At 58.3% G+C, this 57,671-nt stretch carries 48 protein-coding genes and 2 pseudogenes (2 of these 50 only partly in view); 35 read left to right on the top strand and 15 right to left on the bottom strand.

What is annotated here, in order from left to right:
- Positions 1-667 carry the 3' portion of a LysR family transcriptional regulator gene (locus AB4N85_RS09345; protein ID WP_016774850.1) on the top strand. It extends 248 nt beyond the left edge of the window, so the window shows 667 of its 915 coding nt (coding positions 249-915); the start codon falls outside the window, past its left edge; the stop codon is at positions 665-667.
- Between the two features lie 6 nt (positions 668-673).
- Here the strand turns inward: AB4N85_RS09345 and AB4N85_RS09350 are convergent, their stop codons facing one another.
- The 3 genes from AB4N85_RS09350 to gcvA all read right to left on the bottom strand — a co-directional run bounded on the left by AB4N85_RS09350 (position 674) and on the right by gcvA (position 3,273).
- On the bottom strand, positions 674-1,435 hold the full coding sequence (locus AB4N85_RS09350; protein ID WP_252867677.1) for an SDR family oxidoreductase: 762 nt from the start codon (positions 1,433-1,435) through the stop codon (positions 674-676).
- Positions 1,436-1,464: 29 nt separating this feature from the next.
- Entirely contained in the window at positions 1,465-2,292 is an 828-nt protein-coding gene (locus AB4N85_RS09355) for a DMT family transporter (protein WP_252867678.1), read from the bottom strand.
- A 75-nt stretch (positions 2,293-2,367) separates the two neighbouring features.
- Positions 2,368-3,273 (bottom strand): transcriptional regulator GcvA, encoded by a 906-nt coding sequence (gcvA, locus tag AB4N85_RS09360; protein WP_056789797.1) that lies wholly within the window; start codon positions 3,271-3,273, stop codon positions 2,368-2,370.
- A gap of 370 nt (positions 3,274-3,643) precedes the next feature.
- On the opposite strand from gcvA, the gene mexE reads away from it, so the two are divergent.
- From mexE to AB4N85_RS09375, 3 genes are read left to right on the top strand one after another with little or no spacing between them, the layout of a single operon-like run.
- The gene (gene mexE, locus AB4N85_RS09365; RefSeq protein ID WP_039761553.1) at positions 3,644-4,897 is read left to right on the top strand and encodes a multidrug efflux RND transporter periplasmic adaptor subunit MexE; all 1,254 of its coding nucleotides are present in this window, start codon (positions 3,644-3,646) and stop codon (positions 4,895-4,897) included.
- Between the two features lie 15 nt (positions 4,898-4,912).
- Positions 4,913-8,104, top strand: a complete 3,192-nt coding sequence (locus tag AB4N85_RS09370; RefSeq protein ID WP_041480270.1) for an efflux RND transporter permease subunit — start codon at positions 4,913-4,915, stop codon at positions 8,102-8,104.
- On the top strand, positions 8,101-9,522 hold the full coding sequence (locus AB4N85_RS09375; RefSeq protein WP_150635171.1) for an efflux transporter outer membrane subunit: 1,422 nt from the start codon (positions 8,101-8,103) through the stop codon (positions 9,520-9,522). Before AB4N85_RS09370 ends, AB4N85_RS09375 begins: the two co-directional genes overlap by 4 nt.
- A 202-nt stretch (positions 9,523-9,724) precedes the next feature.
- Here the strand turns inward: AB4N85_RS09375 and AB4N85_RS09380 are convergent, their stop codons facing one another.
- Genes AB4N85_RS09380 through AB4N85_RS09390 form a run of 3 tightly spaced genes read right to left on the bottom strand, consistent with a single transcriptional unit; the run spans position 9,725 to position 13,005 of the window.
- Entirely contained in the window at positions 9,725-10,654 is a 930-nt protein-coding gene (locus AB4N85_RS09380) for a biotin/lipoyl-binding protein (protein ID WP_435406354.1), read from the bottom strand.
- 25 nt (positions 10,655-10,679) lie between these two features.
- Entirely contained in the window at positions 10,680-10,880 is a 201-nt protein-coding gene (locus AB4N85_RS09385; protein ID WP_024013080.1) for a DUF1656 domain-containing protein, read from the bottom strand.
- On the bottom strand, positions 10,870-13,005 hold the full coding sequence (locus tag AB4N85_RS09390) for an FUSC family protein (protein WP_252867680.1): 2,136 nt from the start codon (positions 13,003-13,005) through the stop codon (positions 10,870-10,872). The genes AB4N85_RS09385 and AB4N85_RS09390 overlap by 11 nt, the downstream gene beginning before the upstream one ends.
- Before the next feature lie 171 nt (positions 13,006-13,176).
- Between AB4N85_RS09390 and AB4N85_RS09395 the strand changes: the two genes are divergently transcribed.
- The 3 genes from AB4N85_RS09395 to AB4N85_RS09405 all read left to right on the top strand — a co-directional run bounded on the left by AB4N85_RS09395 (position 13,177) and on the right by AB4N85_RS09405 (position 17,534).
- Positions 13,177-14,232, top strand: coding sequence for a tetratricopeptide repeat protein (locus AB4N85_RS09395; protein WP_252867681.1), 1,056 nt, complete (start codon positions 13,177-13,179; stop codon positions 14,230-14,232).
- A 132-nt stretch (positions 14,233-14,364) separates the two neighbouring features.
- Positions 14,365-15,867, top strand: coding sequence for an ATPase domain-containing protein (locus AB4N85_RS09400; RefSeq protein WP_056789781.1), 1,503 nt, complete (start codon positions 14,365-14,367; stop codon positions 15,865-15,867).
- Positions 15,864-17,534 carry an ATP-binding protein gene (locus AB4N85_RS09405; RefSeq protein WP_150635167.1) on the top strand — a complete coding sequence of 557 codons (1,671 nt, stop codon included), beginning with the start codon at positions 15,864-15,866 and terminating at the stop codon, positions 17,532-17,534. Before AB4N85_RS09400 ends, AB4N85_RS09405 begins: the two co-directional genes overlap by 4 nt.
- 34 nt (positions 17,535-17,568) lie before the next feature.
- On the opposite strand, the gene AB4N85_RS09410 is transcribed toward AB4N85_RS09405, so the two are convergent.
- Genes AB4N85_RS09410 through AB4N85_RS09430 form a run of 5 tightly spaced genes read right to left on the bottom strand, consistent with a single transcriptional unit; the run spans position 17,569 to position 24,095 of the window.
- Positions 17,569-17,946: a response regulator gene (locus tag AB4N85_RS09410; RefSeq protein ID WP_056789776.1), complete on the bottom strand. Its 378-nt coding sequence runs from the start codon at positions 17,944-17,946 to the stop codon at positions 17,569-17,571.
- 44 nt (positions 17,947-17,990) lie between these two features.
- Entirely contained in the window at positions 17,991-19,205 is a 1,215-nt protein-coding gene (locus AB4N85_RS09415; protein WP_041480260.1) for a hybrid sensor histidine kinase/response regulator, read from the bottom strand.
- A complete protein-coding gene (locus AB4N85_RS09420; protein ID WP_041480259.1) occupies positions 19,199-19,792 on the bottom strand; it encodes a chemotaxis protein CheB in 594 nt (197 codons plus the stop codon). Before AB4N85_RS09420 ends, AB4N85_RS09415 begins: the two co-directional genes overlap by 7 nt.
- A complete protein-coding gene (locus AB4N85_RS09425; protein WP_041480257.1) occupies positions 19,789-20,622 on the bottom strand; it encodes a CheR family methyltransferase in 834 nt (277 codons plus the stop codon). Before AB4N85_RS09425 ends, AB4N85_RS09420 begins: the two co-directional genes overlap by 4 nt.
- Entirely contained in the window at positions 20,622-24,095 is a 3,474-nt protein-coding gene (locus tag AB4N85_RS09430) for a response regulator (RefSeq protein ID WP_252867682.1), read from the bottom strand. Before AB4N85_RS09430 ends, AB4N85_RS09425 begins: the two co-directional genes overlap by 1 nt.
- A 265-nt stretch (positions 24,096-24,360) precedes the next feature.
- On the opposite strand from AB4N85_RS09430, the gene AB4N85_RS09435 reads away from it, so the two are divergent.
- From AB4N85_RS09435 to AB4N85_RS09550, 24 genes and pseudogenes are all read left to right on the top strand, one after another.
- Positions 24,361-24,720 carry a response regulator gene (locus AB4N85_RS09435; RefSeq protein ID WP_095180108.1) on the top strand — a complete coding sequence of 120 codons (360 nt, stop codon included), beginning with the start codon at positions 24,361-24,363 and terminating at the stop codon, positions 24,718-24,720.
- 171 nt (positions 24,721-24,891) lie between these two features.
- A complete protein-coding gene (locus tag AB4N85_RS09440; RefSeq protein WP_236169053.1) occupies positions 24,892-28,815 on the top strand; it encodes a M35 family metalloendopeptidase in 3,924 nt (1,307 codons plus the stop codon).
- 96 nt (positions 28,816-28,911) lie between these two features.
- Positions 28,912-30,216 (top strand): glycosyltransferase, encoded by a 1,305-nt coding sequence (locus tag AB4N85_RS09445; RefSeq protein WP_236169054.1) that lies wholly within the window; start codon positions 28,912-28,914, stop codon positions 30,214-30,216.
- A gap of 107 nt (positions 30,217-30,323) precedes the next feature.
- Entirely contained in the window at positions 30,324-31,187 is an 864-nt protein-coding gene (locus tag AB4N85_RS09450) for a PI-PLC domain-containing protein (protein ID WP_236169055.1), read from the top strand.
- A gap of 88 nt (positions 31,188-31,275) precedes the next feature.
- Positions 31,276-32,181, top strand: a complete 906-nt coding sequence (locus AB4N85_RS09455) for an AraC family transcriptional regulator (protein ID WP_056789758.1) — start codon at positions 31,276-31,278, stop codon at positions 32,179-32,181.
- Positions 32,182-32,523: 342 nt separating this feature from the next.
- On the top strand, positions 32,524-33,834 hold the full coding sequence (locus AB4N85_RS09460; RefSeq protein WP_236169056.1) for an ABC transporter substrate-binding protein: 1,311 nt from the start codon (positions 32,524-32,526) through the stop codon (positions 33,832-33,834).
- Between the two features lie 156 nt (positions 33,835-33,990).
- Complete coding sequence (locus tag AB4N85_RS09465; RefSeq protein ID WP_041480415.1) at positions 33,991-34,917, top strand: carbohydrate ABC transporter permease; 927 nt, start codon at positions 33,991-33,993, stop codon at positions 34,915-34,917.
- A gap of 8 nt (positions 34,918-34,925) precedes the next feature.
- The gene (locus tag AB4N85_RS09470; RefSeq protein WP_236169057.1) at positions 34,926-35,756 is read left to right on the top strand and encodes a carbohydrate ABC transporter permease; all 831 of its coding nucleotides are present in this window, start codon (positions 34,926-34,928) and stop codon (positions 35,754-35,756) included.
- A 164-nt stretch (positions 35,757-35,920) separates the two neighbouring features.
- Entirely contained in the window at positions 35,921-37,024 is a 1,104-nt protein-coding gene (locus AB4N85_RS09475; protein WP_056789749.1) for an ABC transporter ATP-binding protein, read from the top strand.
- 15 nt (positions 37,025-37,039) lie between these two features.
- Positions 37,040-38,512 carry a mannitol dehydrogenase family protein gene (locus AB4N85_RS09480; protein WP_252867683.1) on the top strand — a complete coding sequence of 491 codons (1,473 nt, stop codon included), beginning with the start codon at positions 37,040-37,042 and terminating at the stop codon, positions 38,510-38,512.
- A gap of 204 nt (positions 38,513-38,716) precedes the next feature.
- Positions 38,717-40,213 (top strand): xylulokinase, encoded by a 1,497-nt coding sequence (xylB, locus tag AB4N85_RS09485; RefSeq protein WP_236169059.1) that lies wholly within the window; start codon positions 38,717-38,719, stop codon positions 40,211-40,213.
- A gap of 13 nt (positions 40,214-40,226) precedes the next feature.
- Positions 40,227-41,165: a carbohydrate kinase family protein gene (locus tag AB4N85_RS09490; protein WP_252867684.1), complete on the top strand. Its 939-nt coding sequence runs from the start codon at positions 40,227-40,229 to the stop codon at positions 41,163-41,165.
- A 77-nt stretch (positions 41,166-41,242) separates the two neighbouring features.
- Positions 41,243-41,830, top strand: coding sequence for a transglycosylase SLT domain-containing protein (locus tag AB4N85_RS09495; protein WP_041480414.1), 588 nt, complete (start codon positions 41,243-41,245; stop codon positions 41,828-41,830).
- 275 nt (positions 41,831-42,105) lie between these two features.
- The gene (locus tag AB4N85_RS09500; RefSeq protein WP_236169061.1) at positions 42,106-44,199 is read left to right on the top strand and encodes a type VI secretion system Vgr family protein; all 2,094 of its coding nucleotides are present in this window, start codon (positions 42,106-42,108) and stop codon (positions 44,197-44,199) included.
- Entirely contained in the window at positions 44,199-45,038 is an 840-nt protein-coding gene (locus AB4N85_RS09505; protein WP_236169062.1) for a DUF4123 domain-containing protein, read from the top strand. Before AB4N85_RS09500 ends, AB4N85_RS09505 begins: the two co-directional genes overlap by 1 nt.
- Before the next feature lie 88 nt (positions 45,039-45,126).
- On the top strand, positions 45,127-45,594 hold the full coding sequence (locus AB4N85_RS09510) for a DUF3304 domain-containing protein (RefSeq protein WP_236169063.1): 468 nt from the start codon (positions 45,127-45,129) through the stop codon (positions 45,592-45,594).
- 18 nt (positions 45,595-45,612) lie between these two features.
- On the top strand, positions 45,613-47,406 hold the full coding sequence (locus tag AB4N85_RS09515; RefSeq protein ID WP_236169064.1) for a DUF2235 domain-containing protein: 1,794 nt from the start codon (positions 45,613-45,615) through the stop codon (positions 47,404-47,406).
- 113 nt (positions 47,407-47,519) lie between these two features.
- Positions 47,520-47,664 (top strand): annotated as a pseudogene (locus tag AB4N85_RS09520) (type VI secretion system tip protein TssI/VgrG); the annotation flags it as partial.
- A gap of 68 nt (positions 47,665-47,732) precedes the next feature.
- A complete protein-coding gene (locus tag AB4N85_RS09525; protein WP_252867685.1) occupies positions 47,733-47,909 on the top strand; it encodes a hypothetical protein in 177 nt (58 codons plus the stop codon).
- A complete protein-coding gene (locus tag AB4N85_RS09530) occupies positions 47,906-48,223 on the top strand; it encodes a hypothetical protein (RefSeq protein ID WP_460067850.1) in 318 nt (105 codons plus the stop codon). Before AB4N85_RS09525 ends, AB4N85_RS09530 begins: the two co-directional genes overlap by 4 nt.
- Complete coding sequence (locus AB4N85_RS09535) at positions 48,220-48,912, top strand: tetratricopeptide repeat protein (protein WP_460067852.1); 693 nt, start codon at positions 48,220-48,222, stop codon at positions 48,910-48,912. Before AB4N85_RS09530 ends, AB4N85_RS09535 begins: the two co-directional genes overlap by 4 nt.
- 89 nt (positions 48,913-49,001) lie before the next feature.
- The gene (locus tag AB4N85_RS09540) at positions 49,002-49,973 is read left to right on the top strand and encodes a tetratricopeptide repeat protein (RefSeq protein ID WP_236169067.1); all 972 of its coding nucleotides are present in this window, start codon (positions 49,002-49,004) and stop codon (positions 49,971-49,973) included.
- 271 nt (positions 49,974-50,244) lie between these two features.
- Positions 50,245-50,514, top strand: a complete 270-nt coding sequence (locus AB4N85_RS09545; RefSeq protein WP_095180120.1) for a DUF2790 domain-containing protein — start codon at positions 50,245-50,247, stop codon at positions 50,512-50,514.
- A gap of 90 nt (positions 50,515-50,604) precedes the next feature.
- Entirely contained in the window at positions 50,605-51,003 is a 399-nt protein-coding gene (locus AB4N85_RS09550; protein WP_460067856.1) for a hypothetical protein, read from the top strand.
- Here the strand turns inward: AB4N85_RS09550 and AB4N85_RS09555 are convergent.
- Positions 51,000-51,269, bottom strand: coding sequence for a DUF1652 domain-containing protein (locus AB4N85_RS09555; protein WP_041480220.1), 270 nt, complete (start codon positions 51,267-51,269; stop codon positions 51,000-51,002). The two genes, AB4N85_RS09550 and AB4N85_RS09555, sit on opposite strands and share 4 nt — an antisense overlap.
- Positions 51,270-51,638: 369 nt before the next feature.
- Between AB4N85_RS09555 and eco the strand changes: the two genes are divergently transcribed.
- Entirely contained in the window at positions 51,639-52,124 is a 486-nt protein-coding gene (eco, locus tag AB4N85_RS09560; protein ID WP_122611356.1) for a serine protease inhibitor ecotin, read from the top strand.
- A 36-nt stretch (positions 52,125-52,160) separates the two neighbouring features.
- On the opposite strand, the pseudogene ilvA reads toward eco, so the two are convergent.
- Positions 52,161-53,150 (bottom strand): annotated as a pseudogene (gene ilvA, locus AB4N85_RS09565) (threonine ammonia-lyase, biosynthetic); the annotation flags it as partial.
- A 286-nt stretch (positions 53,151-53,436) separates the two neighbouring features.
- Between ilvA and AB4N85_RS09570 the strand changes: the two are divergent.
- Both AB4N85_RS09570 and pncA read left to right on the top strand, forming a co-directional pair.
- Positions 53,437-53,604, top strand: a complete 168-nt coding sequence (locus AB4N85_RS09570) for a hypothetical protein (RefSeq protein ID WP_191622340.1) — start codon at positions 53,437-53,439, stop codon at positions 53,602-53,604.
- Between the two features lie 50 nt (positions 53,605-53,654).
- Positions 53,655-54,281 carry a bifunctional nicotinamidase/pyrazinamidase gene (gene pncA, locus AB4N85_RS09575; RefSeq protein WP_217849378.1) on the top strand — a complete coding sequence of 209 codons (627 nt, stop codon included), beginning with the start codon at positions 53,655-53,657 and terminating at the stop codon, positions 54,279-54,281.
- A gap of 5 nt (positions 54,282-54,286) precedes the next feature.
- Here the strand turns inward: pncA and AB4N85_RS09580 are convergent, their stop codons facing one another.
- Both AB4N85_RS09580 and AB4N85_RS09585 read right to left on the bottom strand, forming a co-directional pair.
- Entirely contained in the window at positions 54,287-55,588 is a 1,302-nt protein-coding gene (locus tag AB4N85_RS09580; protein WP_252867687.1) for an ATP-binding protein, read from the bottom strand.
- A 4-nt stretch (positions 55,589-55,592) separates the two neighbouring features.
- Positions 55,593-56,294, bottom strand: a complete 702-nt coding sequence (locus AB4N85_RS09585) for a response regulator (protein WP_016774890.1) — start codon at positions 56,292-56,294, stop codon at positions 55,593-55,595.
- A 253-nt stretch (positions 56,295-56,547) separates the two neighbouring features.
- Between AB4N85_RS09585 and AB4N85_RS09590 the strand changes: the two genes are divergently transcribed.
- On the top strand, positions 56,548-57,671 hold the 5' portion of the coding sequence (locus tag AB4N85_RS09590; protein WP_252867688.1) for an efflux RND transporter periplasmic adaptor subunit. The gene runs 34 nt beyond the window's last position; the window shows 1,124 of its 1,158 coding nt (coding positions 1-1,124); the start codon lies at positions 56,548-56,550; its stop codon lies beyond the right edge, outside the window.

The following is a 57,671-nucleotide window of genomic DNA, read 5'->3' on the forward strand; positions in this document are numbered from 1 at the left end:
CTCGACCGCCGTCAGTCGTGCCGCCGATTTTGATCCGGCGACCAGCACCTCGGTGTTTCGCATCGGTTTGTCCGACGACGTCGAATTCGCGCTGCTGCCCATGCTGCTCAAGCGTCTGCGCGCCGAAGCACCGGGCATTGTCCTCGTGGTACGGCGGGTCAATTACATCCTGATGCCGGGCCTGCTGGCCTCCGGCGAGATTTCGATCGGCGTCAGCTACACCACCGACCTACCGGCCAACGCCAAGCGCAAGGTCCTGCGCCGCAGCGCACCGAAGCTACTGCGCGCCGACACCGTGCCGGGGCCGCTGAGCCTGGACGACTACTGCGCCCGACCGCATGCACTGGTGTCGTTCGCTGGCGACCTCAGTGGTTTCGTCGATGAAGAACTGGAAAAACTCGGACGCAAACGGCACGTAGTGCTGGCGGTACCGCAGTTCAACGGATTGGGCACGCTGCTGGCAGGCACCGATATCGTCGCGACCGTGCCGGATTACACGGCTGAGGCACTGACGGCAGCTGGCGGTCTGCGTGCTGAGGATCCGCCACTGCCGACGCGGACCTTTGAATTGCACATGGCATGGCGTGGGTCGCAGGATAACGACCCGGGAGAGCGGTGGTTGAGGTCGCGGATTCAGATGTTTTTTGGCGATCCGGATAGTCTGTAGCCGGACCTACTTGCCACCCGTCACATCCAGAAAAGTCCCGGTGACAAACGAAGCATCCGCGCTGGCCAGCCACAAGATGGCCCGCGCCACCTCTTCCGGCTGACCGCCCCGGCCCATCGGGATCGACTCCTTCACGCGATCCACCCGCCCCGGTTCGCCGCCGCTGGCGTGCATATCGGTATAGATGTGCCCCGGGCGAATGCAGTTGACCCGAATTCCCTCGCGCGCAACTTCCTTGGCAAAGCCGATGGTGAAAGTTTCCAGCGCGCCTTTCGATGCTGCGTAGTCGACGTATTCATTCGGGCTACCCAGGCGCGCCGAGGCAGAAGAAACGTTGATCACTGCGCCACCTGTGCCGCCGTGCCGGTAAGCCATGCGCTTCACCGCCTGCTGCGCGCACAGGATCGGCCCAAGCGCATTGACTGCGAAGATGCGCTGCATGCGTTCGAATCTCAGGTCCTCCATGCGTGACTGCTTCGCCAGCACGCCAGCGTTATTGACCAGAACGTCGATACGCCCGAATGTACGATCAATGGCCGAGAACAGCTCAGCGACCTGCTCAGGGTCAGCGCTGTCAGCACGCACCGCCAGCGCCTTTCGCCCCAACGCTTCGATATCCGCCACCACCGCCATCGCGGCAGACTCGTTGGCAACGTAGCTGATGGCAACGTCATAGCCTTGCGCGGCGGCGAGTCGGGCGGTGGCGGCGCCGACTCCGCGACTGCCGCCGGTGATCAGAATCAGCGGTGCTTGCGAGACTTTATCCATGCGACGTTCTCCTGAGCAGTTGGCCTATGTCAGCCGATGATGATGGCGCCGCTGGCGATGACCACGCATGCCAGCATCCTGCGGACGGTGAGCTTTTCACCGAGGAACAAATAGCCGAGCAATGCCGCGAACAGCACGCTGGTTTCGCGCAGGGCCGACACCGCGCCCAGTGGCGCTTCGTTCATCGCGTAGATAACAATTGCGTAAGCCAGTAAGGAAACCAGCCCGCCTACCACTGCGGCGAGCATGCCGGGCCGCACGGAAAACAGACTGCGAGCATCGCGCAGGCCGATATACACCAATGGCATCAACACACCCCACAGGGCGCTCATCCACACCGTGTACGCGAGCGGCGCACCGGAATGCCTGGCGCCAATGCCATCGACGACGCTGTAGGCGGCGATGAAACAACCGGTACCCAGCGCATATGGCAGGCTCGGCACCGACAGGCTGCGCCCTCGGAACGCCAACGAGATGATCCCCCCGGACACCAGACCAATGCCAAGCAGTTCGCCGGGGGTTATGGTTTCGCCGGCAAACAGCGCGGCGCCGAGGGTGATCAGCGCTGGCGACGACCCACGGGAAATCGGATAGATCTGCCCTAGATCGCCGACCCGATAGCTGCGTACCAGAAACAGGTTGTAGCCGACATGCAGCAGTGCCGAGAGCAGCGCGTAACCCCAGCTCTCAGGTGCAGGCGGGGCCATGAAAGAGGCGGCGATGGCGCAGACGATGGCGATGGCCACGCACATCATCGTCATCGACCAGAGCCGATCGGCGCCACCGCGCAGCAGCGCGTTCCAGCTGGCGTGCAGGAGCGCGGCGAACAGAACGAGGAGTACGAGATGGATTGGCATGCAGCATTCTAGGCATCCCTGGCATCGGCATTACAGTGAAGTCTCCTCATTACACCGTGAGCAATTGCTCATACTTCAGCGCTGTGCGCTCTGCACCTTCAACGCTTCACTGAGCAACCACTCGCGAAATTTGAGGATATGCGGCTGGGCTTCGATGCCTTTGGGACAGACGAAATAATAAGCAAGCGGCGAAGTGAACGGCACATCGAACAGCCTCACCAGACGGCCGTCGGCAATTTCATTTTCGACATGGCCGCTGCGCACCAACGCCACTCCCTGGCCGAGCAACGCAGCTTCCACCGTCATGTTGGTGTCGCCAAACCTGACGCCTTCGCGCAGCGGTAAAAACTCCAGCCCGACGGACTGAAACCACACCTCCCATTTCGGCGCCAACTCGGCGCCGTCGCGAATGAGTAACGGCATCTGCAGCAACTCGGCGGGACTGCCCGGCCTGCCGACGCGCTGCAGCAGTTCGGGGCTGGCCACGGGAAACACCTGTTCGCCAAACAGGAACTCTGAATACAGGCCGGGGTAATTGCCCTTGCCCAAGCGGATTGCGACATCGGCTTCGCCATTGGCGAAGTGGATGATCTTGTCCGTGGTATCCAGCGACACCAACAGCTCCGGGTGCAGGCGCGACAGAGTCGGCAAGCGTGGTAGCAGCCACTTCAAGGCAAACGAATAAGTGGTGCTGACAGTCAGGCGAACCCTGTCCTTTTGCTCGCGCAGATCCTCCAGCGTTGCTTCAAGGCTGATGAAAAACTCGCGCACGATCGGCGCCAGCGTCGCCCCCGCTGTTGTAAGGCGCAACGCCTTGCCGCGCTCGAACAATTGCAAGCCCCAAAGTTCTTCGAGGTGCCGGAGCTGGTGACTGACGGCGCTTTGGGTCACGTGCAACTCTTGAGCGGCAGCGGTGAACGTCGGGTGTCGGGTGGCCACTTCAAAAGCACGCAGGGTCGCGGTCGGGGGCAGGTCGCGCATAAAAATGATCCGGGGACGATAAATGTCAGAGCATGAGGTTGCGCTCATGTTAGAGCGAAACTCCCTTGGTTGCCCGTTCCGCGATATTGGCGTATTGCTCCGGCAAGTGGGCGAGGTGCTGGTAACAGCGAGGTATTTAATCGCCGGATAATCCTCCGCGCGCAGCGTCGGTCGCAATCATTGCAGATCAAGCAACACAGAATTGCCTTCAGGCCGATTGTTAGCCCCCTAACGAAAGGTGCATGCTAGAGGGCTGCCTCTGCGCTTATATCATTCCGAATGATAGTTACCTTTGCTTCATTCGATTCGTGCCATCACACCCGCGCCGAGCATCATCCGCCCATCTTCAATACTTCGGCGGATTGCATCCATGGAACAATCACTCAAACATTTGCGCTTCCCGTTGGCCATGCTGGCCGTACTGGTGATGAGCGCCTGCGGCAAAACTCCGGAGACTGCCGGCGCCCCGCCCGCTGCCAAAGTCAGCGTAGCCAAGGTGCTGGAACAACCGGTCAACGAGTGGGACGAATTTACCGGGCGCCTCGAAGCGCCGGAAACCGTTGAAATCCGCCCACGGGTTTCGGGCCAGATCGATCAGGTCGCGTTCACCGAAGGCGCGCTGGTCAAGAAAGGCGACCTGCTGTTCCAGATCGATCCGCGTCCGTTCCAGGCCGAGGTACGCCGCCTCGAAGCTCTGGTTGCTCAAGCCCGCGCCACCGCCACTCGCAGCGAAAACGAAGCCGCTCGCGGTGAACGTCTGCGTACCAGCAACGCCATTTCCGCTGAACTGGCCGACTCGCGCACCAGCGCTGCCCAAGAGGCCCGCGCCGCCGTCGGTGCTCTGCAGGCACAATTGGACCTGGCCAAACTGAATCTGAGCTTCACCCGCGTGACCGCACCGATCAGCGGCCGCGTCAGCCGCGCCGAAATCACTGCCGGCAACCTGGTGACCGCCGATACCACCGCACTGACCAGCGTCGTCTCCACCGACAAGGTCTACGCCTATTTCGACGCCGACGAACGCGTGTTCCTCAAATACACCCAACTGGCCCGCAACGGCCAGCGTGGCGCCACTACGCCGGTATACATGGGCCTGTCCAACGAAGACGGCAACCCGCACCTCGGCCAGATGAACTTCGTCGACAACCAGGTCAATCCGAAAACCGGCACCATCCGTGGTCGCGCAGTCTTCGACAACGCTGACGGCACCTACACCCCGGGCTTGTACGCACGGCTGAAACTGGTCGGCAGCGGCACCTACAACGCCATGCTGATCAATGACGAAGCCGTGGGCACTGACCTGGGCAAGAAGTTCGTGCTGGTGATGGATGGCGACAACAAGACCGCCTACCGCGCCGTAGAACTCGGTCCGAAGATTGAAGGCCTGCGCATCGTCCGCAACGGTCTGAACAAGGACGACACCATCATCGTCAAGGGCTTGCAACGGGTTCGTCCTGGCTCACCGGTCACCCCTGAGGTGATTCCGATGGCCAGCGAGCAGACCCTCGCTGCCCTCGCTCAACAACGTCAAGCGCTGGAAGCCAGCAACCTGCCCAAAGTTGCCCCTGCCAAGGGTGCATCGGGTTCGGCTGCGAAGCTGGCTGCTACGACCCCACGCGGTTAAGGGACGACAACTCCGATGAATTTTTCCCAATTCTTCATTTCCCGGCCGATCTTCGCAGCGGTGCTGTCGCTGTTGATCCTGATCGCCGGCGCGATCTCGCTGTTCCAGTTGCCGATCAGCGAATACCCGGAAGTCGTGCCGCCTACCGTGGTCGTGCGCGCCAACTTCCCGGGCGCCAACCCCAAAGTCATCGGTGAAACCGTGGCTGCTCCGCTGGAGCAAGCCATCACCGGCGTCGAGAACATGCTGTATATGTCCTCGCAATCGACCGCCGACGGCAAGATCACCCTGACCATCACCTTCGCCCTGGGCACTGACCTGGACAACGCGCAGGTGCAGGTGCAGAACCGGGTAACCCGGACCGAGCCGAAGCTTCCCGAGGAAGTAACGCGCATCGGTATCACCGTCGACAAGGCATCGCCCGACCTGACCATGGTTGTGCACTTGACCTCACCGGACAAGCGCTACGACATGCTGTACCTGTCCAACTACGCGATCCTCAACATCAAGGATGAGCTTGCTCGCCTCGGTGGTGTCGGTGACGTGCAGTTGTTCGGTATGGGCGACTACTCGCTGCGCGTCTGGCTTGACCCGAACAAGACCGCTTCGCGCAATCTGACCGCGACCGATGTGGTGACCGCGATTCGCGAGCAGAACCGTCAGGTCGCCGCCGGTCAACTGGGCGCGCCCCCTGCCCCGACCGCGCAAAGTTTCCAGCTGTCGGTCAACACTCAAGGCCGTCTGGTTTCCGAAGAAGAGTTCGAGAACATCGTCATTCGCGCAGGCGACGACGGTGAGATCACTCGCCTGAAGGACATCGCACGCATTGAACTGGGTTCCAGCCAATACGCCTTGCGTTCGCTGCTGAACAATCAGCCGGCTGTGGCGATCCCGATCTTCCAGCGTCCCGGTTCCAACGCCATCGACATTTCCAACGAAGTGCGCGGCAAGATGGAAGAGCTGAAGAAAGGCTTCCCGCAGGGCATGGACTACAGCATCGTGTATGACCCGACGATCTTCGTTCGTGGCTCGATCGAGGCGGTGGTGCACACCCTGTTCGAAGCGCTGATCCTCGTGGTGCTGGTGGTGATTCTGTTCCTGCAGACCTGGCGCGCCTCGATCATCCCGTTGGTGGCGGTGCCGGTATCGTTGATCGGTACGTTTGCGGTCATGCACCTGTTCGGTTTCTCGCTCAACGCCCTGTCGCTGTTTGGCCTGGTACTGGCCATCGGTATCGTGGTGGATGACGCCATCGTCGTGGTGGAAAACGTCGAACGGAACATCGAACTCGGCCTGACGCCGGTCGAAGCGACCAAGCGCGCCATGCGGGAAGTGACCGGGCCGATCGTGGCCACCGCACTGGTGCTGTGTGCGGTGTTCATTCCAGCGGCGTTCATTTCCGGCCTCACCGGGCAGTTCTACAAACAGTTCGCACTGACCATCGCTATCTCGACAGTGATCTCGGCGTTCAACTCGCTGACCCTGTCGCCAGCATTGGCCGCTGTGTTGCTGAAAAGCCACGACGCGCCGAAAGACCGCTTCTCGAAAGTGCTCGACAAGATCTTCGGCGGCTGGCTGTTCCGTCCGTTCAACCGCTTCTTCGATCGCGCCAGCCATGGCTACGTCGGCACCGTGCGCCGGGTCATCCGTAGCAGCGGCATCGCCCTGCTCGTATATGCAGGCCTGATGGTACTGACCTTCTTCGGTTTCTCCAGCACGCCGACCGGTTTCGTACCTGGCCAGGACAAACAATACCTGGTGGCGTTCGCGCAATTGCCGGATGCCGCGAGCCTGGATCGCACCGAAGACGTGATCAAGCGCATGTCTGACCTCGCGCTGAAACAGCCGGGCGTGGAAAGCGCCGTAGCGTTCCCGGGCCTGTCGATCAACGGCTTCACCAACAGCCCGAACGCCGGCATCGTCTTCGTGACGCTGAAACCGTTCGACGAGCGTAAAGACCCGAGCATGTCCGCCGGCGCGATTGCCGGCGCCTTGAACGGCCAGTACGCGAACATTCAGGAAGCGTACATGGCGATCTTCCCGCCACCGCCGGTACAAGGTCTGGGCACCATTGGTGGTTTCCGCCTGCAAATCGAAGACCGGGGCAACCTGGGCTACGACGAGCTGTACAAAGAAACCATGAACATCATCAACAAAAGCCACAACGTGCCGGAACTGGCCGGCCTGTTCACCAGCTACACGGTGAACGTGCCGCAGGTCGATGCCGCCATCGACCGTGAAAAAGCCAAGACCCACGGCGTGGCCGTCAGCGATATCTTCGACACCCTGCAGATCTATTTGGGTTCGCTGTATGCCAACGACTTCAACCGCTTCGGGCGCACCTATCAGGTCAACGTTCAGGCTGAACAGCAGTTCCGTCTTGAGTCCGACCAGATCGGTCAGCTGAAAGTACGCAACAACAAAGGCGAAATGATCCCGCTGGCGACCTTCATCAAGGTCAGCGACACCTCGGGGCCGGATCGCGTGATGCACTACAACGGCTTCATCACCGCTGAAATCAACGGTGCCGCAGCCCCGGGCTACAGCTCTGGCCAGGCGGAAAAAGCCATCGAGAAACTGCTCAAGGAAGAACTTCCGAACGGCATGACCTATGAGTGGACCGACCTGACCTACCAGCAGATTCTGTCCGGCAACACCGCGCTGTTCGTGTTCCCGCTCTGCGTACTGCTGGCGTTCCTGGTGCTCGCCGCCCAATACGAAAGCTGGAGCCTGCCACTGGCGGTGATCCTGATCGTACCGATGACCCTGCTGTCGGCCATCACCGGTGTGATCATTTCCGGCGGTGACAACAACATCTTCACCCAGATCGGCTTGATCGTACTGGTGGGACTTGCCTGTAAAAACGCGATTCTGATCGTCGAATTCGCCAAGGACAAACAGGAAGAAGGCCTCGATCCGCTAGCTGCGGTGCTGGAAGCCTGCCGCCTGCGTCTGCGGCCGATTCTGATGACCTCCTTCGCGTTCATCATGGGTGTGGTGCCACTGGTGTTCTCCAGCGGTGCCGGTGCCGAAATGCGTCACGCCATGGGTGTGGCGGTGTTCTCCGGGATGCTCGGGGTGACCTTCTTCGGTCTGCTGCTGACGCCAGTGTTCTATGTACTGATCCGTAACTTTGTCGAACGCGGCGAGCAGCGCAAAGCAGCCAAGGCGCACACTCTTCAAAAGCCACTGGAGGCGCAACAATGAGTCTGAAAGTCTTCCTGCCGAGTCTGCTGGTGCTGGCCCTCAGCGCCTGCGCCGTCGGCCCCGACTACAAGACCCCAGCTACGGAGGCGGCCAACATCACGACCGCCACCGACGGCGCCGCCGGGCAAAAGAACTTCGACCGTTCGAAATTCGAAGGCATCTGGTGGCAGCAATTCGATGATCCGACACTCAACCAGTTGGTGACGCAATCGCTGCAAGGCAACCGTGAACTGCGCGTGGCGTTCGCCCGCTGGAAAGCCGCCCGGGCGATCCGCGACGACGCCAGCAATGACGCGATGCCGACCATCACCAGCCGCGCCAGCAGCGACTTGGGCAAGGGCCAGATTCCCGGCCAGACCACCGACCGGGTCAATAGCGAGCGCTATGACCTCGGTCTGGACATGGCCTGGGAGCTCGACCTGTTCGGCCGCATCCAGCGCAATCTGGAAGCCAGTGACGCCGACCAGCAGGCCGCCGAAGCCGATCTTTACCAGTTGCAAGTCACCATGATTGCCGAACTGGTCGACGCTTACGGTCAACTGCGCGGCGCCCAGCTGCGGGAAAAGATCGCCGTGGCCAACCTGAACAACCAGCAGGAGTCGCGCAAGATCACCATCAGCCTGCGTGACGCCGGTGTCGGTGATCAGCTCGATGTCGAACGCGCCGATGCGCGTCTGGCCAACGTCGAAGCCACGGTGCCGCAGTTGCAGGCGGAACAGGTTCGGCAGAAAAACCGTATCGCTACCCTGCTCGGTGAGCGCCCGGACAAACTGACCGTCGACCTGAGCCCGAAGGATCTGCCGGCCATCGCCAAGGCGCTGCCGATCGGTGATCCGGGTGAACTGCTGCAACGTCGTCCGGACATTCTCAGCGCCGAACGGCAATTGGCTTCGGCCACTGCGCGCATCGGCGTGGCCAAGGCCGACCTGTTCCCGCGGGTCAGCCTCAGCGGCTTCCTCGGCTGGACCGCCGGACGTGGCTCGCAGATCGGTTCCTCGGCAGCCAACGCCTGGGCACTCGGCCCGAGCATCACCTGGGCTGCGTTTGACCTCGGCAGCGTCCGCGCCCGTTTGCGCGGTGCCGATGCTGACGCCGAAGGCGCGCTGGCCAACTACGAGCAACAGGTGCTGCTGGCGCTGGAAGAATCGGAAAATGCCTTCAGCGATTACGGCAAGCGTCAGCAACGTTTGATCTCGCTGATCCGTCAGAGCGAATCGAGTCGCAAGGCCGCTGATCTGGCGGAAATCCGCTACCGCGAAGGCACCACCGATTTCCTCGTCCTGCTCGACGCCCAACGTGAGCGCCTGAACGCCGAAGACAGTCAGGCACAGGCCGAAGTCGAGCTGTATCGCGGCATCGTCGCGATATACAAGGCCCTCGGCGGTGGCTGGCAACCGGAGACGGTCGCCAGCAAGTAAAGGTTGTTAAAGAGCTCCTTTGGTTGGCCGCAACCAACCAAATTTTTTGCCCCGCGTATCATTCGGTCGCGGGGTTTTTTTATGCCTGTTTGCAGCACTGGGATTTTTTGTGGGAGCGAGCCTGCTCGCGAAAGCGTCAGGTCAGACATATCAGCGGTGGCTGATACTCTGCCTTCGCGAGCAGGCTCGCTCCCACAATGGATCAGCGGTGATCCTCCAGGACGGTGACAGTGGCGGTGGTACCGGCGCGCAGGCGATGCTTGCCGGCAAAGTCACCATCAATCCCAATGCGCACCGGCACCCGTTGCGCGAGCTTCACCCAGGTGTAACTCGGGTTGATGTTTGCCAGCAATCGGCTGCCGGGCGCGTTTTCGCGGTCGGCAATGGCGAAGGCGATGCTTTCCACTGTGCCGCCGAAGCGCTCACCACTCATCAATTGAATGCGTACCCGATCACCCTCCGCGATTCGCGGCAGCTTGGTTTCTTCGAAATAGCCGCTGACGTAGAACGAATCGCTGTCGACCAACGCCAGCAGTGCCCCGCCCGCCTGTGCGTAATCACCTTGGCGGGTAAGCAGGTTGGTGACATAACCGCTGACCGGCGATTCGACACGGGTGCGCTGCAAATCCAGTTCAGCCTGGGTCAGCGCGGCAATTGCCAGTTGCACATTGGCTTCGGCCAAGCCGAGGTTGGCCTGATTGCGCAGCAGATCCGCCTGGGCAACCGCCACGTCGGTACTGGCCTTCTCCCATTCCTCACCGGAAATGGCGAAGCCCTGCTTCAGCGTGCGGCGCCGGCGCTCCTCGCTCTGGCGTTGCTTGAGCAACGCTTCACTGGCGACGATTGCCGCTTGCGATTGCCCCAGCGAAGCCTTGGACACTTCCACCGAGCGTCGGGCATGCACGACCGCCAGTTGATAGCGCGCCGGATCGATCTCCAGCAACAACTGGCCCTTGTCGACATGCTGGTTGTCCTGCACCGCCAGTTTGACGATACGCCCCGAAACATCCGCCGACAGCGTTACCACATCCGCCCTCACCCGAGCATCCCGTGTCCACGGCGCGCGGGTGTAATACTCCCAGGCAAACCAGCCGAGGACGATCGCCAGGATCACCACTGCCACGGTCATCATTCGTGCAACTAGTGCTTTCAAGACATCAGGCTCCCATCAACAGAATCAGCGTGGCGCAGACACAGGCGTACAGGGCGCCTTCGAACAGCGCTTCATGCCAGACCAGGCGCAGTAGGCCCAGGCGGCGCAAGCACCAGTCCAGCAACATGAAAATCGGGATCGCCAGTAACAGAGCCTGGGCAATCGGCGGCAGATAAACCCCGCCAATTTCGAAATCAATGGGCAAGTTGCGGTTCTCCTTCCAGACCTTGAGGTTGCAAATATTCGCCGTGGCGCTCGAGGAACGACACCACAATTAGCAGCGCCACACGCATGCGAAAAACCGACCATAAATGTTCATGACTGGCGGCGTGCAGCTCGTCCAGCTGATCTCCGAGTTGGTGCAACGTCGCCAGCAGCGCCGGGAGCTGCACATCCGCGCGTCCGGCGACCAGGCGACCGGTCTTGCGTAACGCTGATGCCAGGCGTTGGCCGAACGCATCGGTAAGTAGCGCGTTGTTCTGCGCCTGCTGCCTCAGCTGATGCATGGCCACGCCCAGGGCTACGCAAGCCAGGCTGATTTCATACAAGCGTTGCATGGCGCGATCGTTTGCCGCTGGCAGCAGGCCGAGCATGCTGGTCAGGCGATCGGTCATCCGACTCTCGAAGGCGAATTGTTGTTCATCGGTGGCCGGCATTTTGCTCAGTTGGTACACCTGCTCCCGCGCTTCGCCGTACAGGCGCCGGATGCGCAAGGCCGGGCGGAACGGGAAGATCAGCGCATAAACGATCAGGGCCAGCATCGCTGCACTGACGTAGGCGCCGGCGAATTCGAACCATTGGATCGCCGTGTTCTGCCCAGTGCCGGTATTTTGCGGCCCGAGCATGAGAAAACTCGACAGCCCAAGGCCCATGCCGATGCCGGCGGTGGCCGGACTGGAGATGCCCACGGCAATGGCATAAAGCAGCGGCGCCAGCAGCAAGGCCAGCAGCTCGAAATCACTGATCGCGGGCACCAGCATGAATTGATAGAACGCCGACACTACCAGCGCCAGACCCAAGCCTCGCGCATAGCTTTGCGCAGCCATCAGCGGACGCGGAAAAGTCGCCATCAGCGAGCAGAGAATTCCCACCAGAATCATTCCGCCGCGCGCACCATCCCACGCCGTTTCGATCCAGATCAATCCGCTGACCAACAGCGCGGTAAAGGCGCGAATGGCGTTCATCGAGGCCAGAGTGAAATCCAGATGCAACGGACTGCTCTGGCCGCGATAGAGGCAACTGGCCGGGCGCCCTTCCTGAATGGCGTCGCTCAGTTCGAGAATCTGCTCCAGTTGCTGCAGCAGGCGCGCCTGCTCCCAACGCAGCGCCCAGGCCAGTGAACGCAGGGCCGCACTCATGTTCTCGGTCTGCTGCTCGGCCTTGTACGCCAACGCTTCGAACTGTTGCTGCAAGGTCACGAAACGTTGCCGATCGGCGCCAGACAGCGCGCGGCCCTGTTTCGCCAGTTGCTCAAGCAACGCCAGTTCCTCGGCCCGCAGCTGCTGCACCTCCAGCGGCAGGTCGCCCTCCCAGCGTTCGATGAGCAATTCGCGCTGATGACGTAGCGCGGTCAGTCGCGACGTCAGCAGCATCAGTTGATTGCCGAGCAGCAACACCAGATTGTCGGCATCGCGCAAACGTGGGGCATCGAAATACAAATGGCGCCGCAACCCCTCCAATGCGCTGATCTCGCCGAGCAGTTGCATCTGCCGACGCTGAAAATCGGCTTCGCTTTCTTCCGTGCGAAGCACTTCGGCGGCGTGGCTGGCGGCCAGTTTGATCACCTGATCGATTTTGGCGAAATAACCTTTGGCCACTGCTTCAGGCCGGGCTGTGAGCAGGCTCACCACGCACACGCAGGCAACGGCCAGCAGGGTTTCGGTGACGCGGGTGACCGCTAGCAAAAACGTGCCTTCCTGATCCGGGATTGCCAGCAAGGCCACCACCACTGCGGTGTAGCCACTGAGCACGAACGCCTGGGAACTGGTGTAGCGCAGCAAGGTGCCGCCCGCGGTGCACAGCGCCAGCCACAACGCCAATGTCGTGATGAACGGCAGCGGCGCCTGAGGGAAAATCGCCATGATCAGCACCGCCACCGCGGCACCCACGGTGGTGCCGACCACTTGGCCGAAACTGCGCGCCAGTGCCATCCCTGCCAATGGCTGACTGACAATCACCACAGCCATGATCGACCACTTCGGTTGTTCCAGATCGAAAATGAACGCCAGATATAGGGTCAACAGCCCGGCGGCGATGGTCCGCAGGGCAAACAGCAGAACAGCCTGACCGGGATGGATCAAAGCCTTGAAATAAGCGAACAGCGCTGGCATGGGCACACTCTTTAAAACGACTTCTGCAAGCGTAGACATTCCAGCAAAAGCCTGACGGATTTCACAGTCGACACGTGTTGTAGGACGATTCGCCGGCAACGGTTTGACTCACGCGCCAAGCTGAACGAAGCTTGCCGCTCTGCTCAAGTTCGAAGCTTTCGGAAACCCCGCATGACTCAGTCCCGCCGCAACCTGCTGATCGGCCTAGGCCTCGTACTGATCCTCGGCGTCGTCTGGCTGTCATGGCGCAGCAGCACACCGACCATCCCCGATGCTATCAAACATGGCTACAGCGAAGCGCTGAACGCCGCGCGCACTGGTGAACCCGGAGCGGCGCGCCAGTTGTACCAGCAATTGGGCCGCCCGGACATCTCGGTCAAACGCCGGGTCTGGCTGCACGGCGAGCTGCCCAACTACCCCAGCCCGCAGGCCTTGAAACTGGCTGACATCGACCTGCATCACGAAGCGCCGCAAGTGCGCGTCGCCGCGATCAAAAGCATCGTCGGTCTGGTGCCCGGCGGGCAACGCAGTCTGCTGCTCGGACCGTTGCTCGACGACGCAGAACAAACCGTGCGGTTCGCCGCGATCAATGCCCTGCTCGGCCTGAGCCCGGATGAATTGGGTTTGTACTTCGCACCGCTGCAGCAGGCTATTGATGGCTGGCAGCAGACACTGGAAAGCCAGCCGGAAAGCGCTGCCAACTACGCACAATTGGCACGTCTTTATATCCATAACGCCGAATACAAACAGGCCCAACAGGCGTTGGACAATACCTTGCGTCTGGAACCCGGCAACCTGCCGGCGCTGGTCATGCAGATCGATGTGCTTGACCGCCAGGGCCAGAGCGATGCCGCTCGCCAGTTGCTTGCCCGCCAGCTCAAGGCGCAGCCAGATTCGGCCTATCTGCAACATGCCCTCGGCCTGTGGCTGCTGCACCACGGCCAGCGCGAATATGCCCTGCTCGGCCTGTCCAAAGCCGTCGAGCTGGAGCCGGACAACAAGGATTATCGCTACGACCTCGCCACTACTCTGCACAGCGCGGAAGAACTGGAAGCGGCGCAAAAACAGCTGCAGGAAATCGTCCAGCGCCACCCCGCCGACCGCAAGGCGCGGGTGTTGCTGATCAACTACTGGAAGGAAAGCGGCCAACTGCAGAATGTGCAGATCCTGTTGGCGCAACTGGAGCAGCTGAATCCGGACGACCCGGCCTTGCAACAAGGTCTTTAATCCAGTCAGGGCGGACTCAATTGGCCGCCCGTCCAAGAAAAAGCGGAACCGTGAACACGCCGTGAGGTCAAGTTACTCAGGCGGCTCACTCTAGCCAGCCGCCGGATTACCCTAGTCATAAGAGGGCGTTTTTTGACTACATCAAACGAGTTGATCAGTGCAAAGGCCGCCGTCGGCATTGTAGGCCTGGATGACATCCTTGCCGGTGGCTTGTCTCGCGGCCATGTGTTTTTGCTCGAGGGGGAACCCGGGACCGGCAAAACCACCGTGGCGTTGCATTTCCTGCGCGCCGGTGCGCTGGCCGGGGAACGCTGCCTGTACATCACTCTCTCGGAAACCGAGAAAGAACTGCGTCAAGGTGCGCTCTCCCACGGTTGGGAGCTGAACGAAAACATCAAGATCTTCGAGCTGACACCGCCGGAAAGCCTGCTCAATGCCGAGCACCAGCAAAGTCTGCTGTATTCCTCGGACCTTGAACTGGGTGAGGCGACCAGGCAGATTTTCGAAGTGGTCGAACGCTTCAAACCGACCCGCGTAGTGCTCGACAGTCTCTCGGAGATCCGTCTGCTGGCGCAGAGCTCGTTGCGCTATCGTCGGCAGATTCTGGCGATCAAGCATTACTTCGTGCGCTACGACGCCACCGTCCTGCTGCTCGACGACCTGACCACCGAGTCCCTCGACAAGACCGTGCACAGTGTCGCCCACGGCGTGATTCGTCTTGAAGAGCTGACGCCAAGCTACGGCGCTGAGCGTCGGCGCGTTCGAGTGGTCAAGTATCGCGGGCAGAAATACCGTGGCGGTTTCCACGACTTCACCATCATGGGCGACGGCGTCCATGTTTTTCCACGCTTGGTAGCGGCGGAGCATCGCGGCGACTACCCACGTCTGCAGCTGTCCAGCGGCATCCCGCAAATGGACGCCCTGCTCGGCGGCGGCATCGAAACCGGCTCCAGCACGCTGATTCTCGGCCCGGCCGGTACCGGTAAATCGCTGATCTCAATGATCTTCGCCGCCGCAGCGGTGGCTCGAGGCGAAAAAGCCGCGCTGTTCATTTTCGATGAAGAGCTGGGCCTGCTGTTCGAACGCATGCGTCATCTCGGTATCGACCTCAAAGCCTTGCAGGCCACCGGTAATCTGCTGATCGAACAAGTAGACGCCGCCGAATTGTCTCCCGGTGAGTTGTCCCATCGCGTGCGGCGTTGCGTCGATGAGCTGGGTATCAAAACCGTGGTAATCGACAGCATCAACGGCTATCAAGCGGCGATGCCGGAAGAAAACGCGCTGGTGCTGCACATGCACGAGCTGTTGCTGTACCTGAACCGCAAAGGCGCGGCGACTTTCATGACGGTCGCCCAGCACGGTCTGGTGGGCGATATGCAGGCGCCGGTCGATATCACTTACCTGGCCGACACGGTGATTCTGTTGCGCTACTTCGAAGCCCTCGGCAAAGTCCGCCGGGCGATCTCGATTATCAAGAAACGTACCGGCAACCACGAGTCGACCATCCGTGAATACCGGATCTCCTCGCATGGCATGACCATCGGCCAACCGCTGGAATCCTTCCAGGGCGTGCTGCGTGGCGTGCCGACCTACATGGGAGCGAGCAATCCATTGCTTGAGGATGAAAGCTTGTGACGGTCAACACGCCGTTGGCCGAGCGGGTGCTGGTGCTGGCGCCCATGGGTCGCGACAGCCAGATCGCGTTGATGATCCTCAACGAAGCCGGCTACGGCGGCATGGTGGCGCCGAATCTCGGCGCTTTATGCACCGAGCTGGAGGTCGGTGCCGGACTGCTGGTGATTGCTGCTGAAGCGCTGCGCGGACCTGAACTGGAAGGGCTAATCGCCTACCTTGACCAGCAGCCCGCGTGGTCGGACATGCCCATCGTACTGCTGACTCATCATGGCGGTGATGAACAAGGGCCGCCGTCGCGCCTCAGCACCCTGCTGGGCAACGTGACGTTTCTCGAGCGCCCCTTCCATCCCGCGACGCTGGTCAGCCTGGTCTCCGCCGCCCTGCGTGGGCGACGACGACAATATGAAGCGCGCGATCGGCTGATCGACCTGAGTGAAAGCGAACGACGCCTGCAATCGACCCTGGAAACCCTCGAGCAGCAAGTCGAAGAACGCACCGCACAACTTCGCCACAACGAAGAAGCCCTGCGCCAATCGCAGAAAATGGAAGCGGTCGGCCAACTCACTGGCGGCATCGCTCACGACTTCAACAACATGCTCACTGGCATCATCGGCAGTCTCGAATTGCTGCGTCGACGTCTGGCCCGAGGCCGCACGGAAGACCTCGACAGCCTGATCGATCTAGGTGTGACGTCAGCGAACCGCGCCGCCGGCCTGACTCACCGTCTGCTGGCGTTCTCGCGCCGTCAGTCACTCGACCCGAAAGCCGTGCAAATGAACACGCTGGTGCTGTCCATGGGCGAGCTGCTGCAACGCAGCCTCAATGAAAGCATTCATCTGGAAATGCGCCTGGACGACAATCTCTGGGTTGCCGAGGCCGATCCCAATCAACTGGAAAGCGCCCTGCTCAACCTGGTGATCAATGCCCGTGATGCGATGCCCGAGGGTGGCAAGCTGGTGGTGGAAACCAGCAATCAGGTGCTGCATCGCGAATTCACGGCTGCGTACAGCAATCTGGAGCCAGGCGATTACGTGATGCTCAGCGTCACTGACAATGGCAGCGGCATGCCGCAGAGCGTGGTCAGCCGTGCGTTCGATCCGTTTTTCACCACCAAGCCGATCGGCCAGGGCACCGGCCTCGGACTGTCGATGATCTATGGTTTCAGCAAGCAGTCGCGCGGGCATGTGTCGATCGACAGTGAAATCGATGAAGGCACCACGGTAAAACTCTATCTGCCGCGTTTCCGGGGTGAGGAAGTAGAAATTCCCGTATCGGATTCGCAGCAGGCTCCGTATGCGATGGATGGCGAAACCGTACTCATCGTTGAAGACGACCCGGCGGTGCGCGTATTGGTCAGCGCCGTGCTCAGTGAGCTGGGTTACGCGTTCGTAGAGGCCGGTGATGCCGACGGCGCCATGCCGATTCTAAATTCGACGCAACGTATTGATTTGCTCATCAGTGACGTTGGTCTGCCGGGGATGAACGGTCGTCAACTGGCGGAGGTTGGTCGGCAATATCGCCCAGGTCTGAAAGTGTTGTTCATCACCGGTTATGCCGAGCACGCGGCGGTGCGCGGTGGCTTCCTCGACTCGGGAATGCAGATGATCACCAAGCCATTCACCTTTGATCTGCTCACCGCCAAGGTGCGGGAGATGATCAATAGCTGAATCGATAGGAGCTGCCGACGGCAGCTCCTACATATCAGGCCAGCAATTCCTGAATCTTTTCCTGCAACACATCCAGATCAAACGGTTTTTCCAGAATCGGTGCGCTGTTGGTAATCGGGCTGCCGGTCTCGCGGATTTCCTGCGGATAGCCGCTGATGAAAATCACTTTGAGGTCCGGTCGCAATTTCACCGCCGGATCGGCAATCTGCACGCCGGAGATCCCGCCCGGCAGGCGGAAATCGGTAATCAGTATGTCGAGATGAGGTTTGCTGGCGAGGATCTCGAAAGCCTGCTCGCCATTTTCCGCTTGCAACACGCGATAGCCCTGCCCCGACAGGTAATCCGTCAGGACCATCAAGATAACCGGTTCGTCTTCGACGACGAGTACTACATCTTGCGCATCTACGCTCATGGGAAGCCTTTGTTCGGTCAATAGCTGCTGATACGACCGTGTGGTCACTCAGAGGTTGCGTCGGATATGCCGTTTTCCTGGATCGGCAGACAAACGCGAAACAGGGCGCCCTCGTTGATTTCACTCTCGACGACGATGGAGCCGCCATGGGCGGCGACGATCTGCTCGGAAATGAACAGACCCAGCCCGAGCCCGGCCACCACCGTCTTGGCGGACACCCGTTCGAACTGCTGAAAAATACGCTTCTGGTTCTCGGCGCTGATGCCGATGCCGTGGTCTTGTACCTCGACCCGGGCCTCGTCATCTTCGCGATAGACGCGCACCTGAATCGGGCTGCGACCACCGTAACGCAAGGCATTGGTCAGCAGATTGGACACCACTTGCTCGATGCGGAACTCGTCCCAGCAACCTTCTACCGGCGCCGATGCCTCGAAGGAAACGCTGGTTTCTGCCGCTTCCATTTGCGAGGCAAAATTCTGCAGGAGATTGCTGACCAGTTGCACCAGATCGAAACGACTCGGTCGGATCGATAGTTTGCCGGTGCGGATTCGCGAGACATCGAGCATGTCTTCGATCAGGCGAATCAGGCTTTTGATCTGCCGCTCATCGCGGTCGACCATCGCCTGCATCTTGTCGAGGGTGAACGCTGAGGCGTTGTCTCGCGCCAGATGCATTTTACGCAACTGGGTTTCGAGAATCAGGCCATTGAGCGGCGTACGCACCTCGTGGGCGACGATGGACATGAAGTCATCACGCATGCGCACCGCTTGCTCCAGCTCCAGCTGGGTGCTTTGCAGCTGTTGCAGCAGCGCTTCCTGCTCACGCCGGGCCTGCTCCAACGCCTCGACCTGCTGCTTCATGGCCTTGCTCTGGCGATACAGATCGACGAAAACGTTGACCTTGCTCTTCACCGCATGGATATCCAGCGGCTTGTGCAGGAAGTCCACCGCACCGCTTTCATAGCCTTTGAACGCGTAGTTGAGTTCTCGGCCGGCAGCGCTGACAAAGATGATCGGAATGTTCTTGGTCTTCTCTGTACCGCGCATCAGCTCGGCGAGTTCGAAGCCGTTCATGCCGGGCATCTGCACGTCGAGAATGGCCATGGCGAATTCGTGCTGCAGCAACAGCGATAGTGCTTCGTCCGCCGACAGAGCCTTATAGACCGTGCGATCCTCGCGCTTGATCAGCGCTTCCAGCGCCAGCAGGTTTTCTGGCAGATCGTCAACGATCAACAGTTTGGCTTGGATATTACTCAGCATGCGATTCGTTCCAGCTCGACTAGCAGACGGCCGATGCCGTGAATGGGTAGGACATGATCCGGCTGCAGAACGTTCAGTGCAGCCTGGGGCATGGTGGCGACTTGTGCATCCTCGGGGTCTTGAACAATGGTCAGGCCGGCGCAACGCTTGACGTAAGCGAGCCCGCGCGCGCCATCGTGATTGGCGCCGGTCAGCAGGACAGCGGCGAGTGTCTCGCCGTAAACGTCAGCGGCGGATTCAAACAGGTAATCGATTGAAGGCCGCGAATGATGTACGCGGTCCTCCAGGCTCAGTGACAAGCTGCGATCCGCTTCGACCGACAAGTGATAACCGGGCGTGGCGAAATACACCGTGCCGGCTTCAATGTCCTGCTTGTCTTCAGCTTCCTTGACCGGCATCGCAACACGGCGGGAGAACACTTCGGCCAGATGACTGCGGCGTTCTTCCGGCAGATGCAGAACGATGATGATCGGCAGCACATAGCCTTTGCGCAACGGCCCGAGCAGGGTCAACAACGCCTCGACACCGCCCGCAGAGGCGCCGATCACGACAGCCTCGATACGAGGCAGGCTCGGGGTGTCGTTCATGATTTGCGGTAGATCCGTTCTTGTTTGACCAACGCCTCGAACTGGTTCGAATAGTTGGAAAAATCCAGGGTTTCCTTGCTGCCCAACACCAGAAAGCCGCGATGCGACAACGATTCATGGAACAGCCCGAACGCCCGGTCCTGCAGCTTCTTGTTGAAGTAGATCAGCACATTGCGGCAGGAAATCAACTGGGTTTCGGAGAACACGCTATCGGTGGCCAGACTGTGGTCGGCGAATGTCACGTTCTCGCACAGGCTCTTGTCGAAAATCGCGTAGCCATAGGCTGCGGTATAGTAATCGGCAAACGAACGCTGGCCGCCGGCCTGCTGGTAATTGGCGGTGTAGGCGCGGACGTTTTCCATGGAGAAAATCCCTTGCTTGGCCTTCTCCAGCGAGCGCGGGTTGATGTCGGTGGCGTAGATGATCGTGCGGTCGAGCAGGCCTTCTTCGCGCAGCAGAATCGCCATCGAATAGACCTCCTCGCCCGTGCTGCAGCCGGCAATCCAGATCTTCAGCGACGGATAGGTGCGCAGCAGCGGCACCACTTCGTTGCGGATCGCCAGGAAGTGCGACGGATCGCGGAACATCTCGCTGACCGGGATCGTCAGCAGTTGCAGCAGCTGCATGAACGCCGTCGGGTCGTGCAGGACTTTCTCTTGCAGGGCCGAGATGGTCGCGCACTCGAACTGACTCAGCGCGTGCTGCACCCGGCGCTTGATCGAAGCGCCGGAGTAGTCGCGAAAGTCATAGCTGTATTTCAGGTAAATCGCCTCGATCAACAAGCGTAATTCGATTTCGCTGTTGCGCTCGGCCGGACTGCTGCGTTCCACTAGATGCGTTCCATTTTCGGTAGCCACACACGTATCAGCGAGAACAGACGATCAAGGTCGATGGGCTTGGCCAGGTAATCGTTGGCGCCCGCTTGCAGGCAGCGCTCCTGATCGTCCTTCATGGCCTTGGCCGTTACCGCGATGATCGGCAGCTTGCGCCAGCGCGGATCCTTGCGGATTTCCATGGTGGCTTCGAAGCCATCCATCTCCGGCATCATCACGTCCATCAGCACCAGGTCGATGTCCTCGACTTCATGAAGTTTCTCAATCGCTTCGCGACCATTACGGCCGATCACCACGACAGCGCCTTTGTGTTCCAGTGCACTGGTCAGGGCGAAGATGTTGCGCACATCGTCGTCCACCAGCAGCACTTTACGACCTTCAAAGACCTTGTCGCGGCTGCGCGCGGTCTTGAGCATCTTCTGTCGTTCATGGGACAGCTGCGATTCGACTTTGTGCAGAAAGAGTGTGACCTCGTCGAGCAACCGCTCCGGGGAGCGTGCGCCCTTGATGATGATCGAGCGTGAATACTTGCGCAGCTCGGCCTCTTCATCGCGGGTCAGGTTGCGGCCGGTGTAGACAATGACCGGCGGGAACGAGCAAATGTCCTCGGTGGACATGCGCTTGAGCAGATCGTTGCCGAGCATGTCCGGCAGCTTGAGGTCGATGACCATGCAGTCGTAGATGGTCGTGCGCAGCAATTCCAGAGCGTCCTGGGCCAGGCCGACGGCAGTGATTTCAATGTCTTCATCGCCAATCAGCCGCGCGATGCTTTCGCGCTGCAGATCGTCGTCTTCGACCAGCAGCACGCGTTTGACCTTCTGCGTCAGCTTGGCTTCCAGACGAGCGAAGACGTCCTTGAGCTCTTCGCGGGTGGTCGGCTTCACGGCGTAGCCGATGGCGCCCATGTGCATAGCGGCTTCGACGCGGTCTTCCACGGAAATCACGTGCACCGGAATGTGCCGGGTTTCGGCGCGTTCTTTCAGACGTTGCAGCACAGTCAGACCGGAATGATCCGGCAGGCGCATGTCGAGCAGGATCGCATCCGGCACGAATTCGCGGGCCAGGTCGTAACCTTCATCGGCACCGTGGGCGACCAGACACTGATAACCCAACTCATGTGCCAGGTCATACAGGATGTGCGCGAAGTTCGGCTCGTCCTCCACCACCAGAATGCAGCGGGTGGCGAACGGCGCCTTGTCGCGATCGTCGGCGAAGCGCGGGATGACAGCCGGAATCGCTGACGCCACCGGTGCCGCAACGGCCGTTGGTGTAGCCACAGCAGGCGCTGCATGAAAGGTCAGCGGCGCGGCCGGCGTATCACCGAATTCGTGATACTGACGCGGCAACAGCAGCGTGAACGTGCTGCCCTGCCCCGGTACGCTGTCGACGCTGATCGAGCCGCCCAGCAACGTTGCCAGATCCCGCGAGATTGAAAGGCCCAGGCCGGTACCGCCGTACTTGCGGTTGGTGGTGCCATCCGCCTGACGGAACGCTTCGAAAATACTTTCCTGCTGATCGGCTGCGATACCAATCCCGGAATCCTTGACGCTGAAAGCGATGTGATCATTCGGCTGCGCGGTGATGCTCAGGCTGACGGCGCCGTGCTCGGTGAACTTGATCGCGTTGGACAGAAGATTTTTGATCACCTGCTCCAGACGCTGCCGGTCGGTGAACAGTAAGCCGGGAGCGTCCGGCTGGACCTCGACAGTGAAAGCAAGGTGCTTGTCGGCAGCAAGCGGTTCGAACATCGAGCGCAAGCCATCGACCAGACGATCGACGCGGGTGTTTTCGGCAATCACTTCAAGCTTGCCGGCCTCGACCTTGGAAATGTCGAGGATGTCGTTGATCAGGTTGAGCAGATCGTTGCCGGCCGAATAGATCGATTCGGCAAACTTGACCTGTTCCGCCGACAGATTCTGCTGCGGGTTTTCCGCCAGCAGCTTGGCCAGAATCAGCGAACTGTTGAGCGGCGTGCGCAGTTCGTGGGACATGTTGGCGAGGAATTCGGACTTGTACTTGCTCGAGCGTTGCAGCTCTTCGGCACGCTCTTCGAGTTGAATCTGCGCCTGATTCAACTCGGTGTTTTTCTTGTCCATCGCATCGCGCTGTTCGGCGAGCTGCTCGTTGGTCTGCTCCAGCTCCACTTGCTGGGTTTCCAGATGCGCCTGGGATTCCTTGAGAATCCGCGACTGTTCTTCCAGCTCTTCGTTGGCGGTCTTCAGCTCTTCCTGCTGCACTTGCAGTTCTTCGTTGAGCTGCTGGGTTTCGGCGAGCACTTCCTGCAAGCGTTGACGGTAACGCGCCGCTTCGATCGAGGTGCCGATGTTGCCGGCAATCAGCTCCAGCAGCTCGATGTCGCGCTCGGACAGCGGACGCAGGAAACCCAGTTCGATCACGCCATTGACGCGGTCATCATCACTGGTAGGCACCACCAGCACACTGTGCGGCAGGCCTGCGCCGAGGCCGGAGCTGACTTTGAAATAGTCGCCAGGGACCGCGTCGAGACGGATCAGGCGTGCTTGTTCTGCGACTTGGCCAACGATGCCTTCGCCGCTGTAAATCGTTTGATTCAGTTCTTCCTGCTCGCGGGAGAAGCCATAAGTCGCCACACGCTTGAGGCCGCCATGTTCTTCGCGCACATAAAGCGCAGCGACGGCAGTGCCAAGGTATTGCGCGCAGAATTGCAGAATGTTGCGCCCCAGCAGGTTCAGCGTCAGTTGCCCCAGCACCTGCTCGGCCAATTGTGTCTGGCCGTTGCGCAGCCACGCCTGCTTCTCCAGGCGTTCAGCGCTGGCCAGCTGCGCGGCGAGGTTGGCGCTGTAATTGGTCGACAGATTGACCAGGTCACGGCGGCCGATGTAGGCCAGCAAACCGCTGATACCAACGATGAAAATCAGATAAAGGGTGATGCTCCAGATGGTGGTGCGACGCACATCCTCGTTGCGCGTGGCGCGCAGCACTTGCTCGGTTTCGATGACGTCTTCGAACTGCTTGCGAATTTCGTCGGTCAGTCGCTTGCCCCGCCCGGCCTTGACCGCACCGCGATAATCGCCGCTGCTGCGCTGCAGGTCGATCATCGATTGCGCGTAGTTGGCCCATTCCACCTGCAACGCTTGCAGGCGACGCAAGCGGTCGGTCTGCACCGGATTATCGGCGGTCAGCTCCAGCAACGTATTGAGAGCGACGTCGATACGCGGCTTGGCAACTTCGTACGGGTCGAGAAAGTGCTCGTCACCGCTAAGCAGATAGCCGCGCATGCCGGTTTCGAGATCGACAGTGAGTTTCACCGCCTCATTGGCGTTATTGATCACCCGGTCGGTATGCTCGACCCACTGGATGACGGACAGCAAATAGGTGATCAGTGAGACGAAAAACACCGCACTGAGCACGCCGACGCCCAGCGGCAAGCTGACGTTGCGACTCAGAAGTTTGCGGAACCGTTGTTCATCAACCGAGGACGGAGAGGACATGGGGCAGCCTTGTCGAACTGTTGAAAACCCGAGAGTTTGCCCCAAAACCCCGCCATGGATCCATTTTTCTCACACAAATGATGGCATTTTCCTACGCACACCTGCGCATTGGACGACGCCAACGGTTATCCTTGCCTCACCGCACTGACCTGTTCTTTTTTGTTTCAGCTCGGGAACTTGTGGCTATGCGCCACTTACTCATGCAAGAGTCCGGCAAATTCGCTTGCCCGGTATCCCCCGATTTCATTTTTCTGAGAGTCCTGCCATGTCTGCCACTCCATCCACTATCCTGGTCGTAGAAGACGACTCCATCGTGCGCATGCTTATCGTCGATGTGCTGGAGGAGCTGGAATACACGGTATTGGAGGCTGATGACGGCAACGCGGCACTCGAAATCCTTGCGGATCCTGGCAAAGCCATCGATTTGATGATGACCGACTACGGCCTGCCTGGCATGAATGGCCGCGAACTCTCTCAAAAGGCCCGTCAGCTGCGCCCTGCTCTGCCCATCCTGTTCGCCAGCGGTTATGCCGAGAGTCTCGAAGTACCCGATGGCATGCATGTCATCGGCAAGCCCTTCTCCATCGATCAATTGCGCGACAAAGTTAAAGGCATTCTGAAATAAACCTGATAAATGTCCGTCGCAGATGCAACTTGTCACATCCGAAAATAATCAGCAACTAACTAACACTGCCATTGCTTAACCTGCCAGCTCTATCCTGAATAATCTTTGGCCGCGTTAATAAATAACGAAATACAGCCAGGGAACTTTCGATACTCATTCAGGATAGAGCCCATGCAGTTCATTTCTTCCGACGTGCCTGCCGCCGTCGATTGCTCCGCTTCCGACAAACAGGAACGCGCGCTTATTGTTCAGTCACTTGCCGAAGCCCTTAAGGCAACTGAGTTTGAAGTCTCGGCCGACAGTTACTCGGCAAGCGCCTCGCTGCCGGTCGCCACTGTATTCAATGTGCAAGATCGCTTCATACCCCGGGTCATCGGCAGCAGTTTTGACGAACACTGTGAACCAGCACGCAATGCCTTGAAAAATTTAATTGCAACCCCGGAGTTTGCGCAACTGTTACGCAACCATTCTTTTTCAGCTGATATTAACCTAGCAGTGGATACCAACGCCGGAGTTCTCGTTGTTTATGACTCAGAGTTCGAATCCCATCGTTTCAGCATTGCACTGGACAATGCTGAAGTTTCGGTGTTTTCCGAAGAACTCGATATGCTCGCCGATTTGGCGAAGAACATCGGCGGCGTCGTTTATTCCGGCCAAGTGATTGGCATAGTGCAATGGTTGAAGTTCAACGGTTATGACTTGCCGACGAACATTGCCGAAACCCGGGCACTGATTGAATGGCTGGCCTTCGAACTGCCTGAGCCGCCTTCCTTGGGCGACTACCACGAATTGCTCCACGCCGATGAGTCGTCACCGTTTCATCTATCGATAGCGGACCGCAAAGTCATAACCCAGACAGTGCATGAGCTGACCCAAGGTGCGACAAGCCTGTTGCAGGCACTGGCGTTCGCCAACTTCAACCTGATTCCGGCACAGGACATACGCGACAACGCGGACAAGTTCCTGCACAACTTCCTGAGGCGAAAAACCGCTCGCACCCTGGGAGAAACCCTGCATGCACGGCTTGGCTGGCATCTGGAAGCCAATAACCCGGACGTGCGCGAACGCCAGCTCAACGAGTTGGTCATCGCTGCGCTGATCATCGACATGCAATTGCGTTCCGATCAGCCTCTTGTCGCCGGCTATGACTTCTATCAACCGGCGAATGCCGCACTCGGCGCGGCCGAAGTACGCGTCCTGTTCGAACAGCATCTGGTTGATCAGGGCCTGAGCGAAGCGCACAACGCGCCACTGGCAGCGCATCTGTTGATGGCAGGTGCAGCGCCGGAGTTGCTCATCGACCAGATCCCGCCCGGGCTCACGCTGGACAAGCCAGGCTGGGTAACTGCACGCCAGAGCGCTGCCGTGGTCGAGCACGCCGCACCTGGCAGCTCGCGTGCAATGACGTTTGCACAACTCAAGGCGTTTTCCGAGCTGACCCCGGTTTCCGGTGAGCTCGACAAGTTGTACGAAGCGGCGGCGATCCCGGCGGTGGTGGACTGGGCGGTACTCAACGGAGTCATCCCTTACCGCAGCGACAAAGACTACGACAAGACCACGGTGATCAAGGCCAGCGCGTATTTCTCGCGTTACATGGAGGCTCTGGCCCAGTCTGAAACAGGCTTGTCCACCGCGCCACCGGACCGGCGCAAAATCGCTTTGCGTGCGCTGGAGCAAGTGATGCCCGCCGGCGCCTATCTCGAACAGCCGGCCTTCGAAATAAAGTACCTGGACAGTTTCGGCGAACGGAGCTGGCTCGAAGGGTTGAAGGCTGCGCATCCGGCGGGAATTCTCACCGAGTTCTGGAATTTCCTCGCCAGCGCCACTGACAACAACCAATACGCGATCAACGGCCTGTTGCGCCTACGCCTGTCGATTCTCGATCTGTATCTTTCCGGCGATCTGGTTGAAGACGGGCAACTTTCGGACAAATTCAAGACCCGCGACAACTTCCACCCCCCGGCCGATGCCTTCACCCGCCTGGCCGAACTGCAATCGCCGTCGCAACTGTTTGATCAGGCGTTTGATCGTTACTACCGGAACGTGCGCGAGGGTCTATCGTCCCTGATCAAAATGGCGATCACGCAGATGCCAGAGCATGATCGTCAGGCTTTGACCAGCGGCCAAATGACCTTCTACACCGTCAGGAAGGAAGTCAATCCACTGAATACGCAGCAAGAAACGCAAATCCAGCGAGATGAGGCCAATGGGCGTTACGGGATTATTCTTTGCTGCGACAACGGTGATCGGCTGCGCGCTTACGAACTGTTCACGCTGCGCGGCGTTTGCTACGAGCGTCCGGATCTGGCGCTCAAGCTGCAAGACACCGGCCTCATTCATCAACGGCCGACCCTTTCATACACTGGCAGCAAGTACGATTTTCAGGACAAGAACAAAGCCAGCGAGTGGCCCCTCGATTACGCCGCCTACCGCGAAGGCAGCGAACCACGCCAGGGCATGACTTCCAAAGTAGTGGTGGAGAAGCTCTGGCAGTTGCAACTGCAAGAGACTGATGTGCGCGCGGTTCCGCTGTTCTTTTCTGCGCAACTGGATGAGATCGCCCAATGCGTACTGGACAACCATCCTGTCGCCCGCCGCGAAGAGTTGTATGCCGCACTGGATGTGCGCAACGGCCTGGAAGAATGGCGTGACACCAGGGAGATCGTCGAGAACCTGGCAATCAACGTCATCGTGCCGTTCAAACAGTGCATTGAAGACATTCGTTCCGGACGCACCGACCGTGTCGCCGAAGGCATTGGTGGCTGCATTCTGGATGGCCTGTCGGTCATCGGCCTGCTGGTCGGTCTTGGCGCGTCGGCAGCGAGCATCATCGCCAAGACCGGGTCGACCACGCTCAAACTGCTGAAAGTCGCCAAAGCCGTGGCCCGAGCGGCCGTGTCGCTGATCAACCCGCTCGACGGTTTGCCCGCCCTCGCCCGCAAAGGTTTTCGTCTGGTCAAACGCGGCGTGGTCTTTGCCGGCGAAACCGCGCTCGACGCCGCGCACACCGCCAGCGTGCAATTGAAAAGGTTGATCCATGGTGTCGAGAGTCGGGACTGGCTCAGGCTCTCCCACACCGGCGATGTGCGTCAGGCGACCTGGCGAGGCGCCGACGCGCTTGGCGAGGCGATCGACATCGCAGTGCTGGAACGCAACCAGGACTGGCACGCGCTGAGCATCCGCACCGGCGGTGCCTGGGGCCCGCGCCTGAAACTGCTCGACCTGGGTAACTTCGCCCCGTTGAAGCGCCTGTTCGGCCGCTTCAAGCCATTCAGTTACACCCGCGGTTATCTGAAAAAAGCCATTCCCCGCGCCCGGACCAAGCTGGACAACTCCATCAACGCGCTGTCGCAACTGTCTTCCAACGACGACATTCGCGCGGTGCTCAAGCATGTGTTCGGTAACGATTCCGATGAAGTGGCACAGCACGTGTCGAAACATCTCAGCGCGATGCGCAAGGATCTCGAGTCGATCAGCTTCAGCAATGTGACGTTCCGCCCGCATCAACCCGGCGTGATCGCCTCGCTTTCGCCACCGGCCTATAAGCGTTGGCAGACAGCGCTGCGCACCGGCGAAAAAATCGATGAGTCCGCAGGCCGGTTTCTGTCGATCTACCCGGACAATCTCGATGAGTTTTACAAGTTGTCGCGTTACGACGACGGCAGCGTCGCCGACGTGCTGATTCACGAGATGTCCCACGGTGGCCCGGACACCCTCGACCTGTACTACGGCAAGGTCTACCCGGAGTTGCATCAGGCGGAGTTCGATGCAGTCGGACTGCTGGAGCTGGCTCGGGACGCGCGCAAGGCGCATCCGGACAACCTGATCAATCCACATCACGCTCTGGCGCACCGACCGGGATTCATCGAGTTCAACCAGGTAAAAACCAGTCTGCCGAAACTGGTCCAGGACCATCCGGCCCTGGCCAACGCTGAGTCGTACATGCTTGCGGTGTCCCTGCTCGATCAAGCGCAAACGCGTCCGGCCATATTGAGCTTCAATGTGAAGACTATCGACAATGCCGTGCGCAACACCGCTGCCGGCAAGTTTCTGCAAGGGCCGCTGCTGCTCAATCTCGCCAAACCGGTCAGTTAAGCGCTGAAACGGCTGATCGGTGGACAGGGTGCATTTCAATCACTTCGCTGTGGTTTAATTGCGCCCTTTTTTCTTCCATGGGTCAGAGGATCAGTCGTGAGCCATTCGCGTACCACCAAAGTTCTGGTCATCGGCTACGTCTGGCCAGAACCGCGCTCATCGGCGGCCAGCGGGCATGTCATGCAGATCCTCGAGACATTTCTCGATCAAGGCTGGGACATCACGTTCAGCAGCCCGGCCGGCCCGGGTGAACACAAGGCTGATCTGACGGCGCTGGGCATTCGCGAAGTATCGATCGAGCTCAACAACAGCAGTTTCGACACGTTCATCAGCGAGTTGGCGCCGGATATCGTGCTGTTCGATCAGTTCATGATGGAAGAACAGTTCGGCTGGCGGGTGGAGAAACACTGCCCGGACGCCCTGCGCATTCTGGAAACTTCCGACCTGCAAAGTCTGCGTCATGCGCGTCATCAGCGCCTGAAGGACCGGCTGAAAAGCAACGACGAGCAGACTGATTTCACCGGGCTGTTTGCACCGGCATTGCACGAAGAATTCCAGCTGATGGCCAGCACCGATCTGGCCAAACGGGAAATCGCTGCGCTGTATCGCTGCGACTTGAACCTGATGATTTCCGAAGTCGAGATCGACCTGCTGGTGGAGCAATTCGGCCTGCCTCGGCAAATCCTGCATTGGTGTCCGTTGATGATTGATCTTCCGGACACCGCCCCGCCAGGTTTCGAAGAGCGCGCGCATTTCCTCAGCATTGGCAACTTCCGTCACGCGCCGAACTGGGATGCCGTGCTCTGGATGAAGACCACCCTCTGGCCGCTGATCCGCGCGCGCTTGCCTCGCGCGCAACTGCATATCTATGGCGCCTATACACCGCCCAAAGCCACCGCACTGCACAACCCGGCCCAAGGCTTTCACATCATGGACTGGGCCGAAGATGCACTTGAAGTGATGTCGGCAGCACGAGTCTGCCTTGCGCCATTGCGCTTCGGCGCGGGAATCAAGGGCAAACTGCTCGATGCCATGCTCTGTGGCACGCCGAGTGTGACCACACCGATCGGCGCCGAAGCCATGCACGGCGAAGCTCCGTGGCCGGGAGCCGTCGCCCTCGACGCAAACACCTTTGCCGAACAGGCGGTGCAACTGTACGAAAATCCGGCGCGCTGGCAGCAGGCGCAGATTCAGGCTTCGGCACTTTTGCAGCAGCGTTATCAGCGCAGCGTACATGGCCCGCGTCTGATCAACCGGATAGATGATTGCCGACAACACTTGGCACAACTTAGAAACGACAACTTCACCGGCGCCATGTTGCGACATCACACACTCAAAAGCACTCAGTACATGGCTCAATGGATCGAAGCCAAAAACCAGTTGAGCCCAACAGAGCGCTGATTACATCAATTACATGACTTGCATTAAAAGCCAACTTTCGCAATAACACGAACATGCTTATAAACATCCTGCGCGCAACTTACTAACCACTTCGCAGGATGTGCAACATGGAAAACTTCGACGATATACCAACCCATCAATGGATGGCTTATTCACCACAAATCGATAATCTTTCGTTATTTGAAATGACCCTGCCCGGCGCGCATAACGCCGGTTGTGACTGGGAAGCGTCTTACGCCCTTATTCCCGGGAAAAACTGGCTTGCCTGCCAGGACGTTTCCTTTTATTCGCAGTTGAATCGCGGCGCTCGCGCACTTGATGTTCGCCTTGTATACAATAGCAAGGCGAAACAACTGGCGAGATTCCGTTTCCACCACAATGGATTCAACTCTTCGCGAACGCTTGAAGACCTGATCAGGGACGTTAAGGGGTTTTATGAAAGAAGCCCGAATGAGTTTATCATTCTGGACTTTCATGAACTTTCCAGCGCTACAGATCCATTCAACCATGAGGAATTCAAAACAGCTTTGCTGGAACACCTTGGGGAACGGATCATTCCCACCGACAATCTGCATCTGACAATTGGCCAACTCAAAGCCATCAATCCATTGCAACGCATTATGGTGGCCGCGCCGATGACCTGGGAAAGCGAAGACTTTCGTTTCTACAGACCAATCAATCACAAGTGGATCGGCAAATCACAGGTCAGCACCTCGGATCTTTATGGCTATATAGACAACGTACTGAGCACACCTGTCAGTACGCTCCGCCCATGGTCGCTGTCGGCAACCAGTTACACACTCGGCGGCCCACAGCGGATCCTCGACAGTCTTGACGAGTGGTTCGACCCGGAAAAATCCGATTGGGCGCGCAAGTGCAACATCATCAATTTCGACTTCATCAAAAATTCCAACATCGTGCGTTTCTGCCAAATGGCCAACCTGCAAAAGGCGCGCGACAAGCTCAGCTGAGCGGTCACCACGGACGGCCGGTCGTAAGTGGCACAAATGGCAAAAAACGAGGCATGATCGCGCAGCGATAATAAAAAAGTGCCCCGTCATGACCCGAACCGCTCGCGTGACCGACCCTTCCTACGAATTGATGGACGACCATAACGGTTTGTCCATCATCTACCGCCAGCACGGCTTCCCCTGCCCGCTGGTGCGCTGGCATTTCCACAAGGAATACGAACTGCACCTGATCGTGGCCAGTTCCGGCAAGGTGTTCATCGGCGATTACATCGGCAACTTCTATCCAGAGACTTTGTTTTTGACCGGTCCCAACCTGCCGCACAACTGGATCAGCCAGGTCGCCGAGGATGAAGTGGTGGAGAAGCGCGACATGCTGGTCAACTTCACCGACGAATTGTTCGAGAGCGGGCACCAGGTGTTCGCTGAGCTGAAATCCCTGGCGCCACTGCTTGAGCGTGCGCAGTACGGCATCGAATTTCGTTGCAAGCGCACGATCCGTCAGGCCATGACACTGATGCAGCGGATCGCCGACAGCACCGGCATCACTCGCCTCGGGCATTTTTTCATCCTGATGGAATTGCTCGCGGCCAGTGATGACTTCCAGTTGTTGTCCGGCGCTACCACGCCGCAACTGGCCGACGAACACAACATCGACCGCACCAACCGCGCGGTCGATTACATCTTCAGCCACTACGCGCGGGACATCTCACTGGAAGAAGTGGCCGAGCACCTGGGCATGACACCGACCTATTTCAGCCGGGTATTCAAACAGGCCACCGGGCGCAACTTCATCGAATTCGTCAATCGCCTGCGCATCAGCAAATCCTGTGAGCTGCTGGCCGATGGTGACAAACCGGTGACCGAGGTGTGCTTCGAGTCGGGCTTCAACAATATTTCCAACTTCAATCGACGCTTCCAGCAACTCAAGGGCATGACGCCGTCGCACTATCGACGGCTGGCGGTGCAACGGCTGACAGAACAGAACCATCTCTGACGACACGCCACCTGTGGGAGCGAGCCTGCTCGCGAAAGCGGTCTGTCTGTGAAAAATCCTGTGGCTGACACACCATCTTCGCGAGCAGGCTCGCTCCCACAAAAAACCGTGCCCCGGCTGGCGAAATCTGTACGCATTCGCTAACGGTCCCTCGCGCAAAACCCCTTCCCTGCGTTCACCCGCTCAAACCCCAGTGCAAAAAAGTATCGACAAAAGTGCTAGGGATGATTTGTCAGCTCCGCCGTGGAAGGCTGTAATCAGCGCAGATTCTTCCTGCATTCGGAAGACACAAAAACAATAACTGTCCTTCTGCCCCGTCGGGTGTCAGAAAAGGAGTGCACGATGCAACCCACTGCAAAAGCTCTGCTCGCTCTCACCTGCATGACCCTCAGCAGCGTCAGCCTTGGCGCCCAGACCCTGACCATCGCCACCGTCAACAACAGCGACATGATCCGCATGCAGAAACTCTCGAAAACCTTCGAGAGCGAGCATCCGGACATCAAGCTCAATTGGGTGGTGCTGGAAGAAAACGTCCTGCGTCAGCGCCTGACCACCGACATCGCCACTCAGGGCGGCCAGTTCGACGTGTTGACCATCGGCATGTACGAAGCCGCACTCTGGGGCGGCAAGGGTTGGCTGGAGCCGATGAAGGACCTGCCGGCCAGTTACGCCCTCGACGATGTCTTTCCGTCGGTGCGCGAAGGCCTGTCGGTGAAGGGTTCGCTGTATGCGCTGCCGTTTTACGCGGAGAGTTCGATCACCTATTACCGCACCGACCTGTTCAAGGAAGCCGGGCTGACAATGCCGGAGCGGCCGACCTGGGAAGAGATCGCCGGGTTTGCCGAAAAGCTCACCCACAAAGACAAAGAGCAATACGGCATCTGCCTGCGCGGCAAGGCCGGCTGGGGCGAGAATATGGCGCTGGTCACCACGGTCGCCAATGCTTATGGCGCGCGCTGGTTCGATGAGCAATGGAAACCGGAATTCAGCGGCCCGGAGTGGAAAAACGCGCTGAATTTCTACGTCAACACCATGAAGAAATCCGGCCCGCCGGGCGCATCCAGCAACGGTTTCAATGAAAACCTCGCCCTGTTCAACAGCGGCAAATGTGCGATCTGGGTCGACGCCAGCGTCGCCGGCTCGTTTGTCACCGACAAGACCCAGAGCAAGGTCGCCGATCACGTCGGTTTCACCTTCGCTCCGCATCAGGTCACCGACAAAGGTTCGGCGTGGCTATATTCGTGGGCGCTGGCGATTCCGACCAGCTCCAAGGCCAAGGACGCAGCAAAAACCTTCAGCGCCTGGGCCACGTCCAAAGAGTACGGCGAACTGGTTGCCAAGACCGATGGCATCGCCAACGTGCCGCCGGGCACCCGCGCTTCGACCTACAGCGACGCGTACATGAACGCCGCGCCGTTTGCCAAAGTGACGCTGGAATCGCTGAAAGCCGCTGACCCGAGCAAACCGACGCTGAAACCGGTGCCGTACATCGGCATTCAACTGGTGACCATTCCTGAATTCCAGGCAGTCGGCACCCAGGTCGGCAAGCTGTTCTCGGCAGCGCTGATCGGCCAGACCACGGTGGATCAGGCGCTGGCGGCGGCGCAGCAGACCACGGAACGCGAGATGAAGCGCGCGGGTTATCCCAAGTAACCGCTGAATGCCTTGCTCCTGCCTCTTGTGGGAGCGAGCCTGCTCGCGAAGGCGTCGTGTCAGCCAACACACATGACACTGACCCAGCGCTTTCGCGAGCAGGCTCGCTCCCACATGGGGATCTCCATAGGTCTGTATGACTCGGTTGTGAATGCCATGAATACTTCAACTGCCAAAGCCCACATCGACCTGTCGCCACCGCAGCGCAAGCTGCGGGTGCGCAATCCCGGCTGGTTTCTGGTCAGTCCTTCGGTGGCGCTGTTGCTGCTGTGGATGATCGTGCCGCTGGGCATGACCCTGTACTTTTCGATGATCCGCTACAACTTGCTCTATCCCGGCGAAAACGAATTCGTCGGGCTGGAGAACTTCACCTATTTCCTCACTGATTCGGGTTTCATGCCCGGCGCGACCAATACGTTGTTGCTCGTTGGCAGTGTGCTGCTGATCAGCGTGGTCTTCGGCGTGCTGATCAGCGCGTTGCTCGAGGCCAGCGAATTCCTTGGGCGCGGCCTGGTGCGGGTGATGCTGATCTCGCCGTTTTTCATCATGCCCACCGTCGGCGCGTTGATCTGGAAAAACCTGATTTTCCACCCGGTCTCGGGGATCCTCGCCTACATCTGGAAGCTGTTCGGTGCGCAACCGGTGGACTGGCTGGCGCACTACCCGCTGCTGTCGATCATCATCATTGTTTCGTGGCAATGGCTGCCCTTCGCGATCCTGATTCTGATGACCGCCATGCAGTCACTGGATCAGGAACAGAAAGAAGCCGCGCGCCTGGATGGTGCCGGCCCGATCGCGATTTTCTGGCACTTGACCCTGCCGCATCTGGCGCGGCCGATTGCTGTGGTGGTGATGATCGAAACAATCTTCCTGCTCTCGGTGTTCGCCGAAATCTTCACCACCACCAACGGTGGCCCCGGCTACGCCTCGACCAACCTCGCCTACCTGATCTACAACCAGGCGCTGGTGCAGTTCGACGTCGGCATGGCCTCGGCGGGCGGCTTGATTGCCGTGGTCATCGCCAACATCGCCGCGATCATTCTGGTGCGGATGATCGGCAAAAACCTGACTGACAAAGCGTGAGGCCTGCCATGACCCTCCAACAATCCCGCCGCCTGCAAAGCCTGCTGCTTGGTACCCTGGCCTGGGCCATCGCGATCGTGATTTTCTTCCCGATCTTCTGGATGGTGACGACCAGTTTCAAGAGCGAAATCGACGCCTTCGCCACGCCGCCGCAGTTCATCTTCACGCCAACGCTGGAGAACTACCTGCACATCAACGAGCGCAGCGATTACTTCAGCTTCGCCTGGAACTCGGTGGTGATCTCGTTCAGCGCAACCGCCCTGTGCCTGTTGATCGCGGTGCCGGCGGCCTACTCGATGGCGTTTTACGAAACCCAGCGCACCAAAAGCACATTGCTGTGGATGCTCTCGACCAAAATGCTGCCGCCGGTGGGCGTGCTGATGCCGATCTACCTGCTGGCCAAGAGTTTCGGCCTGCTCGATACGCGCATCGCGCTGATCGTGATCTACACGCTGATCAACCTGCCGATCGTGGTCTGGATGGTTTACACCTACTTCAAGGACATTCCCAAAGACATCCTCGAAGCCGCCCGCCTCGACGGTGCGACGCTGTGGCAGGAGATGGTTCGCGTGCTGCTGCCGATCGCCAAGGGCGGCCTCGCCTCGACCGTGCTGCTGTCGCTGATCCTGTGCTGGAACGAGGCGTTCTGGTCGCTGAACCTGACCTCTTCGAATGCCGCACCACTGACCGCGCTGATCGCCTCGTATTCAAGTCCCGAAGGGCTGTTCTGGGCCAAGTTGTCGGCCGTATCGACCTTGGCCTGTGCGCCGATCCTGATCTTTGGCTGGATCAGCCAGAAGCAACTGGTGCGCGGCCTCTCGTTCGGCGCCGTGAAATGAACATCCCGAATCCAACCCTATCCCCTGTGGGAGCGAGCCTGCTCGCGAAAGCGGAGTGTCATTCAACCCTGATGTCGACTGACACGGCCCCTTCGCGAGCAGGCTCGCTCCCACAGAAAAGCCGATCTGGTTTAACCCAATAATAAATTGCGGAGGCCCATCTCATGGCCAACCTGAAAATCAAGAATCTGCAAAAAGGCTTCGAAGGCTTTTCCATCATCAAGGGCATCGACCTTGAAGTGAACGACAAGGAATTCGTAGTCTTCGTCGGCCCGTCGGGCTGCGGCAAATCCACCCTGCTGCGCTTGATCGCCGGGCTGGAAGAGGTCAGCGGCGGCACTATCGAACTCGATGGCCGCGATATCACCGAAGTCAGCCCGGCCAAGCGCGATCTGGCGATGGTGTTCCAGACCTACGCGCTGTACCCGCACATGACGGTGAAAAAGAACATGTCGTTCGCCCTCGATCTGGCCGGCGTGCCGAAAGCCGAAGTCGAGCGCAAGGTCGGCGAAGCGGCACGTATTCTTGAACTCGGGCCGATGCTCGAGCGCAAACCCAAACAGCTGTCCGGCGGTCAGCGTCAGCGCGTGGCGATCGGCCGCGCCATCGTGCGCAACCCGAAGATTTTCCTCTTCGATGAGCCGCTGTCCAACCTCGACGCGGCGTTGCGCGTGCAGATGCGTCTGGAACTGCTGCGCCTGCATAAAGACCTGCAAGCGACGATGATTTATGTGACCCACGATCAGGTCGAAGCGATGACCATGGCCGATAAAGTCGTGGTGCTCAATGGCGGTAGAATCGAACAGGTCGGCTCGCCGCTGGACCTCTATCACAACCCGGCCAATCTGTTTGTCGCAGGCTTCCTCGGTACGCCGAAAATGGGTTTCCTCAAAGGCAAGATTGCCCGCATCGACGGCCCGAGCTGTGAAGTTTCGCTGGACGCAGGCACGCGCATCACCCTGCCGTTCAACGCCGCCAACCTCAGTGTCGGCAGCGCTGTCACGCTGGGCATTCGCCCGGAACATCTTGAGCTGGCGCAACCCGGCGACTGCACGCTGCAAGTGACTGCCGACGTCAGCGAACGCCTTGGCAGCGACACCTTCTGCCACGTCACCACCAGCGCCGACGAAGCCCTGACCATGCGCGTGCGCGGCGATCTGGCCAGCCGTTACGGCGAGCAATTGAGCCTGCGCCTGGACCCGACTCACTGCCATCTGTTCGATGCCGAAGGTGTGGCGCTGACCCGTCCGCTGCGTGCTGCGGCCTGATTTCGAGACTATCCGATGAAACTCAACCAACAGAACCTCAATCGCCTCGCCGCCCAGGTGCAACTGCCAGGCTACGACCTCGGCGACACACTCCAGGGCATCGCCCACATTGGCGTCGGTGGTTTCCATCGTGCGCATCAGGCGTATTACACCGATGCCTTGATGAACACTGGCGAAGCGCTGGACTGGGCAATCTGCGGCGTCGGGCTACGCCCGGAAGATCGCCGCGCCCGCGATGATCTGCGCGAGCAGGATTACCTGTTCACCCTGTTTGAGCTGGGCGACAGCGATGACACCGAAGTGCGCGTGATTGGCGCGATCCGCGACATGCTGCTGGCCGAAGATGACGCCCAGACGCTGATCGACAAACTCGCCGGACCACAGATCCGCATCGTCTCGCTGACCATCACCGAGGGCGGCTACTGCATCGACGACAGCAACGGCGAGTTCATGGCGCATCTGCCGCAGATTCAACACGACTTGGCCCATCCCGAGGCGCCGGGCACCGTGTTCGGTTTCCTCTGCGCCGCGTTGGCCAAACGGCGTGCGGCGGGCGTTCCGGCATTTACTGTGATGTCCTGCGATAACCTGCCCCACAACGGCGCCGTCGCCCGTAAGGCGCTGCTGGCTTTCGCCGCCCTGCGTGATCCGGATCTGCGCGACTGGATCGACCAGAACGTCAGTTTCCCCAACGCCATGGTCGATCGAATCACACCGATGACCAGCACCGCGCATCGCCTGCAACTGGCCGACAAACACGGTGTCGACGATGCCTGGCCGGTGGTCTGCGAACCGTTTGTGCAGTGGGTGCTGGAGGACAAATTCGTCAACGGCCGCCCGGCGTGGGAAAAGGTCGGCGTGCAGTTCACCGACGATGTGTCGCCGTACGAAGAGATGAAGATCAAACTGCTCAACGGCAGTCACCTGGCGCTCACTTATCTGGGCTTTCTCAAGGGTTATCGCTTCGTCCACGAGACCATGAACGATCCGCTGTTCGTGCGTTACATGCGCGCTTATATGGATCTGGATGTCACGCCGCAGCTGGCCCCGGTGCCGGGCATTGATTTGAGCGAATACAAGGACACGCTGGTCGCGCGATTCTCCAATCAGGCGATTGCCGATCAGCTGGAGCGCGTGTGTTCGGATGGCTCATCGAAGTTTCCCAAGTTCACCGTGCCGACGATCAATCGGCTGATCGCCGATGGCCGCGAGACCAAACGTGCAGCGCTGGTCGTGGCGGCGTGGGCGTTGTATTTGAAGGGCGTGGATGAGAATGGCGATACGTATTCGATTCCGGATCCGCGAGCGGCTTTCTGCCAGGGATTGGTGGCGGACGATGAGTTGATCACCGAGCGCCTGTTGGGCGTGGAGGAGATTTTCGGCACGGCGATACCGAAGTCGGCGGAGTTTGTTGCGGCATTCGAGTGGTGCTGCCAGAGTTTGCGCGAGGTTGGGGTTTCGCGGACTCTGGAACGGGTGCTCGGCTGAAAAGCCCCTCACCCTAGCCCTCTCCCGGAGGGAGAGGGAACCGACCGCGTGGTTCTTCCGTTATTCATCGACCTGAAATTCCGAGTCGAATACAGAGTGTGAAAGGCATGAAAATCTGCTCCCTTTCCCCCTCGCCCCCGTGGGGGAGAGGGCTGGGGTGAGGGGGTAGCTCTTGATCTTCAGCGCAATCTGACAGGCCCATACATGACAACAACAAAGCTCTTCCTGGGTATCGACTGCGGCACCCAAGGCACCAAAGCGATCATCCTCGATGCCGACAGCGGTCAGGTGCTCGGTCTGGGCGCGGCGCCGCACACGATGATCAGCGGCGCCAACGGCCGCCGCGAACAAGACGTTCAGCAATGGCTCGATGCATTCGTTAGCGCCACCCGCCAGGCCTTGCAAGCGGCAAACGTCGACGGCCAAGCGATCCTCGGCGTTGGCGTCTCCGGCCAGCAACACGGCCTGGTGCTGCTCGATGAGCAAGGCGCAGTGCTGCGCCCGGCCAAGCTCTGGTGCGACACCGAAACCACGCCGGAAAACGACCGCTTGCTCGCGCAACTGGGCGGCGAGCAAGGTTCGCTGGAACGCCTCGGCGTGGTCATTGCGCCGGGCTACACGGTGTCGAAACTGCTCTGGACCAAAGAGCAGCATCCCGACGTGTTCTCACGCATTGCACGCATTCTGTTGCCCCACGACTACCTCAATTACTGGCTCACTGGCCGCGCCTGCAGCGAATACGGCGACGCCTCCGGCACCGGCTATTTCGACGTGCGCACGCGGCAATGGGATGTGCAGATCCTGCGCGACATCGACGCCAGCGGCCGTTTGCAAGCCGCGCTGCCGGAGCTGATCGACGCGCACGCCGCCGTCGGCACCCTCCTCCCGGCAATCGCCGAGCAACTCGGCATCAACCCCAACACGGTGGTCTCGAGCGGCGGTGGCGACAACATGATGGGCGCCATTGGTACCGGCAATATTCAGCCCGGCGCGATCACCATGAGCCTCGGTTCGTCCGGCACGGTCTACGCGTTCTCCGACGCACCGAACGTCAGCGCCGACGCCTCGGTTGCCACGTTCTGTTCCTCCAGCGGCGGCTGGCTGCCGCTGATCTGCACAATGAATTTGACCAACGCCACCGGTGCGATTCGCGAACTGTTCAAGCTCGATCTGCCGACCTTCAACGAACTGGTCGCGCAATCGCCGATCGGCGCCGAAGGCGTGAGCATGCTGCCGTTCCTCAACGGTGAGCGCGTCCCCGCCCTGCCCAACGCCACCGGCAGCTTGCACGGCCTGACCATGGACAACCTGACCCAAGCCAACCTGTGCCGCGCCGCTGTCGAAGGCACCACCTTCGGTTTGCGCTACGGGCTGGATTTGCTCCGCCAGAATGGTTTACAAAGCCTGCGCATTTGCCTGATCGGCGGCGGCTCGAAGAGCGCGGTGTGGCGGCAGATCGTCGCCGACATCATGAACGCTCCGGTGATCTGCACCGAACAAAGCGAAGCCGCCGCACTGGGCGCGGCGATTCAGGCAGCGTGGTGCGCGTCGCGCTCGAACGGCGATGATGTGTCCCTGGCCGATCTGTGCGAACGCTGCGTCAAACTCGACGCGCGCAGTGAAACCCTGCCGATCGCCGCCAATGTCGCGGCGTTCCAGCAGGCCTACGAACGCTATCAACAGCATGTCGCAACCCTATAACGAGCAAACAACTATGTACCTGGTGTGTGGCGAAGCCCTGTTTGATTTTTTCAGCGAAAACGACGCCAGCGGTCTGGCCTCGAAAGTCAATTTCAAGGCGATTGCCGGCGGCTCGCCGTTCAACGTTGCCGTAGGTTTGCGGCGTTTGGGCGTGGACTCGGCGCTGTTCGGCGGGTTGTCCACCGACTACCTCGGCCGACGTTTGCAGCAAGTGCTGCAGGACGAAGGCGTGCGCCCGGATTATCTGGTGGATTTCGCCGCGCCGACCACCCTGGCGATGGTCGCGGTAGGCGCCAATGGCTCACCGCACTACAGCTTCCGTGGCGAAGGCTGTGCCGACCGGCAACTGAGCGAGGCGCATCTGCCGACACTTGGCGACGAGGTGCGCGGCCTGCACATCGGCTCGTTTTCGCTGGTGGTACAGCCGATTGGCGACACGTTGCTGAAATTGGTCCAGCGCGAAAGCGGTAAACGCCTGATCAGCCTCGACCCCAACGTGCGCCTCAATCCCGAGCCGAACATCGAGCTATGGCGCGAGCGCATCGCCACGCTGGTGCGCCTGGCCGATCTGATCAAAGTCAGCGACGAGGATCTGAGCCTGCTCTATCCCGAGCAGGATCCGCAGCATGTTATTGAAAGCTGGCTCGAACATCGCTGCCAGATCGTCTTCCTGACACGCGGTGGCGACGGCGCAACAGTGTTCAGTCGCGCCCATGGCTCGTGGTCGGTGCCGGCCAACCCGGTTCAGATCGCCGATACGGTAGGCGCCGGCGACACCTTCCAGGCCGCGCTGATCACCTGGCTGACCGAACATTCGCTGGACTCGGTCGAAGGCGTCCAGCAGCTCAGTCGAGAGCAAATCGACGGCATGCTCAGGTTCGCCGTACAAGCCGCCGCGCTGACCTGCAGCAAAACCGGTCCGGATCTGCCCTATCGTCATCAATTGAGCTGAGCGCGTAGACTGTCGGCCTTTTTGCGCACGACGGAAAACAGCTCTTGAATCACAGGCACATCCTCGCCCTCCTGACCATGGCCACCCTGCTGAGCGGTTGCGGCACCTCGCCGCCCCGCTCCCCGGAAGACATCTGCGCAATCTTCCGCGAGAAAAGCGATTGGTACGACGCTGCGCAAGTCACGCAGAAACGCTGGGGCGTGCCGATCCAGGTGCCGTTCGCGATCATGTATCAGGAATCCGGCTACCGCTACGACGCCAAGACGCCGCGCAAATACCTGCTCTGGGTGATTCCTTGGGGCCGCGTCTCGACCGCGTCCGGCTACGCGCAAGCCAAGGACGAAGTCTGGGCCGACTACCAGAAAAGCACCGGCCGCAACTGGGCCGATCGCGAAGACTTCGACGACGCCATCGACTTCGTCGGCTGGTACATGGACAAGACCACCTCGATCAACGGCGTGTACAAATACGACGCCTATAACCAATACCTGAACTACCACGAAGGCTGGGGCGGCTTCCGCAACAAGACCTACGCGAGCAAAGCCTGGCTACCGCCGACCGCGCGCAAGGTGCAGAACCGTTCGGATCTGTATGCGCAGCAATATGCCGGCTGCAAGGAAGACCTCAATCGCGGGTTCTGGAGCCGGTTCTGGCATTGGTTGTAGAAGCCCTTCGCGAGCAGGCTCGCTCCCACAAGACCTTAGTGAACGCCGATTTTGTGTACACCCGAGAAACCTGTGGGAGCGGGCTTGCCCGCGATGGCAATCTCTCAAACACCATCAAAGTCTATGAAAGGCCCGATTTCACTGACCCAAACCGCCCTCCTAAGGGTTTTCCCTATGGCACTGACGCCCCACACCTACGCCATTTGCGCCTTGAATGAGGCCGTCTAATCCTGCAACATCCATCACCTGCTTATTCAACGGACGGAATTCAAGGCATGCTGGACGCCAATGCAACCCACATCACCCTCTCGATCGAAGACGCCAACGCCGACCTGCAAGTCCTCAGCTTCACCGGTCGCGAAGCCCTCAACGAACCGTTCCGTTTCGACCTCGAACTGGTCAGCGCCCGCCCCGACCTGAAGCTCGAAGAGCTGCTGCACAAGCGCGCGTGCCTGACGTTCGGCGCCACCGGAGAAGGCAAGATTCACGGCCAGGTCTATCGCATCGAGCAGGGCGACTCCGGCAAGACCCTGACCCGCTACAGCATCAGCCTGATGCCGCAACTGGCCTATCTGCAGCACAACCATGATCAGCAGATCTTCCAGCAACTGACGGTGCCGAAAATCATCGCCCAGGTGTTGGAAGATCGCGGCATTCTCTCTGACGCCTACAGCTTCCAGCTCGGCGCCGAGTACCCGGAGCGTGAGTATTGCGTGCAATACGACGAGTCCGACCTGCATTTCATCCAGCGCCTGTGCGAAGAAGAAGGCATTCACTTCCACTTCCAGCACAGCAGCAGCGGCCACAAACTGGTGTTCGGCGACGACCAGACCGTATTCCGCAAACTGAAGCCGGTCAGCTACCAGCAGGACTCCGGCATGGCCGCCGAGAAACCGGTGATCAAGCGCTTCAACCTGCGCCTGGAAACCCGCACCACCCGCGTCAGCCGTCGCGACTACGATTTCGAAAAACCCAAGCTGCTGCCCGAAGGCGCGGTCAAATCCGAATTTGCCCCGGACCTGGAAGACTACGATTACCCCGGCCGTTTCACCACCCGCGAGCGCGGCAAGTTCCTCTCGACCCGCGCCCTCGAACGCCATCGCAGCGACTACAAACTCGCCGAAGGCAAAGGTGATGAACCGACGCTGACCAGCGGCCATTTCCTCACGCTCGCCGAACACCCGCGCGCCGAGTGGAACGACCTGTGGCTGCTGCTGGAAGTCTTCCACGAAGGCAAACAGCCGCAAGTGCTCGGCGAAAACGTCACCAGCGACATCACCGATAACAAGAGCGATTTCCACCAGGGCTACCGCAACAGCTTCCTCGCCACCCCGTGGGACGCGCACTACCGCCCTGCCCTCGAACACCCGAAACCGAAAGTCCTCGGCAGCCAGACCGCCGTCGTCACCGGCCCGCCCGGCGAAGAAATCCACTGCGACCAATACGGCCGCATCAAAGTGCAATTCCACTGGGACCGCGACGGCCAGTCCGACGATAAAACCACCTGCTGGATGCGCGTCGCCAGCGGCTGGGCCGGCGCAGCTTACGGCGGCATTGCCGTGCCGCGCATCGGCATGGAAGTCCTCGTCACTTTCCTCGAAGGCGACCCCGACCAGCCCCTCGTCACTGGCTGCCTGTATCACAAGGAAAACGTCGTCCCCTACGACCTGCCCGCCAACAAGACCCGCAGCACCTTCAAAACCCTCAGCTCCCCGGGCGGCAAGGGCTACAACGAATTCCGCATCGAAGACAAAAAAGGCGCCGAACAGATCTACATCCACGCCCAGCGCGACTGGGACGAAAACATCGAACACGACCAGAAAATCCGCGTCGGCAACGAACGGCATGACACCGTTGAAGCTAACGTGTTGAGCGAGTTCAAGGTCGAAGAACACCGGATCACCCATCTGGACCGAATCAGCGAAATGCGCGCGGATGATCACCTGACAGTGGGTGTGACGCAGCATGTGAAGGTTGGGACTGGGCAGTTTGTTGAGGCTGGGACGGAGATTCACTATCACGCTGGTGACAAGGTGGTGGTTGAGGGTGGCATGGAACTCACCGCCAAGGCTGGTGGGAGTTTTGTGAAGGTTGATGCGGGTGGTGTCACGATTAGCGGCGCTGAGGTGAAGGTGAATTCGGGTGGTGGTCCGGGAGCCGGCACCGGCATTCAGATCCTCGCCCCATTCATTCCAGGACTCGCAGCCATTGATAACGCCGGACGCCTGATGCAAACGCGCGCTAACCAGATGATGCAGGCGGAATCCCTCGCCGTGACGCCGAAACTCAAAGCACCTACCGGCATCTGCGTCGAATGCCTGAAAAAAGCCATGCGTGAAAAACTCGCCCTGCAATCGGGGGCCAATTGATGACAAAGAGTGACGCAGCGAAAGCCTGGAGCGAAGCGCAAAAGAACGCTCAGTCGATATTCGCGATCGTTGAGATCGGCCTGTTGCCGGAACCCGCTCGATTGCAGTTCGTCAGAGTTGACCCGTCACGACGGCCGTTGATGGTGCAACCGGAATTCGCCGAACTGCGCAACTACGGCCCGTGGCTGGTCGACGTTAGCCACATGGAATTCGAGGCCTTTCTCGCTCACGAACACTTCACCGGCTGCACCGCGATGGCCAGTTGGATTCGTACCGACTGCCCAGCCGACAAGCTCGCCGCTCACCTGAGTGATGCGTTGCTGGCAAAAAATGAAGCTGGCGAAGTCCTGATGATCCGTAGCTACGCGCCAGAAGTCGTGCCGATGCTGCACGCACGCGATGATCTGCCTTGGCATGCGTGGCTGTTTGGCCCAGTGCAGGAGTGGTGGGTGCCAGCAGAAGAAGATCAATGGCACTGTCTGAAGGGACTCAACCTTGAAAAGCCCGGAAGATACGAGCCTATCTTTCTTGACGGAAAGCTGTGGACGGACATGGAGATCGATCCTCTACCCTACAGCCTCACCACTGAACTGGAAAAAGAAGCGCCTGAGGTCTTCACCAGCAGTTGTCACGGTGCCCGTTTGAAACAAGTGAAAGAAGCGCTGGACGCTGGCCGCGATGAAGGCTTGACCGAACCGGAAGACGTCACCCTATTTGCCAGCCTGCAATTGATGGACCGCGAATTTCCGTCGAACTGGCCGATGTGGGAGAAGGCGAAAGAACGGGCAATTGGAGAGAAGTTGCCGCTTGGTGTGGTGATGCGAGAGTTGTCGGCGTGAGTTTCATGATGAACATACTGATCAGAACTTTCTGTCTTATAGCTTTCTGGATATTCAAGATACATTGCTGGATAAGGAATTTAGGTAAATGTTCATAAGCATGAATACTCAACGGCAAAAAACCTGGCGTCGCCGCAACCTTGTCATCGGGGTATTCGTTTTACTGCTGCCTTTCATTGGATCGTATCTTTATAACCAGTTTCGTACGCCGGGTGCGATGTTGACTTCTGAAAACTATATGAAAAGACCAATTTTCAGTTTTTGGGTGAACGATTTTTGGGGCGGCAACTTAAGTGCGATGGGTAGCGGCGGGATCACATGCTGCCAAGCGATAAAGGGACCTACTGTAAAGATAACTTGGATACTAAGCACGACAGAAGAGCAAGAAAAGAGGGGCTTGAAACAAGAAACTCACGAAACGACTTTGACTCTTCCGGAGCAGCGTCGAACTGATCGATATCTCCATGTACGTTTTCTGGAAAATAACTCTGTTCAAATAATGTGGAGCCCGAACCTCGACAGTCCTTTTGATACCAATCCATCAGCAGCCAATTGAAAAACAAGGAGGTTTATGATGAACGCGACAAACCTTGATCGTGCTCAATCAATTTCTGCAAAAACTTGTCTTAATGCAACCGAGAGAAAATCTGTTCTGCCTTGCGAAGCTACGCTATACATTGGGTTCTTTTTTGACGGCTTTGGACGCAACCTAGTCGAAGATCTTAAAGAAAATCGCCTTACAAATGTCGCCCGTTTGTTTTTAGCTTATCCAGGTGATACTAAAAACTTAGAAGCTCAGCCGGAGGCACACTATCGAAGATTTTACATTTCCGGCTTAGGGAAAACTTTTGATGAATCCTTGGGCGGTAGTGCGCAGCTTAGCAATACTGGGCTAGACGGAGCATTAAACAGGGCCAAAGACAGCGCTATCAAAACTCCCGAAGACACGATAAAAAATAGCCCGCTTGACGCGATAAAAGACGTCGTTACGGGAAAAAAATGGTGGGAGAGCGCATACAGTAATCTAAAACCCGGGAGTCTTTTGTCCAGTTTGGCTAAAGCCGCAGCCCCAGCAACCCTGGATGTGTTTTCAGTCACGCGCGACAACGAAATTACGGCAACCTTTTTCAAAACGGGAGTTGATACGAGGCTAGAAGCCGCATTCAGTGTTTTGGAAGACGTGCTCACTAAAATCAAAGGCGAATCCGGAGCGCTTGTAAAAAAAATCTCGGTTTCTGTTTATGGCTTTGACTATGGGGCCACACTAGCTCGCGCTTTCGCTCATAAATTATTCGAGGAATGTGATCCAGCGACGACCATTTTTAAAGGTGCGAAGCTCGAAGTAAGTTTCGTTGGCCTTTTCGACTCTGTCGACCGTAGTGGCGAAAACTCCATTGTTATGGAGTATTTGATCCCGTTCGTAAACGTCGTCGACGACGGAGAGTGCCTTCCAGGCCCAGTTAAGTCAGCTTTACACCTCGTTGCAGCACATGAGTGCCAAGATGCTCGCCGATCCAGATTGATCGGTACGGGACCACTAACCCCTAGGTGGGAGGAGCGCTTGGTTCCTGGAACATCTTATGACGTAGGGGGTGGCTTGGGTAAACAAGATGTGCCACATAGTACTGAACTGCACTTAGCATGCCTCCACGAGATGTATGAAGCTGCAATCCGTGCGGGTGTACCGTTCCCAACTCTTGACGAAATAAAACGCACCGACACTAGCGTCGCCAAGCTTTTCACTTTGAATGACCATATAAATGGTATCAGCGCCATCGGTGCAAGCGCTAACTACATGAATAAAGCAGGAAATAAGAAACTGTCTACTGAAGGATTCCTTGCTCATCGACGCTTATATATCCAACGCTTGCGCAACTTATGGGAACTATATCGGGGACAGCATAAAGCTTATGATGATGAGGAAGAGCGCCTCCAACGCCCTATGTTGAACAAGGATGGTCCAATTGCACGCGCACTAGGAATTAGCAGCGAGAGCGAAGTAGAGGTAGCCAAACGCGAGCGAGCCATTAAACAAACGCAAAAAAACAAGGCAGCCCTTCGCGCCGAACTGAGTTGGCTTGAAGATATTGATCGAGAAGCGCAAAGGTTAAAAGTCAGCTTCCCCAGTGCTTCTGTTAAAGCTCTTTTGGATGAATGGTTCGTCACATCACCGAAGGGACTCAGCCCCGATGTTGAAGACTTACTTGAGTATTACATAAATGATCAATTCATGATTCAACAAATTCCTATAGGCACGGGCGCACCAATACCAAAATATTTCCGCATCCGAGAGTTCGACATCCCTAGTCTAAATAAAACAAAAGGTTTGGCACCTGACTATATGGACCAAATGAAGTATAAATCCTAGCCCAACAAGTTTGTCCGACGACTCAAGATCCGTTATGCCTGAAAATCGGATGGATAAAATAATGGCATTGAGCAAAAATCTAGCTAGGGACGGTCAAATCCGAATTCGCCACGGACCTGGAAGACTACGATTACCCCGGCCGTTTCACGACTCGCGAGCGCGGCAAGTTGCTCTCGACGCGCGCTGGAACGCCATCGCAGCGACTACAAGCTCGCCGAAGGCAAAGGTGATGAACCGACCCTCACCAGGGGCCATTTCCGTTTGGTATAAAGGAGTAAGCGGGAGAACAAGAGTATTGCAAAAATCGCATGTCACTGGATAGTTTCATGCCGGAAAGCGTTCAAAGCCTCTTTGACGATACAATTTTTGAAGTACGTAAAAACTATAAATCGCACGCAAAATTACTTGGCGCAAATCTGGCTGATTATTGTCAACAAAATTATGTCCCATCACCAACCTACTCGCTGAGTGGGGCGACACCCGATTTAAAAGGCTACCAATGAACAGACTTATAAAAATCAAATTAAATCAGATTATTCTAATGTTCAGCTTAGGTTTGATTTCAGTGTCGCCGTATAGCGCCAATTTTACCAATGCATCCGCAGTCCCTCAGCAAAGTGGACCAAGCGGAATCATTCTTTACAACCAGATGAAAATAGATGCGGCCATTCCACAGCTAGAGCGAGAGGCAAAAGACGGCGTAATAGAATCACAGTATTATCTTGCCGAAGCTCTTCGAAAGAAAAATGGATACATGACTCCCGAAGCCCAATTTTGGTATGAATCGGCAGCAGAGAAAAAAACATATACGCAATGATTCAGTTGGGTCGAGCAAAAAAAGATCTTTGCGCAACGATGGGAAATTGCCCGTCGTCAAAAAAAACTCAAGCAGAATGGTTCGTAGAGGCAAAAAAAATAACGTTACCTAAGGCAAATGATGGCGATCCTGAATCTTTATACTTGATGTACGAAATCACGCTGGATCACCATTGGTTAGAAAAATCTGCTAATGCAGGCTATCCGCTCGCGCAATATTGGATGGCGATCAGCGAAAGGCAGGGAGAGGGTTACTTCTTTACTCCTGGAGGACGTGAAGCGTCGGTCAAAAAATGGCTGCTACTCTCTGCGGAAGGTGGCAACCCTAAAGCTATGATGCAATATCTAGAGACGCTTTATAAGCAAGGAGACATGGCGAGCATTCGACATTGGCTCGAGAAGGCTGCCGCAACAGGCGAACAAGCTGCAATGAGTAACTATGGTGCGTACATTTCACATACGCCAGATAAAGTAGGTTACTCTTTGGATTTAGTCAAAGGCTACGCTATTTTCTCTTTGTTAAAAGAACTCGGTGACGCCGGTGGCGTGCAAGATTATGTCGACCGTAAGATCGAAAAAATTTCTGAAAAGATGACACCAGAACAAATTGAAGAATCAAAAATCGTCGCTGAAGAATGGAAAACCAATCACCCACCGCTGTCTTTCTTCCCCGACAAGCTGAGTAATTGAGTATATTTTTAGGTTGTCCGCACCCAAATTCCATCTAGATAAATTATCGCCACTGCCCTTGATGAACGACTGAATAGGCAAAGACTTCAATGAAACTGCTGGCCACTGCGTTAACATTTTTAAGCCTAGTATCAGCCCAGTCAAACGCGCTTACGAACGAACAATCTCAGGCAAAAATCAAGGGCATTGAACTATACAATCAACACAAAGCCATCTCCGCAATTGAAACATTACAAATAGCAGCCGAAGGCGGTGATGATGAAGCACTTTACTATTTGGGAGAATCTATAAGAAAAAACAACAGATACATGACTCAAGAAGCGCGAAAGGCTTACGAGGAATCAGCAAAAAAAGGCAATATTTACTCTATGATTCGGCTCGGTGGCGCGGATCAAGATTTGTGCGTAACTATGAACAATTGTTCTTCCTCTGAGCAATCCCCTAAAGATTGGATGAACAAAGCCAAAAACCTTGCTACAGATCAGGCATCTCATGGTGACGCTGAGTCGATGTACCTACTATGGGAGATAACAGGAAACGATGAATGGCTTGAAATGTCCGCAGAAAAAGGTTTTGCATTAGCTCAATTTCGTTTAGCGACCAAGTATCAAGAGGGGGGAGGCATGTTCCTACTACCCTCTAGCAGATCAGATGAAATCGAAAAATGGATGAAAGCCGCTGCAGAGAATGGTTATCCACCAGCCATGATGGGATTTGCCGCTACCAGGATTGAAAAAGCCGATTTGTCATCATTTAGAAAATGGAATGAAAAAGCTGCAGCCTCAGGCTATGCATCTGCAGTTTTTGGTTACGCGTCATATATTGGCGAAGCTGAACCAAAATACGGGTTCGAATCAGACCCGGTAAAGTCATACGCACTATTGTCGAATCTACTGGAGCTTGATGGTGGTGGAAACGTAATAAACAACGTTAACGACGTATTGCCGGAAGTAGAAAAAAAGCTGTCAAAAGAGCAATTAGAAAAAGCAAAAGAACTCGCAAAAACGTGGAAGGCCACTCACCCACCGCTCTCGTTTTTTCCAGATAAGTTAGGGTACTGAAATTTAGCAGTACAGCCTTATCATTAATTTTTTTCAAGCACGTCAAAGCCCGTACCCTAATGATTCATATCGCAAACGACAAAATGCCCGAGACAAGGGAAAAGCAACCGTAAATAACTCAGCTCATGTTCACATCGGTTAACTCGGCCTTAACGCCACAGTCAGAGACTCCATATCACCGCACACCCTCAGCTCTCCCCCGCTGACGCCCAGTGCGGCAGGCTCGCCCGGATTCGTGCCGGGCGCCTATCCGTTACGCTGGAGTCCTCTCATGAACATTCGTCCCTTCCTGCTCACTGCCACCCTCGCCTGCAGCTCATACGCCGCACTGGCCCAAGCCAACGTCACCTCCGCCACATCGAATCAAACACCCTACCAATACGGCATGCCACTACACGTGGCGAAGGTGCTTTCGCTAACCGAGCCGCCGACCTCGGAATGCAAAGTCATCACCGCCGACATGAAATACATCGACAACACCGGCAAGCCCGCACAAATCAGTTACAGGAAATTATCTGACGCATGCAGTCAACAGAACTGACAGACGCTTCTGATTTTCCGCTTGGCCATAGGCGTGCGGTGGTTTCGGCGGGTATGCTCGGGGCCTTCCCTACTGCCGCAAGGATTGGCCATGCAGTTGTCGTTCCGCACGTTGTCGAGCTTCACTTCAATCCTGTGTTTTCTGCTGGCGCTGGTCTGGGGATTTTTTCCGGAGGTGTTGCTGGCGATCTGGAGTATTGGCTATTCGGAAGGCACTGGCGTAGTCGCAAGGCGCAGCGCGGTGCTGTTTGCGGCGTTGGGGGTGATGTTTTATTTGCAGCGCAATGCTCCGCCGTCAGTGGCACGCAGTGCGCTGAGCAATGGTTTTATCGTCGGCTGTTTCGGTTTGGCGGCGTTGGGTTTTGGCGAATGGCTCAATGGCCATGCCGGCCCCGGGATTTTGCTCGCGGTGCTGGTCGAGTTCGCGCTGGGCCTAGGTTTCGTGCAGGCCCGGCGCGTGACGGTCGAACTGGGTGAAACGGTGGGTTAAACGGCTCGAGAGCGAGCGCTGGTTTGATGGGTCGTGGTTTGTTGCGCGAGGTCGGAACGCAGGCCAGCGACCAGGTTGTTGATTTCACGGCAGCTGTTCAGGCGGCTGGCGTCGATTCCACTGACGTAGAGATCGGCTTGGTCGGTTCGATGGTCGCCAAATACTTTGACGGACATCGACAAGTCTGGTGTCAACGTGCACTGGCAGCGTTTCGGCAGGAAGCTGCTTTCAATGATATTGCGTAATTCCAAGGCAGATAAAAACATGGCGAACCCTCTCCTTTCTGTGCGATTGCCAATCAAGTATTCACGCTGACCCTCTGCTGCGCCTTCACGGGTGTGCCCCCGCTGTTTCCCTGGTGCGGCAAGTGGTGGTACTGCGAAATGCCCATTGGATTGTAGGCGCCCAAATCCTGTGCGCCTCACCAAAAGAACGCATAAAACGTGCCTTTGATCGGTTCGTTTTGCTCCCTTCAAAATCAAGCACTTGGAAATGTGGCCAGTATCCTGCTATTTGCAAATTGCATGAATCGACCACCCGTCCACTGCAATCTGCAATCTCCGGGCAAATTTGCTTTCGCAGACTATGACGGCAAGAATGTCTCCCATTGCAATTCAACCCGCACGGAGGCCTCCATGAATTCTTTAAGCGTTTGCGCGATCACCGGCCTGTTGATCGCCAACCTTTCCACTCTAGCCCACGCCGCCAAGCTCGAAGACGTCGCGCCGTACCCCAAAGCCGAAGCCGGGTTTACCCGACAAGTCATCCATCTGCCCAAGCAAGAGCAGGAAGAGAATTTCCAGGTTGAAATTCTCGCCGGCAAAACCCTCGAAGTGGATTGCAATCGCCAGCGTCTGGGCGGTGTGCTCGATGAAAAGAATCTGCAAGGCTGGGGCTATCCGTTCTATCGCCTGGAAAAGGTCATCGGCCCGATGAGCACGATGATGGCCTGCCCGCCCGGCAGCCAGAAAAAGCGCGCTTTCGTTCCGGTCGTCGGCGATGGCTTCATGTTGCGCTACAACAGCAAGCTGCCAGTCGTGGTGTACGCCCCTTCGGACGTCGAAGTGCGCTATCGCATCTGGTCGGCGTCGGACAAAGTCGGCACCGCCCTGCAGGAATAACCCGAGCGCTTGTTACGCCGGCACGCCGCAAGCAGCGGCGCGTTCGGCGACATGGCGCAGGCTGTCGAAGTTGATGTTGGCCCCGGAGTCGATGGCGACGAATGTCTGATCGCGAACCCCACTGCGCGCCACGTACTGCTTGATCCCCGCAACGGCCAGCGCCCCCGACGGTTCAGTGATCGAACGGGTATCGTCGTAGATATTCTTGATCGCGGCGCAGAGTTCGTCATTGCTGACCGTGATCACTTCATCTACGCAGAAGCGGCAAACCTCAAAGCCATACGCGCCAATCTGCGCAACCGCTACGCCGTCGGCGAAGGTGCCGACGCTAGGTAGAACCACCCGCTCGTCCGCATTTAAAGCCGCTTGCAGGCACGCCGAATGTTCGGATTCGACGCCGATGATCCGCACTTCCGGGCGCAGGTATTTGACGTAGGCCGCGATACCGGCGATCAAACCTCCGCCCCCGACCGGGATGAAGATGGCGTCCAGCGCGCCTTGATGCTGGCGCAGGATTTCCATTGCCACGGTGCCTTGTCCGGCGATCACGTCAGGATCATCGAACGGTGAAACAAACGTGCATCCGGTCTGTTCGGCCAAGTGCAACGCATGGGCCAGAGCAAAGGGGAAACTATCACCGTGCAGCAATGCGTCGGCACCGCGACTGCGCACGCCGAGCACTTTGAGCTCAGGGGTGGTAGACGGCATGACGATCGTCGCGGCAATGCCCAATTCCCGTGCCGCCAGCGCTACACCCTGCGCGTGATTACCCGCCGATGCCGTGATCACTCCCCGCGCTCGCTGCTCATCGCTCAGTTGCACGAGTTTGTTGTAAGCACCACGGATCTTGAAAGAGAACGTCGGTTGCAGATCTTCGCGCTTGAGCAGGACCCGATTGCCCAATGCTTCCGACAACGCTGGCGCAAGCTGCAACGGCGTACGCACCGCAATGTCGTACACCGGCGCGGCCAGGATCTTTTTCACGTAATGCTCAAGCAGGGCTTGCTGGTCGGGGGTGTGCGGCATGGTCGTCTCCTGACATTTTTCAGAACCCCGGAGACAGAAAGTAAAAACCCGCCTCTAGGGCGGGTTGGGTGCTGCAGCCGTGAGCTAGCCCGCCAAATGAGGAATGGCGGTAATAATGCTTGGCTGGCAGCGCGATACGGTGAAAGTCATGGGCTGGAAATTAGCCTGCCAGCGGATGACAAGTCAATGGCCCGCTGTAGAACTTTGAATCTTCCGCAGAACTGAACAGTCACTGCAAAGGAGAACAACAACTTCTGCTCCAAGCCGATGAAAGTGGAGATCGACCATGAATATCCGCCAAATGCTGTTCGCCGTCCCGCTGCTGGTCGCCGCCCTGTCCAGCCCTGCTGCTTTCGCCGTCAATGAAAGCGACGCCGTGAAAAAGCCCGAATGTCCGAAAGGCCAGGTGTGGGACAGTAAAACCCAGCAATGCGTACTGCAGACCAGCGGCTGACAAAAGCCCTGCTAAACTGGCCGAGGTTTTATTTCCAGGAAGATTTCCCCGTGCCCATTTCGTCCCGCGCTGCATTGCTGGTCATCGACGTTCAAAACGACTTCATTCCCGGCGGCCAATTGCCGGTGCCTGAAGGTGACCGGATTGTGCCGCTGATCAACCGTCTCGCGCGGCATTTCAGGCAAGTCGTGATTGCGCAGGACTGGCACCCGAGCGGGCATATATCGTTTGCATCCAGCCACCCCGGGCGCCAGCCCTACGACGTCATCGAATTACCGTACGGCGCACAAACGTTGTGGCCCGATCACTGTGTGCAAGCCAGTGTAGGCGCCGAATTTCATCCGGAACTGGATCTACCACACGCGCAATTGATCATCCGCAAGGGCTGCAATCCCGATATTGACAGCTACTCGGCTTTTCTCGAAGCGGATCGAAGCACCACCACCGGGCTCGCCGGCTATTTGAAAGAGCGCAGCATCGACACCGTTTACATGGTTGGCCTGGCGCTGGATTTCTGTGTGATGTTTTCGGCGCTGGATGCGCGCGCGGCGGGTTTTAATGTCTGTGTGGTGCTGGATGGCTGTCGCGCGATTGATCTGGACGGTTCGCTGGCAGCCGCCATAGCGCGGATGCAAGAGGCCGGCGTCAGCCTGATTCAATCATCAGATGTCCGTTAGAATATTCAGGCCATGGCCGGCAACCACAGTCTGAATCGCGCCCCACCCAACGGCGAACTCTCAACGGTCAGCGTGCCGCCCTGCGCTTCCAGCGCGCGGCGGCAGATCGCCAGACCGAGGCCGAAACCACCCGTCGCGCGATCACGGCTGCGGTCGAGCCTGTAGAACGGTTCGAAAATCCGCTCGCGCTCATCGTCGGGAATGCCGATACCATCATCGTCGACCCATATCTCACACCCTCCGGCAATGACCTGCACACCGATCTGAATGCGCTTTTCGCAATAGCGCATGGCATTGCGCAACAGGTTCTGGATAGCCCGGGCGGTCAGGCGCGGATCCAGCGCGAAGCGTTCGAGTTGACCGTGCAGCAGAACGTCAATCACGATGTCTGGCGACTCCAGTTCCTCATCGACGCTGCCGAGAATGCTGTCGATGAACTCGTCCAGCGACACCTCGATGCGCTCGGGCAATTGCGCCGGATTCTGCAAGCGGCTGTAGGAAAGCAACTCCAGCACCAGTTCATCCAGTTCACGAATATGCGCAACCAGGCTCTGCAAACGCTCGCGACTGGCGGCTGGCAAGTCTTCGGACAACGCCAGCGCCAGGCCGAAATCCAGACGCGTCAACGGCGTACGCAGCTCATGGGAAACAGCGTTAAGCAGATCGCGCTGCTGGTTGAGCAGGTTTTCAATATCGCCGGCCATAGTGTCGAACACATTGGCGAGACTGCCGATGTTCGAACTAGGGGCAATTCTGGTTCGCTCGCTCAAGTGGCCTTTGCCGAAGCGTTCGGCGGTGCCTTTCAGACGTTCAAGATCGCGCCAGTGCGGGCGCAACCAGAGCAGCAGGCAGCCGAGCAACATGGCGCCGATCAGCACGTTGATGCTCCAGTACAACAGATCGACGTCGACAGGATCCGGCGGTACGACCATACGCACGGCCATGTCCGCATTCAGCGGAGTCACCGCCAGCGTTCGCCAGCCCCAATCGCCGATGCGCACCACGTTCTCACCACGGTGCAAACGTTCCTGCTCGATGGGCGTGAACACCGGGTCGTCGATTGGCGTCAGGACGATGTGCAGCGGCTGGAATTCCTTGTCCATCGCCGCCGCAATCGCCGGCCATTGCTCTTGCGGCGCAGCATGAAACTGCTTGGTGATCAGCGATTGCAGACCTCGGGAGAACTCCAGGTTGTAGGTGACGAAGCGGTCCCGAAAGGCCATGACCACCAGATCCGGCACCAGATAGATCGCCGCACTATAGGAGACGATTGTCACCAGATACAGGCGAAACAGAATGCGAAACATCAGCTCAGCATTCCCACTCGGAGCGGCTGAACAGATAGCCCTTGCCCCACACGGTCTTGATCTTGCGCGCCTCGCCGGCGTGATCATCGAATTTGCGCCGCAGCTTGGAAATCGCCACGTCCACCGAGCGGTCAGTGCCATTGAATTCAATACCGCGCAGCCGCTGAAGAATCTGATCGCGACTCAGCACTTCGCCGGCATGCCGGGCCAGCACCACCAGCAAATTGTATTCGCCGCTGGACAGTTCAACCGCTTGATCACGCCAGGTCACGGTGCGCTCGGACAGATCGATGCACAGATTGCCCATGACGATCCGATCGTTGACCGCCAGCGGTTCGCCGAGGCTGCTGCGCCGCAACAACGTGCGCACTCGCGCCAGCAGCACTCGTGGCTCGCAGGGTTTGGTGACGTAGTCGTCAGCGCCCATTTCCAGGCCCAGTACCTGATCATGACTGTCATCGCGGGCCGTGAGCATGAGGATCGGCAGTGTCGCCGAATCGGCACGCAGCAAACGGCACACCTGCAAGCCGTCGAGGCCCGGCAGCATGAGGTCGAGGATCACCAGATCCGGCGGACTGATCCGCGCCCGCTCGCGCACATGGTCGCCACGGCCGATGACGCTGACGGAATAACCGTTGCGCTCCAGGTAGCTGGAAATCAGTTCGGCGAGGGCGGTGTCGTCTTCGACCAGGAGAATGTTGGGCATGGGGTGTTCCAGAGAATGCTGTGGCGACAGTCGGGACTCATTCGCTCGCACATTGAAATGCGATCTCCTGTGGGAGCGAGCCTGCTCGCGAAAGCGATCGAACTGTCGCAATAAATTTCAAGGCCTGCAGGATATACGCCCTCGCGCACCACCGAGCAAAACCCTTACACAATTTCACACAGCAGCTACAAAGCTTCACCGCTAACCTCCCCGTCTGGCCGTAGGATGCGGCCTTCAATATTGGGGGTTGTACATGTCTGGAAAACTGCTGGCCGGGCTCGGCCTGATCGCATTGGCGCTGACGCTGAGCGCCTGTGACTCATCCTCGAACGCCGAAGAGCAGACGCCGCCGGCTACGGTGCGCATCGAGACCATCAAAACCCAGCCATTGTCGATCAGCAGCGAACTGAGCGGCCGCATCGCCGCGCCACGGATTGCCGAAGTGCGTGCGCGAGTGGCCGGCGTAGTGTTGCAACGCACCTACCGCGAAGGCAGTGACGTGAAAAAAGGCGATGTGCTGTTCCGCATCGACCCGGCACCCTTCAAGGCGGATCTGGACAGTGCCGAAGCCGCGCTGCGCAAAGCCGAGGCCAACGCCTTTCAGGCCAGATTGCAAGAACAACGCTATGCGCAGTTGATCGAGGATCAGGCCATCAGCGGTCAGGACTACGACAACGCCCGCGCCGCTGCCCGGCAGACCGCCGCTGATGTCGCGGCCAGCAAAGCGGCGCTTGAACGGGCGAAACTGAACCTCGGCTATGCCACCGTCACCGCGCCGATTTCCGGCCGTATCGGTCGCGCCTTGGTCACCGAGGGTGCGCTGGTCGGGCAGAACGAAACCACGCCGCTGGCGTTGATTCAGCAACTCAACCCGATCCATGCCGACCTCACCCAGTCGACCCGCGAGCTCAATGAACTGCGCCGGGCATTGCGCTCCGGGCAGTTGCAGGAAGTCGGTCAGGATCAGGCGAAGGCCACGCTGATTCAGGATGACGGTAGCGTGTATCCATTGCCCGGCAAGCTGCTGTTCAGCGACATCACTGTCGATCCCGGCACCGGGCAGATCATTGTGCGCAGCGAGTTTCCCAATCCGGATCTCGACTTGCTGCCGGGCAGCTTCATCCGCGTACGCCTTGAGCAGGCAACCATCCAGAACGGCATCACCGTACCGCAACGCGCGGTGCAGCGTGACAGTGCCGGCATTGCCCAGGTGCTGACTGTCGATGAACAGATGCGCGTGGCGCAGCAACCGGTGCAACTGGGTGCGGTGCAGAACAATCGCTGGATCGTCACCGGCGGCCTGAAGCCCGGCGACCGTGTTGTCATCGAAGGCCTGCAACACGCCCGTCCCGGGGAAAAGGTGCAGATCGACGAAAC

It is taken from the genome of Pseudomonas sp. H1_G08 (assembly GCF_054681355.1).

Coding starts and splice junctions, on each gene's coding strand:
- AB4N85_RS09350 (WP_252867677.1), bottom strand. CDS start 1,435: ATGGATAAAGTCTCGCAAGCACCGCTGATTCTGATCACCGGCGGCAGT.
- AB4N85_RS09355 (WP_252867678.1), bottom strand. CDS start 2,292: ATGCCAATCCATCTCGTACTCCTCGTTCTGTTCGCCGCGCTCCTGCAC.
- gcvA (WP_056789797.1), bottom strand. CDS start 3,273: ATGCGCGACCTGCCCCCGACCGCGACCCTGCGTGCTTTTGAAGTGGCC.
- mexE (WP_039761553.1), top strand. CDS start 3,644: ATGGAACAATCACTCAAACATTTGCGCTTCCCGTTGGCCATGCTGGCC.
- AB4N85_RS09370 (WP_041480270.1), top strand. CDS start 4,913: ATGAATTTTTCCCAATTCTTCATTTCCCGGCCGATCTTCGCAGCGGTG.
- AB4N85_RS09375 (WP_150635171.1), top strand. CDS start 8,101: ATGAGTCTGAAAGTCTTCCTGCCGAGTCTGCTGGTGCTGGCCCTCAGC.
- AB4N85_RS09380 (WP_435406354.1), bottom strand. CDS start 10,654: ATGATGACCGTGGCAGTGGTGATCCTGGCGATCGTCCTCGGCTGGTTT.
- AB4N85_RS09390 (WP_252867680.1), bottom strand. CDS start 13,005: ATGCCAGCGCTGTTCGCTTATTTCAAGGCTTTGATCCATCCCGGTCAG.
- AB4N85_RS09395 (WP_252867681.1), top strand. CDS start 13,177: ATGACTCAGTCCCGCCGCAACCTGCTGATCGGCCTAGGCCTCGTACTG.
- AB4N85_RS09410 (WP_056789776.1), bottom strand. CDS start 17,946: ATGAGCGTAGATGCGCAAGATGTAGTACTCGTCGTCGAAGACGAACCG.
- AB4N85_RS09415 (WP_041480260.1), bottom strand. CDS start 19,205: ATGCTGAGTAATATCCAAGCCAAACTGTTGATCGTTGACGATCTGCCA.
- AB4N85_RS09420 (WP_041480259.1), bottom strand. CDS start 19,792: ATGAACGACACCCCGAGCCTGCCTCGTATCGAGGCTGTCGTGATCGGC.
- AB4N85_RS09430 (WP_252867682.1), bottom strand. CDS start 24,095: ATGTCCTCTCCGTCCTCGGTTGATGAACAACGGTTCCGCAAACTTCTG.
- AB4N85_RS09435 (WP_095180108.1), top strand. CDS start 24,361: ATGTCTGCCACTCCATCCACTATCCTGGTCGTAGAAGACGACTCCATC.
- AB4N85_RS09440 (WP_236169053.1), top strand. CDS start 24,892: ATGCAGTTCATTTCTTCCGACGTGCCTGCCGCCGTCGATTGCTCCGCT.
- AB4N85_RS09450 (WP_236169055.1), top strand. CDS start 30,324: ATGGAAAACTTCGACGATATACCAACCCATCAATGGATGGCTTATTCA.
- AB4N85_RS09455 (WP_056789758.1), top strand. CDS start 31,276: ATGACCCGAACCGCTCGCGTGACCGACCCTTCCTACGAATTGATGGAC.
- AB4N85_RS09460 (WP_236169056.1), top strand. CDS start 32,524: ATGCAACCCACTGCAAAAGCTCTGCTCGCTCTCACCTGCATGACCCTC.
- AB4N85_RS09465 (WP_041480415.1), top strand. CDS start 33,991: ATGAATACTTCAACTGCCAAAGCCCACATCGACCTGTCGCCACCGCAG.
- AB4N85_RS09470 (WP_236169057.1), top strand. CDS start 34,926: ATGACCCTCCAACAATCCCGCCGCCTGCAAAGCCTGCTGCTTGGTACC.
- AB4N85_RS09475 (WP_056789749.1), top strand. CDS start 35,921: ATGGCCAACCTGAAAATCAAGAATCTGCAAAAAGGCTTCGAAGGCTTT.
- AB4N85_RS09480 (WP_252867683.1), top strand. CDS start 37,040: ATGAAACTCAACCAACAGAACCTCAATCGCCTCGCCGCCCAGGTGCAA.
- xylB (WP_236169059.1), top strand. CDS start 38,717: ATGACAACAACAAAGCTCTTCCTGGGTATCGACTGCGGCACCCAAGGC.
- AB4N85_RS09490 (WP_252867684.1), top strand. CDS start 40,227: ATGTACCTGGTGTGTGGCGAAGCCCTGTTTGATTTTTTCAGCGAAAAC.
- AB4N85_RS09495 (WP_041480414.1), top strand. CDS start 41,243: ATGGCCACCCTGCTGAGCGGTTGCGGCACCTCGCCGCCCCGCTCCCCG.
- AB4N85_RS09500 (WP_236169061.1), top strand. CDS start 42,106: ATGCTGGACGCCAATGCAACCCACATCACCCTCTCGATCGAAGACGCC.
- AB4N85_RS09505 (WP_236169062.1), top strand. CDS start 44,199: ATGACAAAGAGTGACGCAGCGAAAGCCTGGAGCGAAGCGCAAAAGAAC.
- AB4N85_RS09510 (WP_236169063.1), top strand. CDS start 45,127: ATGTTCATAAGCATGAATACTCAACGGCAAAAAACCTGGCGTCGCCGC.
- AB4N85_RS09515 (WP_236169064.1), top strand. CDS start 45,613: ATGAACGCGACAAACCTTGATCGTGCTCAATCAATTTCTGCAAAAACT.
- AB4N85_RS09525 (WP_252867685.1), top strand. CDS start 47,733: ATGCCGGAAAGCGTTCAAAGCCTCTTTGACGATACAATTTTTGAAGTA.
- AB4N85_RS09530 (WP_460067850.1), top strand. CDS start 47,906: ATGAACAGACTTATAAAAATCAAATTAAATCAGATTATTCTAATGTTC.
- AB4N85_RS09535 (WP_460067852.1), top strand. CDS start 48,220: ATGATTCAGTTGGGTCGAGCAAAAAAAGATCTTTGCGCAACGATGGGA.
- AB4N85_RS09540 (WP_236169067.1), top strand. CDS start 49,002: ATGAAACTGCTGGCCACTGCGTTAACATTTTTAAGCCTAGTATCAGCC.
- AB4N85_RS09545 (WP_095180120.1), top strand. CDS start 50,245: ATGAACATTCGTCCCTTCCTGCTCACTGCCACCCTCGCCTGCAGCTCA.
- AB4N85_RS09550 (WP_460067856.1), top strand. CDS start 50,605: ATGCAGTTGTCGTTCCGCACGTTGTCGAGCTTCACTTCAATCCTGTGT.
- AB4N85_RS09555 (WP_041480220.1), bottom strand. CDS start 51,269: ATGTTTTTATCTGCCTTGGAATTACGCAATATCATTGAAAGCAGCTTC.
- eco (WP_122611356.1), top strand. CDS start 51,639: ATGAATTCTTTAAGCGTTTGCGCGATCACCGGCCTGTTGATCGCCAAC.
- AB4N85_RS09570 (WP_191622340.1), top strand. CDS start 53,437: ATGAATATCCGCCAAATGCTGTTCGCCGTCCCGCTGCTGGTCGCCGCC.
- AB4N85_RS09580 (WP_252867687.1), bottom strand. CDS start 55,588: ATGTTTCGCATTCTGTTTCGCCTGTATCTGGTGACAATCGTCTCCTAT.
- AB4N85_RS09585 (WP_016774890.1), bottom strand. CDS start 56,294: ATGCCCAACATTCTCCTGGTCGAAGACGACACCGCCCTCGCCGAACTG.